The 45,132-nt window shown below is 59.0% G+C and carries 53 protein-coding genes and 2 tRNA genes; 28 read left to right on the top strand and 27 right to left on the bottom strand.

The features are described from left to right. A partial coding sequence (locus ACR0DA_RS17080; protein ID WP_480755032.1) for a hypothetical protein occupies positions 1-193 on the top strand: 193 nt, incomplete at its 5' end. A 350-nt stretch (positions 194-543) separates the two neighbouring features. Here the strand turns inward: ACR0DA_RS17080 and ACR0DA_RS17075 are convergent. Together ACR0DA_RS17075 and ACR0DA_RS17070 are read right to left on the bottom strand one after the other, a co-directional pair. Continuing rightward, on the bottom strand, positions 544-1,917 hold the full coding sequence (locus ACR0DA_RS17075) for a D-alanyl-D-alanine carboxypeptidase family protein (protein WP_174821329.1): 1,374 nt from the start codon (positions 1,915-1,917) through the stop codon (positions 544-546). Between the two features lie 306 nt (positions 1,918-2,223). Continuing rightward, entirely contained in the window at positions 2,224-2,925 is a 702-nt protein-coding gene (locus ACR0DA_RS17070) for an HAD family hydrolase (protein ID WP_170342015.1), read from the bottom strand. Positions 2,926-3,017: 92 nt separating this feature from the next. Between ACR0DA_RS17070 and clpS the strand changes: the two genes are divergently transcribed. Genes clpS through hemF form a run of 4 tightly spaced genes read left to right on the top strand, consistent with a single transcriptional unit; the run spans position 3,018 to position 6,095 of the window. Further along, positions 3,018-3,359, top strand: a complete 342-nt coding sequence (gene clpS, locus ACR0DA_RS17065) for an ATP-dependent Clp protease adapter ClpS (RefSeq protein ID WP_093963054.1) — start codon at positions 3,018-3,020, stop codon at positions 3,357-3,359. 39 nt (positions 3,360-3,398) lie between these two features. Next, a complete protein-coding gene (locus ACR0DA_RS17060) occupies positions 3,399-4,364 on the top strand; it encodes a class I SAM-dependent methyltransferase (protein ID WP_480755030.1) in 966 nt (321 codons plus the stop codon). A gap of 37 nt (positions 4,365-4,401) precedes the next feature. After that, positions 4,402-5,202, top strand: coding sequence for an SDR family NAD(P)-dependent oxidoreductase (locus tag ACR0DA_RS17055; RefSeq protein ID WP_170365224.1), 801 nt, complete (start codon positions 4,402-4,404; stop codon positions 5,200-5,202). 8 nt (positions 5,203-5,210) lie between these two features. Beyond that, entirely contained in the window at positions 5,211-6,095 is an 885-nt protein-coding gene (gene hemF, locus ACR0DA_RS17050) for an oxygen-dependent coproporphyrinogen oxidase (RefSeq protein WP_170372085.1), read from the top strand. A gap of 4 nt (positions 6,096-6,099) precedes the next feature. Here hemF and ACR0DA_RS17045 read toward each other — a convergent pair whose 3' ends face one another. Continuing rightward, positions 6,100-6,510, bottom strand: coding sequence for a hypothetical protein (locus ACR0DA_RS17045; protein ID WP_093963058.1), 411 nt, complete (start codon positions 6,508-6,510; stop codon positions 6,100-6,102). A gap of 192 nt (positions 6,511-6,702) precedes the next feature. Between ACR0DA_RS17045 and ACR0DA_RS17040 the strand changes: the two genes are divergently transcribed. Next, entirely contained in the window at positions 6,703-7,215 is a 513-nt protein-coding gene (locus ACR0DA_RS17040) for a toxin-activating lysine-acyltransferase (protein WP_170438417.1), read from the top strand. 9 nt (positions 7,216-7,224) lie between these two features. On the opposite strand, the gene modC is transcribed toward ACR0DA_RS17040, so the two are convergent. From modC to modA, 3 genes are read right to left on the bottom strand one after another with little or no spacing between them, the layout of a single operon-like run. Beyond that, a complete protein-coding gene (gene modC, locus ACR0DA_RS17035) occupies positions 7,225-8,322 on the bottom strand; it encodes a molybdenum ABC transporter ATP-binding protein (protein WP_480755028.1) in 1,098 nt (365 codons plus the stop codon). After that, a complete protein-coding gene (modB, locus tag ACR0DA_RS17030; protein ID WP_170360337.1) occupies positions 8,319-9,011 on the bottom strand; it encodes a molybdate ABC transporter permease subunit in 693 nt (230 codons plus the stop codon). Before modB ends, modC begins: the two co-directional genes overlap by 4 nt. A 4-nt stretch (positions 9,012-9,015) precedes the next feature. Next, positions 9,016-9,792: a molybdate ABC transporter substrate-binding protein gene (modA, locus tag ACR0DA_RS17025; protein ID WP_170360335.1), complete on the bottom strand. Its 777-nt coding sequence runs from the start codon at positions 9,790-9,792 to the stop codon at positions 9,016-9,018. A 240-nt stretch (positions 9,793-10,032) separates the two neighbouring features. On the opposite strand from modA, the gene ACR0DA_RS17020 reads away from it, so the two are divergent. The 4 genes from ACR0DA_RS17020 to ACR0DA_RS17005 all read left to right on the top strand — a co-directional run bounded on the left by ACR0DA_RS17020 (position 10,033) and on the right by ACR0DA_RS17005 (position 14,466). Further along, positions 10,033-11,286 carry an aminotransferase class V-fold PLP-dependent enzyme gene (locus tag ACR0DA_RS17020; protein WP_480755027.1) on the top strand — a complete coding sequence of 418 codons (1,254 nt, stop codon included), beginning with the start codon at positions 10,033-10,035 and terminating at the stop codon, positions 11,284-11,286. A 77-nt stretch (positions 11,287-11,363) separates the two neighbouring features. Further along, positions 11,364-11,439: transfer RNA gene (locus ACR0DA_RS17015), tRNA-Val, on the top strand. A 579-nt stretch (positions 11,440-12,018) separates the two neighbouring features. After that, complete coding sequence (locus ACR0DA_RS17010; RefSeq protein ID WP_480755025.1) at positions 12,019-13,584, top strand: hypothetical protein; 1,566 nt, start codon at positions 12,019-12,021, stop codon at positions 13,582-13,584. A gap of 141 nt (positions 13,585-13,725) precedes the next feature. Then, positions 13,726-14,466, top strand: a complete 741-nt coding sequence (locus tag ACR0DA_RS17005) for an outer membrane protein (RefSeq protein WP_480755023.1) — start codon at positions 13,726-13,728, stop codon at positions 14,464-14,466. Positions 14,467-14,602: 136 nt separating this feature from the next. Here the strand turns inward: ACR0DA_RS17005 and ACR0DA_RS17000 are convergent, their stop codons facing one another. Together ACR0DA_RS17000 and ACR0DA_RS16995 are read right to left on the bottom strand one after the other, a co-directional pair. Next, positions 14,603-15,538 (bottom strand): mechanosensitive ion channel family protein, encoded by a 936-nt coding sequence (locus ACR0DA_RS17000; protein ID WP_480755022.1) that lies wholly within the window; start codon positions 15,536-15,538, stop codon positions 14,603-14,605. A gap of 58 nt (positions 15,539-15,596) precedes the next feature. Continuing rightward, positions 15,597-16,412, bottom strand: coding sequence for a response regulator (locus tag ACR0DA_RS16995; RefSeq protein WP_480755021.1), 816 nt, complete (start codon positions 16,410-16,412; stop codon positions 15,597-15,599). Between the two features lie 57 nt (positions 16,413-16,469). Between ACR0DA_RS16995 and ACR0DA_RS16990 the strand changes: the two genes are divergently transcribed. Genes ACR0DA_RS16990 through ACR0DA_RS16975 form a run of 4 tightly spaced genes read left to right on the top strand, consistent with a single transcriptional unit; the run spans position 16,470 to position 20,473 of the window. Next, positions 16,470-16,694 (top strand): NepR family anti-sigma factor, encoded by a 225-nt coding sequence (locus tag ACR0DA_RS16990; RefSeq protein ID WP_244952464.1) that lies wholly within the window; start codon positions 16,470-16,472, stop codon positions 16,692-16,694. After that, a complete protein-coding gene (locus ACR0DA_RS16985; RefSeq protein WP_480755019.1) occupies positions 16,687-17,232 on the top strand; it encodes an RNA polymerase sigma factor in 546 nt (181 codons plus the stop codon). The genes ACR0DA_RS16990 and ACR0DA_RS16985 overlap by 8 nt, the downstream gene beginning before the upstream one ends. A 6-nt stretch (positions 17,233-17,238) precedes the next feature. Beyond that, positions 17,239-18,999 carry a sensor histidine kinase gene (locus ACR0DA_RS16980; RefSeq protein WP_480755018.1) on the top strand — a complete coding sequence of 587 codons (1,761 nt, stop codon included), beginning with the start codon at positions 17,239-17,241 and terminating at the stop codon, positions 18,997-18,999. Beyond that, positions 18,977-20,473, top strand: coding sequence for a phospholipase D family protein (locus ACR0DA_RS16975; protein ID WP_170510844.1), 1,497 nt, complete (start codon positions 18,977-18,979; stop codon positions 20,471-20,473). Before ACR0DA_RS16980 ends, ACR0DA_RS16975 begins: the two co-directional genes overlap by 23 nt. Before the next feature lie 5 nt (positions 20,474-20,478). On the opposite strand, the gene ACR0DA_RS16970 is transcribed toward ACR0DA_RS16975, so the two are convergent. The 4 genes from ACR0DA_RS16970 to ACR0DA_RS16955 are packed head-to-tail and all read right to left on the bottom strand — an operon-like array spanning position 20,479 to position 23,135. After that, complete coding sequence (locus ACR0DA_RS16970) at positions 20,479-21,471, bottom strand: AI-2E family transporter (RefSeq protein WP_170420620.1); 993 nt, start codon at positions 21,469-21,471, stop codon at positions 20,479-20,481. A gap of 9 nt (positions 21,472-21,480) precedes the next feature. Next, positions 21,481-22,242, bottom strand: a complete 762-nt coding sequence (locus ACR0DA_RS16965; protein WP_480755017.1) for a hypothetical protein — start codon at positions 22,240-22,242, stop codon at positions 21,481-21,483. Further along, positions 22,235-22,633 carry a phage holin family protein gene (locus ACR0DA_RS16960; RefSeq protein ID WP_170601189.1) on the bottom strand — a complete coding sequence of 133 codons (399 nt, stop codon included), beginning with the start codon at positions 22,631-22,633 and terminating at the stop codon, positions 22,235-22,237. The genes ACR0DA_RS16965 and ACR0DA_RS16960 overlap by 8 nt, the downstream gene beginning before the upstream one ends. Next, entirely contained in the window at positions 22,626-23,135 is a 510-nt protein-coding gene (locus ACR0DA_RS16955) for a hypothetical protein (RefSeq protein WP_170601191.1), read from the bottom strand. Before ACR0DA_RS16955 ends, ACR0DA_RS16960 begins: the two co-directional genes overlap by 8 nt. Before the next feature lie 212 nt (positions 23,136-23,347). On the opposite strand from ACR0DA_RS16955, the gene ACR0DA_RS16950 reads away from it, so the two are divergent. The 3 genes from ACR0DA_RS16950 (at position 23,348) to ACR0DA_RS16940 (ending at position 24,982) form a co-directional block, all read left to right on the top strand. Continuing rightward, entirely contained in the window at positions 23,348-23,545 is a 198-nt protein-coding gene (locus ACR0DA_RS16950) for a CsbD family protein (RefSeq protein ID WP_170448364.1), read from the top strand. A 92-nt stretch (positions 23,546-23,637) separates the two neighbouring features. Next, the gene (locus ACR0DA_RS16945; protein ID WP_480755015.1) at positions 23,638-24,258 is read left to right on the top strand and encodes a PRC-barrel domain-containing protein; all 621 of its coding nucleotides are present in this window, start codon (positions 23,638-23,640) and stop codon (positions 24,256-24,258) included. A gap of 154 nt (positions 24,259-24,412) precedes the next feature. Further along, on the top strand, positions 24,413-24,982 hold the full coding sequence (locus ACR0DA_RS16940) for a PRC-barrel domain-containing protein (RefSeq protein ID WP_480755013.1): 570 nt from the start codon (positions 24,413-24,415) through the stop codon (positions 24,980-24,982). A gap of 86 nt (positions 24,983-25,068) precedes the next feature. Here the strand turns inward: ACR0DA_RS16940 and ACR0DA_RS16935 are convergent, their stop codons facing one another. Continuing rightward, complete coding sequence (locus ACR0DA_RS16935) at positions 25,069-25,818, bottom strand: Crp/Fnr family transcriptional regulator (RefSeq protein WP_480643480.1); 750 nt, start codon at positions 25,816-25,818, stop codon at positions 25,069-25,071. A gap of 63 nt (positions 25,819-25,881) precedes the next feature. Here ACR0DA_RS16935 and ACR0DA_RS16930 point away from each other — a divergent pair, with 63 nt between their 5' ends. Further along, complete coding sequence (locus tag ACR0DA_RS16930; RefSeq protein WP_480755011.1) at positions 25,882-26,280, top strand: hypothetical protein; 399 nt, start codon at positions 25,882-25,884, stop codon at positions 26,278-26,280. Positions 26,281-26,375: 95 nt separating this feature from the next. Here the strand turns inward: ACR0DA_RS16930 and ACR0DA_RS16925 are convergent, their stop codons facing one another. Then, a complete protein-coding gene (locus tag ACR0DA_RS16925; protein ID WP_480755010.1) occupies positions 26,376-26,567 on the bottom strand; it encodes a PLD nuclease N-terminal domain-containing protein in 192 nt (63 codons plus the stop codon). A gap of 187 nt (positions 26,568-26,754) precedes the next feature. Between ACR0DA_RS16925 and ACR0DA_RS16920 the strand changes: the two genes are divergently transcribed. Beyond that, positions 26,755-27,609, top strand: coding sequence for a formate/nitrite transporter family protein (locus ACR0DA_RS16920; RefSeq protein WP_480755009.1), 855 nt, complete (start codon positions 26,755-26,757; stop codon positions 27,607-27,609). 166 nt (positions 27,610-27,775) lie between these two features. On the opposite strand, the gene ACR0DA_RS16915 is transcribed toward ACR0DA_RS16920, so the two are convergent. Then, on the bottom strand, positions 27,776-28,060 hold the full coding sequence (locus ACR0DA_RS16915; RefSeq protein ID WP_480755007.1) for a hypothetical protein: 285 nt from the start codon (positions 28,058-28,060) through the stop codon (positions 27,776-27,778). Positions 28,061-28,183: 123 nt separating this feature from the next. Here ACR0DA_RS16915 and ACR0DA_RS16910 point away from each other — a divergent pair, with 123 nt between their 5' ends. The 4 genes from ACR0DA_RS16910 to ACR0DA_RS16895 all read left to right on the top strand — a co-directional run bounded on the left by ACR0DA_RS16910 (position 28,184) and on the right by ACR0DA_RS16895 (position 31,091). Beyond that, complete coding sequence (locus tag ACR0DA_RS16910) at positions 28,184-28,345, top strand: DUF1328 domain-containing protein (protein WP_170339293.1); 162 nt, start codon at positions 28,184-28,186, stop codon at positions 28,343-28,345. A 51-nt stretch (positions 28,346-28,396) separates the two neighbouring features. After that, the gene (locus ACR0DA_RS16905; RefSeq protein WP_480755006.1) at positions 28,397-30,022 is read left to right on the top strand and encodes an acetolactate synthase large subunit; all 1,626 of its coding nucleotides are present in this window, start codon (positions 28,397-28,399) and stop codon (positions 30,020-30,022) included. 69 nt (positions 30,023-30,091) lie between these two features. Next, entirely contained in the window at positions 30,092-30,592 is a 501-nt protein-coding gene (locus tag ACR0DA_RS16900) for a Dps family protein (protein WP_170360286.1), read from the top strand. A gap of 124 nt (positions 30,593-30,716) precedes the next feature. Continuing rightward, entirely contained in the window at positions 30,717-31,091 is a 375-nt protein-coding gene (locus ACR0DA_RS16895; protein ID WP_170365270.1) for a YidH family protein, read from the top strand. A 393-nt stretch (positions 31,092-31,484) separates the two neighbouring features. Here ACR0DA_RS16895 and ACR0DA_RS16890 read toward each other — a convergent pair. From ACR0DA_RS16890 to ACR0DA_RS16880, 3 genes are all read right to left on the bottom strand, one after another. After that, positions 31,485-31,561, bottom strand: a tRNA-Arg gene (locus tag ACR0DA_RS16890). Between the two features lie 21 nt (positions 31,562-31,582). After that, positions 31,583-32,059, bottom strand: coding sequence for a GNAT family N-acetyltransferase (locus tag ACR0DA_RS16885; protein WP_480755004.1), 477 nt, complete (start codon positions 32,057-32,059; stop codon positions 31,583-31,585). After that, positions 32,060-32,371, bottom strand: coding sequence for an ETC complex I subunit (locus ACR0DA_RS16880; protein ID WP_093963390.1), 312 nt, complete (start codon positions 32,369-32,371; stop codon positions 32,060-32,062). A 160-nt stretch (positions 32,372-32,531) separates the two neighbouring features. On the opposite strand from ACR0DA_RS16880, the gene uvrB reads away from it, so the two are divergent. From uvrB to ACR0DA_RS16865, 3 genes are all read left to right on the top strand, one after another. Next, the gene (uvrB, locus tag ACR0DA_RS16875) at positions 32,532-34,721 is read left to right on the top strand and encodes an excinuclease ABC subunit UvrB (RefSeq protein WP_480755003.1); all 2,190 of its coding nucleotides are present in this window, start codon (positions 32,532-32,534) and stop codon (positions 34,719-34,721) included. Between the two features lie 57 nt (positions 34,722-34,778). Further along, positions 34,779-35,516 carry a type II toxin-antitoxin system death-on-curing family toxin gene (locus ACR0DA_RS16870; protein WP_480755001.1) on the top strand — a complete coding sequence of 246 codons (738 nt, stop codon included), beginning with the start codon at positions 34,779-34,781 and terminating at the stop codon, positions 35,514-35,516. Between the two features lie 156 nt (positions 35,517-35,672). Next, a complete protein-coding gene (locus ACR0DA_RS16865) occupies positions 35,673-36,380 on the top strand; it encodes an ORF6N domain-containing protein (RefSeq protein ID WP_480632451.1) in 708 nt (235 codons plus the stop codon). On the opposite strand, the gene ACR0DA_RS16860 is transcribed toward ACR0DA_RS16865, so the two are convergent. The 4 genes from ACR0DA_RS16860 to ACR0DA_RS16845 form a co-directional block, all read right to left on the bottom strand. Beyond that, positions 36,377-36,730 carry an MmcQ/YjbR family DNA-binding protein gene (locus ACR0DA_RS16860; protein WP_480754999.1) on the bottom strand — a complete coding sequence of 118 codons (354 nt, stop codon included), beginning with the start codon at positions 36,728-36,730 and terminating at the stop codon, positions 36,377-36,379. The two genes, ACR0DA_RS16865 and ACR0DA_RS16860, sit on opposite strands and share 4 nt — an antisense overlap. Positions 36,731-36,786: 56 nt before the next feature. Further along, positions 36,787-37,344 carry a lysozyme gene (locus tag ACR0DA_RS16855; protein WP_170367709.1) on the bottom strand — a complete coding sequence of 186 codons (558 nt, stop codon included), beginning with the start codon at positions 37,342-37,344 and terminating at the stop codon, positions 36,787-36,789. Between the two features lie 27 nt (positions 37,345-37,371). Beyond that, on the bottom strand, positions 37,372-37,662 hold the full coding sequence (locus ACR0DA_RS16850) for a hypothetical protein (protein ID WP_170360267.1): 291 nt from the start codon (positions 37,660-37,662) through the stop codon (positions 37,372-37,374). Positions 37,663-37,822: 160 nt separating this feature from the next. After that, positions 37,823-38,215 (bottom strand): excalibur calcium-binding domain-containing protein, encoded by a 393-nt coding sequence (locus ACR0DA_RS16845; protein WP_254435647.1) that lies wholly within the window; start codon positions 38,213-38,215, stop codon positions 37,823-37,825. 158 nt (positions 38,216-38,373) lie between these two features. Here ACR0DA_RS16845 and ACR0DA_RS16840 point away from each other — a divergent pair, with 158 nt between their 5' ends. Then, positions 38,374-38,844, top strand: coding sequence for a HugZ family pyridoxamine 5'-phosphate oxidase (locus ACR0DA_RS16840; protein ID WP_480754996.1), 471 nt, complete (start codon positions 38,374-38,376; stop codon positions 38,842-38,844). On the opposite strand, the gene ACR0DA_RS16835 is transcribed toward ACR0DA_RS16840, so the two are convergent. Both ACR0DA_RS16835 and ACR0DA_RS16830 read right to left on the bottom strand, forming a co-directional pair. Next, positions 38,829-39,236 (bottom strand): universal stress protein, encoded by a 408-nt coding sequence (locus tag ACR0DA_RS16835; RefSeq protein ID WP_170601214.1) that lies wholly within the window; start codon positions 39,234-39,236, stop codon positions 38,829-38,831. The genes ACR0DA_RS16840 and ACR0DA_RS16835 overlap by 16 nt on opposite strands. 72 nt (positions 39,237-39,308) lie before the next feature. Continuing rightward, positions 39,309-39,629 carry an antibiotic biosynthesis monooxygenase family protein gene (locus ACR0DA_RS16830; RefSeq protein ID WP_093963400.1) on the bottom strand — a complete coding sequence of 107 codons (321 nt, stop codon included), beginning with the start codon at positions 39,627-39,629 and terminating at the stop codon, positions 39,309-39,311. A 139-nt stretch (positions 39,630-39,768) separates the two neighbouring features. On the opposite strand from ACR0DA_RS16830, the gene ACR0DA_RS16825 reads away from it, so the two are divergent. After that, a complete protein-coding gene (locus ACR0DA_RS16825) occupies positions 39,769-40,434 on the top strand; it encodes a hypothetical protein (RefSeq protein WP_480754994.1) in 666 nt (221 codons plus the stop codon). 43 nt (positions 40,435-40,477) lie between these two features. Here ACR0DA_RS16825 and ACR0DA_RS16820 read toward each other — a convergent pair whose 3' ends face one another. The 3 genes from ACR0DA_RS16820 to ACR0DA_RS16810 all read right to left on the bottom strand — a co-directional run bounded on the left by ACR0DA_RS16820 (position 40,478) and on the right by ACR0DA_RS16810 (position 44,930). Further along, positions 40,478-42,763, bottom strand: coding sequence for a glycosyl hydrolase family 28-related protein (locus ACR0DA_RS16820; RefSeq protein ID WP_480754993.1), 2,286 nt, complete (start codon positions 42,761-42,763; stop codon positions 40,478-40,480). Between the two features lie 142 nt (positions 42,764-42,905). Further along, a complete protein-coding gene (locus ACR0DA_RS16815; protein WP_170343260.1) occupies positions 42,906-43,307 on the bottom strand; it encodes a DUF4864 domain-containing protein in 402 nt (133 codons plus the stop codon). A gap of 48 nt (positions 43,308-43,355) precedes the next feature. Beyond that, positions 43,356-44,930 (bottom strand): lysine--tRNA ligase, encoded by a 1,575-nt coding sequence (locus tag ACR0DA_RS16810; protein WP_170448389.1) that lies wholly within the window; start codon positions 44,928-44,930, stop codon positions 43,356-43,358. Positions 44,931-45,132 lie beyond the last annotated feature (202 nt).

Genomic DNA, 45,132 nt, shown 5'->3' with positions numbered 1-45,132 from the left:
CCGGTCTCTCCCAGGCGTCTCAACCGTCTTTCCAGTCCGTCAGGCCGTCCTTCCGACCAACCAACACCGCCTCAGCAGCGCCGGTGAAGGGCGTTCTAAGGATAACTACAAATCACCGCAAGCAGAAAATGACAAACTGCCGAACTTTTTTGCTGATTTTATTTTTATCAATATTTGTCAGTTACTTAGATAACAGCCGACTAGCTCCGCCCTTGGGAATTTCACCCTCGGAGATCAAGCCCGACCCGCTGGATTCAAAGTCCGAACCCACCAGACCACTATATATAGCGAAAGCGCCCTGACACCACCACAAGAACACTCGACTCGCGCCCCATGAGTCGACTCACTCTGCACCCGAATTGCGGCTCGGAACGCACAAGCGTTGAAGCGCCGAACACAGCGTTTTGCGCCGCCCCCATGCTTTTGCCGTCCAATGGGCAATTGGCCTCCGACCGGACCGATGGACCGCCGCATTCAAGGCTCAAAAAAAAGGCCGCGAAATCCATTCGCGGCCAGCAACGATCCAGGAGAGAATGTCGGACCTTATGATGGCCCGATCATGAAACAGGTGACATTGCGCGCCTTCAGGCGACGGCAGGCCAGATCTGCCTGCTCGCGGGTCATGCCCTGGAAGGTCGCGTCGAACCCGCGTGAACTCTGGTTCACTTTGCGCAAAGTGCCTTCCAGTGTCGTCATTTCCGACAGAGCCGTCTTCAGCAAAACCTTCTCGGCTTCGTAGCGGGTGGTGTAGCGCCCGACATTGACGCCCCAAAGATGCCCGCCCGACGTAGACAAACGGGTAACGACTTCCTGCTCGGGCTCGGCCACGGCTTCTGCGGGCTCGGTCGATGCAAGCACAAGGTTTTCGGGGCGCAGGGCCGGGCGCGTGTCGGCGTTTTCGACCGGAGGCGCCGTCGGCGCGATATCCGCTGCGGCGATCGCTGCGGCGATGCCGTCTTGAATACGTGCACCGTTCTTGGCTGCGGTTTCAGCCACGGCGCCGGCAACCTGGATGGCAACGCCAGCCCCGGGTCGCATCACAGGCCGAAGGCTCCGCTGTGGCGCGCGGACCGCACTGGCCAATTGGGTGGCTCCACCCAGCCCAGTATTCCCGGCATATGCCGGACGGGCAGGTTTGCGGATCGGAGCCCGAGACGGGGCGCGCCGGAATCCCATGTCCAGCAACTCGGCCACCTTGGCGTTGCGCGAAGTGCTGGATTTGCCGCCGAACACGGTTGCGATGATCCGTTTGTCACCACGCTTGGCCGAGGCAACAAGGTTGAAGCCCGCAGCGCGCGTGTACCCGGTTTTGATGCCGTCGGCGCCCCGGTAGGCTGCCAGCAGCCGCCGGTTGGTGTTCGGAACAGTCTTGATGCCCGCATGTGTCGATTGGCGTGAAAACAGGTTGTAATACTCAGGATAGTCATAAAGCAGGTGCCGACCCAGCGTGGTCATGTCACGCGCCGTCGAAAGATGGCCCGCTTCGGTCAACCCGTGTGCGTTCTTGAAGGTTGTGCGGCTCATGCCCATGGCCTTGGCTGTGCGGGTCATACGGCGCGCAAAGGCGGCCTCGGATCCGCTGAGAGCGATGCCGATCGCGGTCGCGGCGTCATTGGCCGATTTCACAGCGGCCGCGCGGATGAGATAACGGAACGCGATGGTCTGGCCCGCCCGCAGGCCCAGCTTGGAGGGCGGCTCGGCCGCCGCGGCCTTGGTGATCCGCACCTGGGTGTCCAGCGTGATCTCACCGTTCCGCACCGCTTCGAAGGCGATATAGAGGGTCATCATCTTGGTGAGAGAAGCAGGGTGCAGCCTGGTATCGGCGTTGCGGGAGTGCAGAACCTCACCGGTTCTGGCGTCAATGACCATTGCCGCATAAGGAGCCGCAAGCGCCTGAGTCGCCAGGACCAGCGCCATCCATACCACTGTGACTACGAGCAAGCCCGCCCGCGCCGGAACTATCCGCCGAATCTGCACGATCTTTGCCTCTGTCTGCCTCGCGCCGCCGAGTTTTCCCGGTCAGCCTTTTTGATTATTTGGTCGAGGCTAACACACAGCACTGTTGAAATAAACCGAAAGCTGAAAAATCCGCGGCAGCGGCTCCGCTCGGTGGCGTCTAGATGTTGCGGCCCAACGGATGGCCGCCACCAAAACGGCGAAGATGTCAAAAAGTTGGCGCGGCTTCGTCGTAAAAGTTTGAAACTGGGGCCAATCTGTCACAGGTCACGAAATCTGCCGGACCAGATCAGGAAGATCTCCCAAATCGCGGATCTCCCGGAAACGGGGATGGCTTGTCGGGATCTCGGCCTGCTCGATCTCCCACACCAGACCGTGCGGTACGTGCACGCCCCAGCACCCCGCCTGGATCGGCGCGACCACATCCGACCGCATCGAATTGCCGACCATCATGGCACCGGCAGGTGACTGCCCCATCCGCCGAAAGACTTCGCTATAGGTGTCGGGCGTCTTTTCCGACACGATTTCGACCGCGTCGAACAGTTCACCCAATCCCGATTGGGCCAGTTTGCGCTCTTGATCAATGAGATCACCCTTGGTGATCAGAACAATGCGATGGGTGCCTGCGATTGTCTCGACCGTCTCCCGCGCGTGAGGCAACAGCTCGATCGGGTGGGACAGCATCTCCTGCCCGGCTTCGATCAGTTCGCGGATGACCCTGGCCGGGACTTTGTCTTCCGTCACCTCGATTGCGGTTTCGATCATCGACAGGACGAAACCTTTGATGCCATACCCATAGTGGCGGATGTTGCGCTTCTCGGCCGCCAACAACCGCTCCATCAGATGGTCACGGTCCGCATGATCCGCCAGTAGCGCAGCAAAATGCGCTTGGGTCAGCTGAAAGAAACGCTCGTTGTGCCACAAGGTGTCGTCAGCGTCGAAAGCGACGATGGTCAGGTTTTCATCCATTTCGAATCCGCCCGGTTGCTCTTTCCTCTGGGTGGGTCGACGTTATATAAGCCCTGAAACGACCCGAAGTGTGAATCGGAAAATCTCGCGACATGATTGAAGCCCGTTGGATGATGGCTGGCAAATCGGAAGACGATGGCGACACGTCAATCCTTGTTCAGACCAAGCCCAAGACCAAACGACCGCCCTTGTACAAGGTGCTGCTGTTGAACGACGACTACACGCCCATGGAATTCGTGGTGCATGTGCTCGAGCGGTTCTTCGGGATGTCCCATGCGCAGGCCTTCGAGATCATGTTGACCGTGCACAAGAAAGGTGTAGCCGTGGTCGGCGTATTCAGCCACGAGATTGCCGAGACCAAGGTTGGGCAGGTGATGGATTTCGCTCGTCGGCACCAACACCCGCTTCAATGCACCATGGAGAGAGAGGAGTAGGGTCGCGACGCGCGCCTCTGCCCCCTTCAACCCGCTCTGATGTCCTCACGATTGTCTCTCGCCCTCGACTCGGGCCTGACCCTGTCGGAACCGATATCGGTCGTTGGACCGACGCCGGATCATGACCTGTCGGCGCTGCCCAACGGTGTCGAGGTTGTTCAGCCTTTCAAACCGTTCCACGACCATTTCCGGGGCCGCGGCTTTGCAGCTGTGCCCGAAACCGACAGCGCCTGCGAAGACGTGGTTCTGTTTCTGCCCCGCGCCAAAGCGCAGGCACGCGCCATGATCCATCATGCGTGCAGCCGGGCCTTGGGAACGGTTGCCGTGGATGGTGCCAAGACAGATGGCGTGGACAGCTTGCTGAAGGACGTTCGCAAGCGGGTCGAGATCCAGGGCCCCATCGCCAAGGCGCATGGCAAGATCTTCTGGTTCAAGGCCGATCCCGACGCATTTGCAGACTGGGCCGCGCCCACAGGACAGATGGCGGATGGCTTCCAAACCGCGCCCGGGGTGTTTTCGGCCGACGGGGTCGATCCTGCTTCGGCACTGTTGCGCCAGACCCTTCCACCAAAGCTTGGACCTCGGGCCGCCGATCTGGGTGCCGGCTGGGGCTATTTGTCCGCCGGGCTGCTGCAGGATGACACTGTGCGCACGCTGCACCTCGTCGAAGCCGACCATACTGCCCTGACATGCGCCCGGACCAACGTGCCCGACCCAAGGGCACAGTTCCACTGGGCAGATGCGGTGACGTGGTCTGCGCCAGAACCCGTGGACACCGTTGTCATGAACCCGCCGTTTCACACGTCGCGCAGCGCCGATCCCGACCTGGGGCGTGGGTTCATCACCGCCGCCGCGCGCAACCTGTCCCGCTCGGGCCACTTGTGGATGGTCGCCAACCGCCATCTCCCCTATGAAACGACTTTGACTGACGCGTTTGCGCGGGTCGAGGAAATTGCAGGCGACAACCGGTTCAAGGTATTCCACGCCTCTCGCCCTCGGCGGTGAAGCCGATTAACCTGCGCCGCGACTCAGGAGGAAACACATGTCCTTTTCCATAGCCGGCAAGACCGCCATCGTTACCGGAGGCGCCAACGGCATCGGCCTTGCCATCGGCCGTCACTTTGCCGATGCGGGCGCCAACGTGATGTTCGCCGACATGGACGAGAAACGTCTGGCAGAAGAACTGGGCGAACAGGCCGATGACAGCAACGTCCGCTACTTCGCCGGTGATCTGCGCGAGAAGCTGACGATCGCCAACCTCCTTTCGGCCACTCTGGATGCATTCGATCAGGTCGATATTCTGGTCAACGGGGCCAGACAGGTCATCCCGACAGATCCGCTGGACCTGGAAGACGACTCGGTTCGCACCCTTCTGAACCAGAACTTGATGCCCGCCCTGCGGCTGAGCCAGCTTGTAGCCAAGCGGATGATCAAACAATCCGAGGATCAGGAAGACGGGCCAAATGGTTCGATCATCAACCTGTCTTCGATCGCCGGTCAGCGCGCGCATCCTGGCCTTTTGGCCTATTCGGTTTCCAGCGCCGCGCAGGACCAGTTGACCCGGTCCCTCGCAGTGGCGCTTGCGCCTCATCGGATCCGCGTGAACTCGATTGCGTTGGGGTCGGTCATGAGCGCATCACTGCAGGCCACATTGAAAGACAATCGGGACTATCGGCGGGACATTGAGGATCATACCCCACTGGCCCGCATTGCCGCCCCGGCCGAGCTGGCCGAAACGGCGCAATACCTTGCCTCGGACGCGGCTGCGTTCATTACCGGGCAAGTCCTGACAATTGACGGTGGACGGACCCTTCTGGATCCGGTTGCCGCTCCCGCGCATTGAGCCTGACGATGTTTGAAACGGAAAAATCCACCGCCTCGGCCTGGTTTCGCCAGTTGCGCGACGAAATCGTCGCCGCCTTCGAGGCTTTGGAAGACAGCCACCACGTGGGGCCGTTTTCCGATGCCGCCGCCGGGCGGTTCGAAGTCACGGAAACCCGACGCCAGTCCGAGGACGGATCGGACGCGGGTGGTGGGCTGATGTCGGTCATGCGCGGTGGCCGCTTGTTCGAGAAGGTCGGCGTCAATGTCTCGACCGTCTACGGCACGCTGGGCGAGCGGGCGCAACAGGCAATGGCCGCGCGCAAGGGCATCCCCGGGATGACCGACGACCCGCGGTTCTGGGCGTCGGGCATCAGCCTTGTGGCGCATATGCAAAACCCGCATGTCCCAGCCGTTCACATGAACACCCGCATGTTCTGGACGCCCCATGCCTGGTGGTTCGGCGGCGGATCCGACCTGAACCCCTGCATCGAGTACCCCGAGGACACGGCGCATTTCCACGCCACGCAGAAGGCGCATCTGGACCCGCACGGACCAGGGCACTATCCGCGCCTCAAGGAGTGGGCCGACGAGTATTTCTACATCCCGCACCGCAAGCGCGCCCGGGGCGTCGGCGGGATCTTCATGGATGATTACTGCACCGGAGACTGGCAGGCCGATTTCGCGCTGACCCAGGACATTGGCCGCGCTTTCCTGCCGGCCTTTCTGCCGCTGGTCGAAAAGCGGCGCGTGCAGCCCTTTACCGAAGCGGACAAAGACACCCAGTTGGTGCACCGCGGGCTCTATGCCGAATACAATCTGGTCTATGACCGGGGCACGAAATTCGGGCTGGAAACCGGGCATGACCCAGACGCAGTGCTGATGAGCCTGCCGCCGCTGGCCAAGTGGGTCTGAGACGTCAGAACCCGAAATCCATGAAGTTGTCGTAGCAGTAGTTCTGCGCTGAGGACGCTGACATGTTCTCGCCCACCCGCTTGACGGTGATTGAATAGCCGGGGGTGGTATCCACGCCCGGCGGCGGCTTCAACGAGAATTGCACGGTTCGGACACCCGGCTCGTAAGCCCTCCAGATGTAGATCCGTTGCGAACCGGGGACACCCAACTGCCGAATGGCGAAATCGCCGATCCCGCACCAGTAGTTGACCGGTGCTGACGACCCGATTGCCTTGACCTCATACACACCGTCTCCGACGGATCTTATCTCGGTGCGGTAGGTCGGGCGGACGCCGATGCCGAACCCGACAGCTTGTGCCGCAATTGGAGCCAACAGTGTTGCAGACAGAACCAGGGCTGAAATCGAATGCTTCATCAAAACTATCCGCCAAAAAACCGGGTTGCTCCAATCATAGGCCGCCTGCCCATTGAGTAAAGCCAAACCGGGTTACCTTTGGAAACAGGCCGCGCTCACAAGCCCGCTCCGCTGCGGAGGGGACAGAAAACTAATACCATTTCAAGACTTTGCCCGATATACTGCCAATGTTCCAAGGGGTTGAGGTCAGGTTTGAGCAGAAAATTTCCAAAGGACTGGTTTGATATCTCTCCCGAGAAATACGCCGATTTCGGCGCGCTCTTCTACCTTGCCGGACTGACCAAAACCCACCAGCAGCGCAGCCTCGCCCAGGTTCTGTACGCGTTCGAAACGCCTTTGCGGCTGGGGCAGTATCACATCTTTCGCCAAAACGGATTCCCGCGCGGTTTCGTGACCTTTGCCGGGCTCAGCCCTGAAGCGGAATACCGATATGCGGTGCAGGAAAAGCCGCTGATGGATACCGACTTCACCAGCGGTTCATCTTTCTGGATCGTCGATTTGGTCGCACCTTTCGGACAGACCAACCAGATGGTCGAGATTCTGAAACGCGAGATTCCGCATCCGAGGGTGCGCACGAACCGCATGGACAGCGACATGACCCGAAATCGGATCGTCGAATGGACCCGGGATGAAGCCGGCAAGGTCCACATGAAACTGTACCGGAAAAAAGAATTCTCACAGCTTCTGAAAGAACAGGGTGGCTGACCCTGCCACCTAGGTCTTGGCGACCCGCCCGCCCACATCCTGCGGTGCCAGCGCTACGGTCTTGACGACCGCGTGGCACGGTTTGCCGGGCTGCAACGCCAGGGCATAGACCGACCGGCGCGTCACACGGGCCAGCAGGGTGCCCGCCGGTGTTCGGACCGAAACGATCGCTCCCGGACCTTCGCCCGCGCGCACGGTCTCGACGGTGCCCTGCAGGACGTTCAGCGCCGACAGACCCTCGGGCTTTCGGTCCGACAGTATGACTTCCTGGGCGGGGATGCGGATCCGAAGCGCGTCGCCAACCGAATGCGGGATGCGCGGCAGGAACAGTCGGACACCGTTTGCCGTCAGTTCCGTCAGGCCATCTTCGTGATGCGCGGCCACACTGACCTCAAGCACCGCACCCACAGCCCGCACACCTGTCGGCGCAACCGTGGGATCCGCCAGCACTTCGGAGGCCGGTCCCTGCCGCAGCACCTTGCCGTCTTGTAACGCTACGACCGAGGTGGCAAGGCGGGCCACTTCGGCCGCAGAATGCGTGACATAGAGGATCGGCACCGAAACCTCGTCCCTCAATCGCTCGAAATAGGGCAGGATCTCGGCCTTTCGGGCTTCGTCCAGCGCAGCGAGAGGTTCATCGGCCAGGATCAACCGCGGGCTTGCCAGCAGAGCACGGCCAATGGCGACGCGCTGTTTTTCACCGCCCGACAGGTGGGCGGGGCGACGGTCCAGCAGGTGGCCGATGCCCAGCATCTCGATCACGTGATCGGGGTTTTCACGGCGCGCGTCCCGGGGAGCGAACCACCGGCCGTACGACAGGTTCTGGCGCACGGTCAGGTGCGGGAACAAGCGGCCTTCCTGAAAGATATACCCCAGCCGGCGGCGATGCGGCGGCAACCAATGGCCTTGCTCGGTATCGAACAGCACCCAATCATCCACCGCGACCCGCCCAGCCTGGGGGCGCAGCAAACCGGCCACGGCATCCACAATGGTGGTTTTGCCCGACCCCGATCGTCCGAACAGAACCGTCACACCCCGCGGTGCCTGGAACAGGATGTCCAGGTCGATGCCCGGCAGGCGGTGTCTTATCTGCACGGACAGGCTCATGTTCCGGCAACCCGGGCCGCTGCGCGACGCCCCACATATTCCGACAGAAGCAGCGCCCCCATGGCGATGACGATCGAGATGATGACCAGCCGCATCGCGGCGCTCTCACCGCCCGGCACCTGAAGGAAGGCATAAACGGCCGACGGCAGAGTCTGGGTCTGGCCGGGAATGTTCGACACGAAGGTGATCGTGGCTCCGAACTCGCCCATCGCCTTTGCGAAGGCAAGGATTGCCCCTGCGATGATCCCCGGCAAAATCATAGGCAAAGTCACGGTGACAAAGACAAAAGGTTGCGATGCCCCAAGCGTCGCTCCGGCCTGTTCCAGTTTTGGATCAACCGCCTCGATCGACAGGCGGATTGCCCGAACCATCAGCGGAAATGCCATGATCCCGGCGGCCAGCGCGGCCCCGGTCCAGCGGAAGGCCACAACGACGCCCAGATCAGCCAGCACCCGACCAACCGGGGCTTGTACGTTGAAGGTCAGCAGCAACAGATAACCGGTCACGACCGGTGGCAGGATAAGCGGCAGATGCACCACGCCGTTCAGCACTTGTCGGCCAGGAAACCTCCAGCGGGCCAGTGCGTAGGCCACGAATATCCCGAGTGGCAGCGAAACGACCGTCGCCCAAAAAGAGACGCGCAGCGACAGTCGCAACGCTTCGATCTCGGCGGGGCCCAGCCAACCCATGGCGCTATCCGTGCGGCAGGGTGAAACCCTGCGCCTTGAATATGCCGGTCGCCGGTTCGCTCTTCAGGTAGTCGAGGAAGACCTGCGCCTCAGGCCGTGCGGTCGCGGTCAGGGCTGCGGGATAGACGATCACCGGGTGCGTGCCTTCAGGGAAAACTCCGACCACATCCACCCGGGCCTCGGCCTGCGCATCGGATCGGTAGACAACACCCATTGGTGCCGCGCCACTTGCGACAAGCGCCAAGGCCGCGCGCACGTTGTCGGCCTGAGCCACCTGATCCTGAACATCGTTCCACAGGTCCAGGGCAGTCAGCGCGGCCTTGCCGTAGATTCCGGCGGGAACCGCATCAACGAGGGCCATCGCCAGATAGCCGCCTTTCAATTGACCGCTCAGATCGAAGTCCGGCGTAAGCGTCTGTTCGCTGGGCTGCCCTGCGCGCGCAATCAGCACCAGCCCGTTGCCCACAAGATCGACGCGCGACGCCGGGTCGATGTCTCCGTTCCGCTCAAGAACATCCATCCAGGCGGTATTGGCCGAGATATACAGATCGGCCGGCGCGCCCAGCTGAATCTGCCGGGCCAAAACGGAAGAGGCTGCGAAGGAAACCGTAACCTGTTGACCTGTCGCGGCCTCGAATTCCGGAGCGATCTGGTCCAGCGCGGTCTTGAGACTGGCCGCCGCGAACACCAGGACCTCAGCCGCCGCAACCCGAACCGGGGCAACCAACGCGCCGCAAACGGCGGCAACCGCAACAAGACGGCGGCATGTGTCGAACTGCATCCCCGGCTCTCCTGTTCGGACGGTCGCACTGCTTTTGGCATATCGGAGGCAGCGGGCCGCAGGCAAGGTGTATTCCCGCCGGCGTGCCATGCAGAGTCCGGAATCAATTGGTCTTTCCGGCGTCGAAAGAGTAAGCCCGGAGAAAAAGGCGGCATCCCAAACCCGCAATCTGTCGCAAACGAAATTGATGTCGCGAACTCGCAAGACGAGTCTGGGCATGAACCAAACAGGACGTACACCATGCTGCACCAAACCCCGGGATTGATCGACACCGTTCGCGCGCGGTTTGCCCATGTGGACAGCTGCCCCTTTCAGGGTCCCCGCATCTTTTTCGAAAATGCCGGCGGCGCACTGACCTTGAACTCGGTGGTCGAAACCTCGGCCCGTTTTGCGGCCATCCCGGACAATCAGGGGCGGGGCAACCCCGCCAGTCACGCGTTGGTCGACATCATCAGCCGTGCCAAGGCAGATCTTGCCGTGTTTATGAATGCGCCTTCGGGGCAGTTCTTCGTGGGTGAAAGCGGAACAGAGCTGCTGTTCCGCATGATCCGCACGGCCTGCGTGAATGCGCCAAAAGGGGCAAAGGTGATCGGCAGCTCGATCGAACATCCCGCCAGCCGCAGCGCCGCGCGCCGCTGGGCGGGCCTTGCCGGATTGGACTATGTGAACGTGCCGCATAACGACGCGACAGGTTTGGTTACGGCCGCAGATTATTCGGCCCACATGACACCGGACGTCGCGGTCGCCACGATCCTGCACGCTTCGCCGGTGACGGGAATGGGAATGGACGTGGCTGAAATCTCGCGCGCGATCCGGGCGGCGTCGCGGGATTGTTTCATCATCGTCGATGGCATCCAGCACGCAGCACACGGACAGTTGGATATCGACAGCTATGAAGTCGATGGATATGCGATTTCACCCTACAAAGTGTTTTCCCGGCATGGCTACGGCATTGCCTGGATCTCCGACCGGCTGACCGCCCTGCCCCATGACCAACTGATTGACGCGCCCGCTGATGGTTGGGAATTCGGCACGCGCGATACCGGTGCCTACGCCACGATGTCCGACGTGGTTGCCTATTTCGACTGGCTGGGCGGCCAGGTGTCGGATGCCCCTGACCAACGCACCAGAATCGAGGCCGCCGGCCAGGCGATTCATGCCTATGAGACCCATCTGACCAACGCGATGATCAACGGCGTCGGCAACCTGCCCGGCCTGCGCGATATGGATCACGTCGCGATTCTGGCCGGAGAAGACAACCCCGCCCGCGAAGGACTGGTGTCGGTCGTGGTCCGCGACATGCCCTCGACCGACGTGGTCTCGCGCCTGAACGCGCAGGGCATCCGAACCCACACCCGCAAGGCCGACCATTACAGCGGGAACGTGCTGAACCCGTTGGGCTTGTCCGATTGCATCCGGATTTCGCTGTGCCACTACAACACCGAGCACGAAGTTGCGCAGCTGCTGACCGCATTGAAGGACATGAATCCCTGAGACACACAGCCACCGGCGCAGAAATTCTGAAAGACCCTCTTGCGCCGGCCCACCAGCTTGGCTAAATCCCCCCTCACGGGTGATTAGCTCAGTTGGTAGAGCGCTTCGTTTACACCGAAGATGTCGGGAGTTCGAGTCTCTCATCACCCACCATATTTACTTTCTGAAACAAGAGAAAACCATTAAAACAGGGCAGACAGGGCAGTATGTCCGTTTGAAGGTTACAAAAGGTGTTCTAATGGCAGGCAAGTTCTATTCCTTTGATCAACCGTTCCGATCGGTATCACGCTTGGCTTGTGGCGCCTAAAGACCTGCGGAGAATCGTCGGCAAGTCGGAACTACGCACACCGCTACGTGGCGACTACCGTCAGGCTCTCAAGCTGCTGCAGGGTGCCGTTGGGCAGCTACTTGGTCCGCCCCACTCTAGTGGGGCGGATCACAACCGAGATATTCTAGGGCTAGGTGACAGTTTGACTAGTTTGGATAGCAAGAATACTTGACCCACGTAGTCTTGTACATTTTACGGTCGGTTACATAGTTGCAAATGAGTATTCAAACCATTGATTTAAAACACTTCACTTGGAATTCGAGTATCGAATCACCCACCACGTCGTCCAGCTTCAATGATGGTTTTGTCGCACGAAACTGCTAAGAAAAGGAGCTGAAAGAGTCACTTGCAGAAGTCCAAAAAACGGATTGCACATTCTCTGTCCTTAAAATAGGCGTAAGTCCATGGCTAAGATGCGACTTTTTCTCTCCGTTGTGGCTTCTCTATGCGTCTTCATTGTGCTTTTGCCGTTTTCTCTTGCTGGCGAAAGCACAATCATTGAAGCCGGAGTTCTCATCGACGATGCATTTATTTATGCGGTTATAGCCGAAAATATTGCCTCCGGCTTAGGCGCGACTTTTGATGGCATTCATCCAACCAATGGTTATCAACCGCTTTGGATGCTATTGATTGTGATCGCAAAAACTGTTGCACCGTCGCTGGAAATAATTTCTATACAAATATGGCTTAGCGTTGTGCTTTACTCTGCAGGTTATGGGCTGCTTGTTTGGTGGTTTGTGGAGAAATTTTCGTTTCCCAAGCTACTGGGGCTCGGATTTTTACTTTCGTTTAGCGTGCTTAACCCAAGTTTTTTTAGGCCGATATTTCTAGGGCTTGAGACGCCGCTATTGTTCTCACTTATACCGATTTGGTTAATTTATGCTCGACAGCTTGTCGCTCGAAAAGATAACGCTAGCCACATTTTTGCTTTAGCAATAACATCCTGTGGAATATTTCTTACGCGAACGGATATGTTTTGGGTTGTACCTGTTACGGCGCTGGTTGTTCTTTACTTACACCGCGCGTCATTCAGAACAGCCTGTTTTTTTCTGCCTTGCCTGTCAATTGTTCTGGCGTACCTTTTGTATAACCTTCACTATTTTGGTTCCCTCATTCCGGTTTCAGGCCGAGTCAAAAAGTTTTATATGAACCTCCAATACCCTACGTGGGAAAGCTATTGGGCCTCTGATCAGTGGCTGGGTCTTTTCAGTATGACTGACAAAGTCTGGAATATGTCATTCTACGTTACTCTACTTTTTTTGATCATTACCTTCATACCGCTTCTTTCTCGGAAATATAGAGCATTTTTCCCTAAGGAATTTCTAATTTTTTCTGTTATTATCATGCTGCATTTATTGTACCTTCAGTTCATACACAGAGAAGTGCGGCCTTACACAAGCTACTATTTTTTACCGGAAATTATTTTTATACTGGTTTCTGTGTCATTTCTATTTCAGAGGTTCGCGGGGATTTTCTTTGAGAGGATGGGGATCATTAAGGTTGTCAACCTTCGCTATTCAGGCGCTATATTGGCAACGACTGCGATTGCATGGGCCTTTCTTCAGCCAAGGTATGAACTTAAACCATCAGAAAATTGGCGTGATCGGCTGGCCTTAGCTCGAACTGCATCCGCCTTGCTCCAGCCAAGTGACCTTGTTGGTGCTTTCTGGCCTGGGTTGATTGCCTACACAATGCCACAGACTGTTGTTCCGTTGGATGGGATTGCTGCTTCGCCGCAGTATTTCGAAAGCGTTGTGAAGACGGGAACCGAACTTGAGCGAGCAGCAGAACTGGGGATCAACCATCTGATTGTCGAGATCCCCGATAATTTCAGCATACTGCAGCCAATTGACAGTGTTCCGCGTTGGTCACAGATTTACCTTTCCCGACTGAGCAATAGTGAGAACTTCCATTTTGAAGAGGTGCATACGGAAGGAAACTGGAAACTGTTGCGCATGAACAGAAAATAGATACTAATTACAAATATGATAATCGTAGCGCTGAATAGTTGTGTGGCAAACTTGCACATACCGGCTGTGGGCTTGTGGTGCGTTGGAGTTTTCAACAAGATACATGATGCTACGGTGGAAAGAGCGTAGCGGGAGTGCGAAATGGAACACTGGAAAAGGATAGTTTGCACCCTGCTGAGTATGATGTTTGCGACCTCGGCACTGTCTCAACAGTCCGACTGGTCGTATTCGGCCACGATCTACCTGTTCACCCCTGAAACCGAAGTATCGCTGGACACACCCGCCGGAACCCTGGATGGCACGCTCAGCTTCTCTGACGCGCTGGAAAACCTCGACCTTGCTTTCATGGGCACGTTTACCGCATCGAACGGCCGCTGGTCGTTCCTTGCGGACTACAACTATACGAACCTGTCCTTCTCGAACGAGACTCCGGGACCGGCAAGCTCGGGTCTGGACACATCGTTCAAAACGCAGTTCCTGAGCGGCTATGTCGGCTACCGCGTCCACGAAACGCCGACAGCCAGCGTCGATCTGGCTGGCGGGTTCAGATGGTTCAGCACTGAAACAAAGTTCAACCTGTTGCCCGGAACAGCGCCCGGCAATCAGACGTCGGTCGACAGCAGCTGGACCGATCCGGTGATCGGCGTCCGTGCCCGGGTCGCGTTCTCGGACAAATGGTCGGGAACCGGTTTCCTGGATTATGGCGGGTTCCGCAGCGACAGCGAAACCTGGCAGGTCCTGCTGACTGCGGACTATGCGATCAACGACCGCTGGCTGCTACGCGGCGGGTACCGCTACATTTCCTTTGATCACGACATCAATGGCAATGACTTCAGCTTCCACCAATCCGGTCCGGTCATTGGCGCAACCTACCGATTCTAGGGCATTTGCCACCCACTAGGTGACGCTCGACATGCAAAGCCCGTCCTGCGACGCATAAATCCTGTCTTTCGGCACCCCGATGACGTTCGCTTTTTTGGAGTTCCGGCTTCAGACCCCCTAAGATCAACAGTCAAGGTTACTCTGCCGCGATCGCCTTCTCTTGCCGTGTTTCGACGTCCTCGATCAACAGCGTGCGGGTCGGAAACGGAATATTGATATCGGCTTCGTCCAGTGCCTCTTTGACTTTGCGCTTCATGTCTGCCTGGTACTGGAAGTAGTCCGAAGACTTGCACCAAACGCGGACAAGAAAATCGACGCTGCTGCTGCCAAGGTTGTTCACCTGGATGAACGGTTCGGGATCTGCCTGCGAACGGGCGTCCGACATGATCGTATCGCGAATGACACGCTCGGCCTCCGCCAGGTTGACGCCGTATCCAACGCCAAACGTCCATTCGGCACGACGTGTTTCATAGACGGAATAGTTCTTGATGGTGTTTCCCCACACCTCGGCGTTGGGAACGATAACCTTGACGTTCCCCATATCCGCAATTTCGGTGTAGTTCAGGGTGATATCTTTTACGGTTCCGAGCACCCCATTCACGTCGACGAAATCGCCGATCTTGAGCGGCCGGAACAGGATGATCATCACGCCGGCTGCGACGTTGGACAATGTGCCTTGCAGGGCAAGACCAATGGCCAAACCCGCGGCACCGATCAGCGCGATGATCGACGTCGTCTGCACCCCGAACGTGTTCAGAATGAACAGCCCCGTAAACGCCAGGATCGTATAGCGCGCCAGATTGCCAAGAAAGTTGAACAGCGTATCGTCCAGGCGTTCCGAGTTTTCACCGACGCCCCGGATCTTCCGGCTGACATATCTTGAAATCACAAGCCCAAGCACCAACAGGATCAGCGCGGCGATCGTGTTCGCGACGAGGCCAAGAAGGGCCTCAAGCGTCAACAGGTCGCTCAGCGATTTCCCGTCATACAGCTCGGTATTCAGAACTTGCGACAGTTCGGCCCAAACGGTGTTCGTCACGGTCTCTGCGGTCTGTGCAATCTCGTTTTCCATGGTGTTCCTCGTGTTTCATCGCCTGAATTTTCGTATCTTGCAGCGCGGCCCTGCCGCGTCAGACCTCGATCACGGCGCTAGAGGCAAAGAACATGGCCTGGCTGACGGCCGATTTGACCTGTTCTTCGGTGTAGGGTTTGGAAATCAGAAAGGCCGGTTCGGGGCCTTTGCCCGTCAGAAGGCGCTCGGGGAAGGCGGTGATGAAAATGACGGGGCAATCGCCGTGCTGGGCAATGATGCGGTTCACCGCATCGATTCCGCTGGATTTGTCCGCCAGTTGGATGTCCGACAGGATCAGGTCGAACGGCTCGCGCTCGGCCAGGTCAATGGCGGCCGTCTCGGTGCGTGCGACCCCAGTGACCCGGTGGCCCAGGTCGGTCACCATCGTTTCAAGATCCATCGCGATGATTGCTTCGTCTTCGATGATCAATATCCGGCCGGATGTGTGGCGGGCCATTTCCTCGTAGGCGATTTCGATCAGCTTCTGAGCCTCGGAGGGTTCTATCTGCATGATTGCGGCGATATCGCTGACCGAGAACTCTTCGACCGTGCGCAGCAGCAAGGCCTCGCGCGTGTTCGGCGTCAGGCGTGCCAACTGGGCGTGAGCGCGCGTTTGGATGTCAGAGCTGTGGCCATCTGCGTCAACTGGCATTCCCGACGTTGACCAGATACCGTGAAAAACACGAAACAACGCGACCCGCGGCGTGAGATCGGCATCGAACTGGGCGGGATCTGCAAGGATCGCCTCAAGCGATGCAGCGGCGTACGCGTCGCCACTGTCCTGTGAGCCGGTGAGGGCACGGGCATAACGGCGCAGAAACGGCAAGAGCGGGCCAATTTGATCTGCGACGGAAACTCCGGTCAGCTCAGTCATCTATGTTTTCCTCATTTTTTTCTCTAAACTCGGGAACCAAACGCATACTGGGGCGTTATGGTTCCAGCAAAAGTAAAAATTTTTGATGATGCCATGACAAAACCACAGCCAAGCCGAAGCCATCGGCAAGAAATAGAGCAAAGGATCGACGAGAACCTCAAGCGGGCTTTCGATGAGGTTGCCAACGAACCGGTTCCGGACCGGTTCGTCGATCTTCTTGAAAAACTGCGCAATCAGACCAGTGTCTCCAAAAGCGGTGACACGGGAGGCTCGGATGGTTGATCCGCGAGAAGAGCTCGTCGAACATATTGGCGCGATGCGTGCCTTTGCGATCAGCTTGTGCCGAAACGGCGCCACGGCCGATGACATCGTGCAGGACGCATTGATCAAGGCATGGAGCAATATCGACTCGTTCCAAGAAGGCACCAACATGCGGGCTTGGCTGTTCACCATCGTCCGGAACACCTATTTTTCTCTGCACCGCAAACGCAAGCGCGAGGTCGAGGATATCGATGGTGCCATGGCCGAGGGCCTGTCGCAAAAGCCCGACCATGACGGACGTTTGGCCTTGAAGGATTTTGCGGTTGCTTTTGATCAGTTGACGGATGAGCAACGCGAAGCGTTGGTGCTGGTCGGTGCACAAGGGTTTTCCTATGAGGAAGCGGCCGAGATGTGCGGTGTCGCCCTTGGAACGATCAAAAGCCGGGTGAACCGGGCCCGCGCGCAACTGGCCGAACTGATGGGTTTGGAAGATGACGAACCCATCGAATTGACCGATGCGGTAACGGCGGCAATCGTTCAGACGCAACCGGCGGCCTGACGATCGATGGATGCGAAGCCGCGCAGCCTGACCGTTTATCTTGCAGCGCTGGTCACTCTGGCACTTCTGCCTTTGGGGCTGATTGCGGTATTGCAGACACGCGCTGTTATTACCGAGGCCGACGAAAGATCGCGGGCCTCGGTGCTGGCGCGCACGATTGAGGCGGCCAGCCGGGAACGGGAGCTTTTGCAAAAAGCCGTTGGTGCAAGTTCGGGACTCACAGCAGCGCTTGCCGAGGGAGGCTTGGACAATGCTGCTTGTTCGGACCTCATGCGCCGGTTCGTCGAACGCCAGCCCGAGTTCGTATTTGCCGGATTTATTCAGCCAAACGGGGTCATGGCCTGCTCGACCGTCGAGCGAACCATCGATTTGTCGGACGCGCCCGGTTTCGGGCAGATCTCTGAAAATCCGCAACTTACGTTTTCTGTCAATCGTGCCGGCGAGGCGACCGGGCAATCGGTGATCATCGTGACCCAGCCGGTCCTGAACAGGACCGAGCTTGTGGGGTTCGTTTCCATCTCGATACCTCATGCGCTGGCACGGACGCCCCTGGATGTTGGCAACATCGGGAGCGGCGTCGTCATCGCCCTGTTCGACGCGACCGGAGAAGTGCTGTCGTCAAATGTGGGCTTGGACGCGGTCCAGCAATTCCTGCCGCCCGTGCAGGAAAATCTGTTGGTTCTATCCAGTTCCGGCAAGACCTTTTCCGCCAAGACGGTTGGCGGCGAGGATCGGGTTTTTGCAGTTGCCACCATCATTCCGGGCGAAGTTGCCGTGATCGGCAGTTGGCCGCGCGAGGCGGCGCTGGCCTCTGTTGGCGCGGGCAGTACGGCCCTGACCATTGCGTTTCCCATCCTGATGTGGGTGACCGGACTGGGAGTTGCCCTGTGGGGCCTGCATCGGTTGGTGATCCGGCATCTCGACAGCTTGCGTTCGGCCGTGCGTCGCTTTGCGTTGGGCGAGCGCGACCCCATTGAAAGCCTTGCAGGCGCGCCGCAGGAGTTCCAGCAAATCCAGACTGCATTCAACCGCATGGTCTTGTTGATCCGCGAGGCTGAGGCGCAGCACGAACGGGATCTTGTCGAAAAAACGCTGTTGTTGCGCGAGGTTCACCATCGCGTCAAAAACAACCTGCAACTGATCGCTTCGATCATGAACATGCACTTGCGCAAGGCCGAAACCCCCGAGGCCCGGCGCTTGCTGGAACAGTTGCAGCGTCGGGTTCGCGGCCTGGCCATGGTGCACCAGACCTTGAACCAGAACTCGCAGATGACGACGATCAACACCGAGGCTCTGATCGGGCATTTGGTGGCCGAACTGGCGCATCGACCGCCAATTCTGGGTCAGGTGGTCGAGGTCGACTGCCGGATCGCGCCGGTCGAACTGGGGCAGGATCAGGCCGTCACGCTGTCGATGCTGGTGGCCGAGGCGCTGACGAACGCGGTCAAATACGTAGGCGTTCCGCAGGACGGACCGCCGACAATTTCAGTAGAATTTACCCGACCCGAGGAGAGCACCCTGCATCTGAAAATCTCCAACACGCGCGGGCAGACGGACGACGGTGCAGATCTGTTCCACAGCGGCGGGATCGGTCAACGGCTGATGCAGGCCTTCCTCCGCCAATTGGACGGCTCCGAAACCATAACCGAGACGTCATCGCATTATGTGTATGAGGTGACGTTCGATATCGCCGAAGTAGAAGGCGATAGCGAACCGCAGACCATTGCGGATGAGAGAGGCGGTGATGCCCGTGCCGCAGCAGAATGACTTTGAAGTCCTGATCACGGCCGAGCAAGCCTGGCCCGCCTTGGAAAAAGCGGTTCTGGAGGCCCGGCACCAGATCAAGGCAAGTTTTCGGATATTCGATTTCATGACACGGCTGCGAAGCGATGAGGCGCGCCGGATCGGCGATACCTGGTTTGACCTGATCGAGCATGTCATCCGCAAGGGTGTCTCGTTTCATTTGGTCATCAGCGATTTCGATCCGATCTTTGCGACCGAGTTACACGAACTGAGCTGGCGCACCAAACGGCAGGCAGTTGCGCTTGGGGAAATCCTTGGCCTAGAACTGGCCGCGCGCTTGAGCGTTCGCGTGTCCATGCATCCCGCGCAGGCCGGCGCATTGCCTTGGGCCACGCTGTTACCCGCGGTTTTGCGAAAAAAGGCGCAGCGGATGCAGGAACTGTCCCGCGAACGACGCGAACGGCAGGCGGTGCGGCTGGGGTCGGACACGCTGCCCCGGCTTCACACCGTGTCGCACCATCAGAAAGTCGCCGTGATCGACAATGAGGTCTGCTACCTCGGCGGATTGGACTTGAACGAAAGGCGCTTTGACACGCCGGATCACGACCGTCTGGCCAAGAACACCTGGTCAGACGTTCAATTGCTGGTCCGCGGATCCGAGGCCGCCGAAGCCGCGCGCCATATCGACCGGTTCGAACATGAAATCGCAACCGGAAAACCGGACCCAAAGGCAACCCACCTGCGCCGCACCCTGTCCAGCCCACGCCGGTTTGCGTTCTGGCGGCTCTCGCCAAAGACCATCGCGCATGAGATCGAGGATGAGCACATCGCTGCCTTTCAAGCGGCGCGGCAACTTCTGCACATCGAGACCCAGTATTTCAGATCAACCCGGCTGGCCGACGCCTTGGCTGAGGTGGGCCATTCCAAGCAGGATCTGAAACTGGTGCTTGTTCTGCCAGCCTTGCCCGAGGAAGTGGCCTTTGGCGGGCATGACGGACTGGACGCGCAATACGGTTTGGACCTGCAGGCCAAATGCCTGCAGATCATCCAGCAGGGGTTCCAAAACCGGGTTTCGGTGTCGACCCCGGTCCAACCGATTTCGGCCAGTGGGGCTGATGCCAGCGCTGAAGTTCTGAGCGGGTCTCCGATCATTCACGTTCACAACAAAGTTCTGGTGGTGGATGACAGCCATGCCCTGGTCGGGTCCGCCAACCTGAACGGACGGTCTTTGCGGTGGGACACAGAGGTCGCCCTTCGGATCACCGCCCGGCAGCGGGTCGCGGTTCTGCGGCAGGCCTTGGTGGACCATTGGTGGTTCTCGGACGATCTGCGCAGACAGATCGAGCCCGATGCCACGTTCGACTGGTGGGGGCGAGAGGTTCAGGCCAACGGCGTGCGGCGCCCCGAAGCGCGCAGCGGTTTCCTGGTCCCGCATGACGCAGACGTTGCGCGCGATATGCGGCAACCTCTTCCGGGGGTAACTGAAAACATCGTCTAGGTGGTCTAGACCGGGCTCATGACCTTGGGGTGCATCAAAACACCGAACCACAGCAGGATCGGCAGCGCGACGATGGCGCCGACCGGTCCCCACAGCCAAAGCCCAAAGATGATGGCGATGAATACAACCAGCGGGTTCACCTGCAGACGTTGGCCGACGAAGGCGGGTGTTACGAATTGTGCCTCGGACAGATTGATCGCCAGGAAAATCAGGGGGGGCAACAGGGCCGCGGCTCCGCCGAACTGGGTTAAGCCGGCGATCAGAAGGCCGGTCAGTATCATCAGCGGGCCGAGATACAGCACAAAATTCAGAAGGCCGGCGGCCACCCCCCAGACCACGGCGTCATTGATGCCGATCAGCCCCAAGGCCACGGCCGTAACAGTCCCGAGGCCGATATTGACCAACGTCACGGCAGCGAAATAGCGATAGACCGCGCGGTCGGCCAGATACAGCCGCTCCGTCAACGGGCCGGCTGCGGCATAGAGCTCGGGTCGGGTCAAAACGAAAAAGAAGAGCGTGCCGATGAAAATCAGGATCTTTGATCCGAAATTGGGCGCCAGCCACAAGGCATCCATCACTGACGGAAGGGCGGACTCCGTTTCCGCTGCCCCATCGGCGCCGACGGTTTCCTCGATCTCGCGTCCAAGCGTTTCGATACCCCGAATGAACTCGGACATCGCGGCGACCCAAGAGCGCAACTCGCGTTTGATGGCAGGCAACTGTTCGACCAGCGTGGACAGCAATGGTTCAAGCAGAAGGAATGCCGCGACGATGACGGTGCTGGTCACGAACAGCAGTGCCGAGGCGGATATCACACGCGGGCAACCGACCTTCTCAAGCTTGTCCGCAAGCGGGGCAACCACGACCCCCAAAACCAAAGCGAAGGTGATCGGCGCAACGATCGACCGGGCCAGGTACAAAGCGGTGATGATGGCAATCCCGGTCAGGATCGCCAGCATCGCACGCAGGGCCGATGGAGAGCTGAAAGCAGTTTGCATGGGTGCGCTTCACTGACTGCGCAAAGCGTCAGAGGCCCGATCAGCGGCCTCATCCAGCCGTGCGTTGGCCGCGGCATGCAGTTTGTCCAGTTCTTCGTTCAAAACCCGTTGGGCCTGTCGCATCAGCTGATCGCGCCGATGGCCCAGCAACTCGTCCTCTTTGCGGGTGTTGGGCAGCAGAGCGCCAGCCAGAATACCTACGCCCAGCGCCAATGCTCCGGCCGCCAGCGGCTGATCATGAACGAAGGTTTGCGAGGCCTTCGCCGCCTTCCGCGCACGCTTCTCGACCGCTTGCTGCGCACCGATTGCGGCCTTGCGCGCCTCGATCACACGGGCACGGGCTTGGGGGGACAGCTTGTCCAGACCACGTTCCAAGGCGGCGGACAGCGCACTGGCAGATTGGCTGTGTTCAGTCATTCCGGTCATCTCCTGTTTCATGCGGCTGTCGGCGTCCGCGACACGCTGATCAAACCCGTCGAAAGCCTGCTGCGGAGGTATGGCGTGGCGCGGGGATTGGGTGCTCTTTGAGCCAGACCCGGGACCCGCAACCAAAAGGGCTGCTCCTGCACCGAACAGAGCAAAGGCGGCCGGGTTTTTTCGAGCCGCGGACCAGAGCTGCGCACCGATCTGCCCGCCATAGGCTTCGAGTGTCGATTTCGCCTCGTCGGCCAGGCGCTGTGGCGCCAGCGTATCCGACAGAGAATTCAGCGAGCGCGCAAGGGCGCTGCGTTCATATGCGATCTGCGTTTCAAGGGGTGTCAGGTCAGACATGGGTCGACTCCTTCATCGCTTCGATGTCGCGCTGCAGGTTTTTCATGGCTTGCTCGGGGACCAACGCGGTGGCGGACATGCGGGACCGGCCAAAAAGCGCGAGGCACGCAGCAGCCAGTGCCAAGCCCGCGCCAACAAGCAACGAGGCCATACCCACCGACAATCCATTGGCGGCGATATACGCGACCAAGGCTGTGGCCATGAGGTTCAGCGCGATCATCAACAGGATCAAAGCAATGCCAAGGCAGGCCAGCCCTACGCCCGCTCGCGTCAGGTTTCGGGACAACTCCTCCTTGGCTAGCTTCGCCTCAGCCTGAAGCAAACCCGACAGATGTTTGAGCGCGTTTGCCAAAAGCCCCGGTGCCGATCGCAGATCGTTGGGGTTATGCATTGCGGCCACCATTCATCCGCGCCAGCGCGCTGGTGTGACCCGACGTATCGACCGAGGTCCCATGCAGCGGCGAGGGATCAATATCCCAAGGATCTGCGCCAAAAGATGCGGATTGAGCGGCGCCCGTGTTACGCGCGCTCAGAAAACGGGCTGCGGCAAACCCAGCCAAGGCAGCCGATCCGACGAACAACAGCGGGTTTTCCCGGGCGAAATCAGATACCTTTCGGCTCATACTGGCCAAATCGGCAGCGCGCACTTGCCCAGCCACTGCCTCCATGTTGTCGGCAATCCTCGACAGGACCTGATGCTGCACAGATTGGTCGGGAAATGCATCGGCAGCTGCGTCAGCTGCATGAGCGGCACTCTCAGCCTCCTGCGCTGCGCTGTCTTTCAGGGCTTCGGCCCGGGCCGAGGCCTCGGCGGTCACGGTGTCCTTGACCTTGCCGGCCAGATCCTGGGCATGGGCTTTTGCTTTCTCCGTGGTCTCGGTTCGACGTGGCATGGTTCGATCTCCTGTGTTGAGGTCTCAAGCCCCCAACGCATGGCTAGCGAGATTGTTCCCAAGACCACTTCGGACGCCACTGAGGACCCAGTTCGGATACCGTCAGATCGCCCTTGCACGTTGTCAGTTTCAGAAAAAACGCCGCCGACCGGAACCAGTTCGCGTTTGGCGCGTTTCACTGACAGCGACGAAGCAATCGAAAGGAAATTATCATGAACTGGGACCAAATTCTTGGACGCTGGACCGAATTCAAAGGCAAGCTGATCGAGCGTTTCGGCGATTTGACTGATGATGAACTCGAACAAGCGCGCGGCGATCGCGAGCAACTGGAAGGCATCATCCAAAAGAAATACGGAGACTCGAAAGAGGACGTTCGGGAAATCGTGGATCGCCTGATGAAGGACATGTAGCCCAAAGGTGGATGCGCACATCGCGTGGGGTGGCGTCGAACCAATGGCGCCGCACACTCCCAGGATAGACACCAAAGGCAATCATCGAGACTATGAAACTGTCTGACCTCATCAACACGCCCGTTGTCTCAGCTGGAACCGACCACGCAATTGGTCGTGTTTCCGATATCGCCATCCGCGCTGGGCAGACCGAGTTGGAGTACGTCTTGGTCAATCTGAGCGTGACCGGGGGGAGTGACCCGGTGGCGTTCACGGCCGATACGCTCGATCTTGGCGCAAGCGAGATAGAGTGCGCGTTCTCCCAACAACAATTGGATCACCTTCATCAGCGCAAAGACGAGGAAGATCCCCTTGCAGTGGACATCGAAGGCCTGCCGCCCCTGGTCATAGGGCCGTTCGGCAACGCGATTGCACCGGTTGTGATGGGGGCGGTCCTGAATGACGCCCTCCGCCAACGCCCCCAACCCACGCCACCCGGTAGCAACTTCCGATGGTTTACGAAGTTGCAGGGCAACCCGGTGTTTGACTCGACTGGTGAGTTGGGCAGATTCAAGGATATTGAGTTCGACCCTGACACCAAGGCTCTGCGGTTTCTCCTGATCTACGGGCGACCAGATATCCTGGGTTTTCCGTTCGCCGAGTTACGCAATATTCCCGACGACGAACACTACATGGTTCTGTCTAGATCTTCCGATCCGCTGCACCCGCTCTGAGTATCTGGACACGGCTTGTCAAACCGCGCAGATGCGCGGTTTTTTCTTTTCAAAACAGATATTTTTGCATTTTTCTGGGAACAAGTTGCGGCGTCATTCGTTTGTTCAACAAGACCGCGGGAAATGCGGTCAGAACAGACCAAAGGAGTGAGCTATGAAACGTTTTCTGACCACAACTTCGATCGTTCTGGTGATGTCGGCATCGGCCTATGCAGAAAACTCGAATGTCGAAGAAGTCGGCAAGAACCTGGAAGAGGCAGCCGAGGCAGCCGGTGATGCGCTGTCGAATACCGCGCAGGACATCAAGAACGCTGCGCAGAACACGGCGGAAGACGTCGACCAGGCAGCCGAAGCAACCGGTGAGTACATCAGCGAAAAAGCAGGGCAGATGGCCGATGCGGTCGATCCAACCACCATCGACATCGAAGGTTATGTCCCCGTTGCCCAAGGCACCATCCCGGCCGAAGACCTGACCGGCATGCGCGTCTATGACGTCTCGCAAGAGTGGATCGGCGAGATCGAAGAGGTCGTCGTCGACATGGACGGATCGGTCGATGGGGCCGTGATCGGTGTCGGCGGGTTCCTCGGCTTGGGGGAAAAGGATGTTCTGATCGATTTCTCGCGTGTGTCGCTGATGCGTGAAGTCGATGGTGACGCCACCTATGCCTTCGTTCACGCCGACAAGGAGCTGCTGAAGGACCTGCCGGCCTACGAAGGGTCGTAAACCGGGTCTTCAGTCGCAAAGCATGTGATCAAGCCGCCGGCCGATTTTTCGGTCGGCGGTTTTCAATTTCTGTCCATCCGCCGCGATCAGATCAGCGGTCGTGGAACGGCCTCGGTGATTTCGACCAAGCCAAGCTCGGCCAGACCCTCAAGATCGTTGATCTGCAGCACATTGTTGGACCACTCGGCCAGACCGAGATCCTTCAGCCGGCGCAGGGTCTTGTTCGTGTGAACCAGCGACAAGCCCAACGCATCCGCAAGATCCTGCTGCCGGTAGGGCAGCGGACACCGCAAGCCTTTGGCCAATCCGACGGCCTGCGACCGTGTGTAGAAGCGGTGCAGGCTCCACGCGATCTTCTCGATCGCGCCGCGCTGGCCGACGGTAGTCAGGGCGTCGCCCAGGAAATGCTCTTCGACGGCTGCCAGAAATGTCAGGTCAAAGGCCCGATCGGGCTGGTTTTGATACAACTCGAACAGCCGCGAGCGATTGAACACGCACAGCCGCATCGCGGTTGTCGCTTCGACGGAGTGCCGCATCTCGCCCATGACCCCAGCTTGCAACCCGACCAGATCGCCGGGAAGCACAAAACCGATGACCTGCCTACGACCGTTTTCCAACGTTTTGTAACGAACGCCCATCCCGCTCAGAACCGTGAACAGATGCGCGGATTTCGCGCCCTCGATGAACAGTTGCGTTCCGGGTTCGGCCTGCATCTCGCCGGTTTTGAACCCCTGCATGAACCGCAGGTCTTCTTCCGAGAACGGCAGGAAGACATCCATCTGCCTCAGCGGACAGTCCGCACATGCGATCAGAGAAATTTTTCGTTGCTGTGTCATAGTTTATTGCGGCGCTGCGGGATTGCCATACGGTGGCATCGAACAGATTTCAGGATGGTATTTATGGAAGCCTCTTCGCGCAGCGTAGCAGATGTTTTGATTGTTACGGAAAACTTTATCGAAGCAGCGGACATCAGTGACGCCATCCCCGGAGTTTCGCCCGATCGCATTGTCCATATCCGCGAGCTGCACGCGGGCGGGCATTTCTGGCAGGATCGCAAATTCGCCCCGGCCCTGAGCGTTCTGAGCTATCGCAGAAGTGAGACGTCATTTGATGCCGTCGCGCGTCTGTTGGTTGAACGCGGCAGTGCACTGTTGCTGTTGGACCCGTCCCCCGAGGTGCAAGCGCAATTTGAATGCGCGGCTCTGATACGGCCTTTCACGGCTGCAGATCTTGCACGCAAGATCGCAGCCATTGATTTCAGTGGGAACGGCTTGAAGGTCGGTTCAGATCCTGGGTGAGCCGGCGCAGGGCGCATTGTGGCCCCAAGACCATTGAACCAAAAAAGCGCGGCCGATGCCGCGCTTTGTTTTTGTACTGACAATTTCCGAACTGATCAGATCGCGCTGCGCGCGGCCTTCGGGCCAAAGATCAGCCAGCAGATGAATCCGATGACCGGAAGCAACAGAACGAAAAGGACCCACAGGATTTTCGCACCGGTCGTCGCAGACGAACCGATGATCGAGATTATGGCCCAGATCGACAAAATCAGGACGATCAGACCGCCAATGCCATATACTTCCACCATACCGAAGTTCCTTTCGAATTACGTGTCGTTGTTCCTACAAGGAAACAACGCGATAGGTGGCCGAAAGTTCCCGACAAAGATCTGGGCGTGATCCCAGTTCTTTCAGAAGGTTTGAGGAACTTTGTACCTGACGGAACCAAAACGACCGGCAGAACGTTGGGTTTGAAGGTCGATACATGGGGTCAAAATGTCCGATAAAAACAAAGCGCCGCGAAAAGATCTTGTCGAGAAAGAAAGTGAGCGCGAAGCGGTCGAAGAAGCGTCCGGCCTGTCTCCGCGTCTGATATTCGAGACCATCCGCCAAAACGGCGAGGAGGAACTGGACCGCCCGACCAAAGCGTTGTTCTGGTCCGGGATTGCCGCAGGCGTGCTGATCAGCTTTTCGGTGCTCGGCGAAGCGATCTTGCGGGCACATCTGCCCGAAACCAGCGGGCGCTTTCTGATCGAGAACCTGGGCTATTCCCTCGGCTTTGTCCTAGTCATTTTGGGGCGGATGCAGCTGTTCACCGAAAACACGATTATGACTGTCGTTCCAGCCATGATAAACCCGTCCGTTGCCTGCTTCACCAAAACCGCCAGGCTGTGGGCAATCGTACTGGGTGCCAATGTGCTGGGGGCGTTTGCGATATCTGCCTTCCTGATCCATACGCCGGTGTTGTCACCCGAACTCGTCTCGGTCATCAACGACCTGAGCCACCACGCCACCGGCATGGGCGCCTGGGTTGGCTTTCTGCGCGGAATACCGGCGGGGATCCTGATTGCCGCGATCGTTTGGATGCTGCCTTCGGCACAGAACAACGAGGTGCTGGTCATCGTGATCTTCACTTGGATGATTGCGGCCGGTGACTTTACCCACGTCGTTGCCGGTTCGGTGGAAATGGCAGTTCTGATGCTTCAGGGGCAGTTGCCAGTAGGCGCAGCCGTTTTCAGCTTTTTCCTGCCCGTCCTCGCCGGCAACATCATCGGAGGAACCGCTGTCTTCACGATGCTGGCCTACGCCCAGATCAAACCCGAAATAGAAGAAGACCCAAAGCGCGGCTGAGGCGCTTTGGGTCTTTGGGATGGCGGGTTGGTTGGCCTGGCAGTGACGAATAGCGCTGTCAGCGTTTCCTGATGAAAAACCAAATCAGTAAACCGGCCAAACCCAAGCCGAGCATGGCCGGCAATACGTATTCGATACCCATATCGGTCGCAGTGTACCGCGTGTTCTAACTGCGGTTCGCCTTGCGCAACGCGAGGCCCAGCAGGACACCCACGCCCAACGCTCCGACCATTGCCAAGCCCGGGTTCTCGCGCACGAATGCGGCACTTTTCTCGGATGTCTGTGTCAGCTGCTTTTGCGCCTCGTCGCGCGCCGTCTTCAACGTGTCACGCGTTGCGGTTACGCCATCTTCCAACGCTGATTTGGCCCCCTTGGCCACTTCGTCAATCCGCGCCGCCATCTCGATATGGGGAGTGTCCTGAGGGGCCTTCTTCGCCGTTTTCTGTGTCATGTCAGATCTCCTTTCATCGACCCAACGCGGGCGGTCGCCAAAGGTTCCACCAAAATGATCCGGAACGAATCTGGGGTTCCAAGCGTTGACCCGTCAGTAGTCACAAAAATGAAAGGAAATCCCATGTTGTCTTGGGCGCTGATCTTTTTCGCACTTGCTATCGTTGCTGGCATCTTCGGGTTTGGCGGCATCGCATCGGCCTCGGCCGGTATCGCACAGGTCCTTTTCGTGATCTTTCTGGTCCTGTTCATCGGTTCGCTGATCTTGCGGCTGATCCGTGGGTAAACTCCGGCGCATCCGCACTCCCTGAAACAGTACCCCGAGGTTCAAAGCCCCATGAAAGATGCCGTCCATACCCAAACCGCCGCCGAATTGCTGATTGCCTGCCTCGAGGCCAACGGCGTGACCTGTGCATTCGGTGTTCCGGGTGAGGAAACAATCGATCTGATCGCCGCAATCGACCGGTCGAGCATCGACTTCGTCCTGTGCCGGCACGAGCAGTCGGCGGCGTTCATGGCATCGGTTCACGGCCGATTGACGGGGAACCCGGCGGTTTGCCTTTCGACGCTTGGACCTGGAGCGACCAACCTTGTCACCGGTGTGGCTGACGCTACGCTTGACCATGTGCCGCTGATCGCCCTCACGGGACAGGGGGCGCGGTCCAGGCTGGGCCGCGAAAGCCATCAGATCATCGATCTCGAAGCACTCTTCGCGCCAGTCACCAAGTTGAGCCGAACGCTGATGGTTGCGGATGAAATCCCCCAAGTCGTGGCCGAGGCCGTGCGATTGAGCAAGCTCGACAAACCCGGAGCCGTCCATCTTTCCCTGCCCGAAGATCTGGCCGAGGTCCCGATTCTGGCCGAACCTTTCGTGGCGCCGCCGCCAGCCGAGGTGCGACCGGCGGCCGATGCGGTCATCCGTTCCGCGCGCCTGCTGGCCGAGGCGAAAAAGCCCTTGATCCTTGCGGGACACGGGGTGATCCGATCCGGCACCGCAAGCGACGTTCGGGCACTTGCAGAAAGCCTTTCTGCCCCGGTCGTCACGACGTTCATGGCCAAAGGCGTTCTGCCTCCGGGACACCCGCTCTCGCTGCATTCGATCGGTCAGCCGGGCAAAGAATTGGCATCAGAAGCCTTCGACCTGTGCGACCTGATCATTGCCATCGGGTTTGACCCGGTCGAATATCCACCCTCGAACATTTCGATGGGCGGTAAGAAGCCGGTTCTTGAGGTCTCGGACGTGGCCTCGACCGTTGATGTGGACTGGCCGGTAAAGGCCGCTCTGACAGGCGACCTTCCGCACTGCATCGACGTTCTGGCAAAGGCCACGGCCGAACGTCCCCCGCAAAGCTGGTTCAAAGATCTTCAGCGGAGGATTGACGCCTCGCTGGAAGGTGGGCCAACACCTTCCGATGCCGCTTGTGTCGCGCCGTCGGACATATGTCAGGCGATTTCCGAAACGCTTCGCGAAAGCGACGTTTTGCTGTCTGGCGTGGGCCTGCACAAGCTTTGGGTCGCCAGCAAGGTTCAAGCGCGCCGGGCGGGGCAAATCATCATTCCGAACGGCCTGGCCGGTATGGGCCTTGCGCTGCCCGGAGCGATCGAGGCTGCGCGCCTGTTGGACGAGGGTCGGGTGATCGCCGTTTGTGGTGATGGGGACTTCCTGATGAACGTTCAGGAGATGGAGACGGCGGCCCGGTTGTGCGTGCCCGTGACTGTTCTGGTCTGGGAAGACAACGGCTATGGTCTGATCGACGAAAAACAGCCAGGTGCGCGCGAGTTTTCCTTCGGCAACCCCGATTGGGAGTCACTGGCCCGATCCTTTGGCTGGGTCTACCACGATATCGAAAGTCACAGCAAACTTGCTCCTGCGCTGCAGGCGGCGGCTGACGTCGCCGTTCCGACCTTGCTGCGGGTGCCGGTCGACTATTCGGCTGATGGCGGGATGCCCACCGTCACCTGATTTTTCCGCCGAAAGTGGAACCAAATCCGCCTTTGGGCGTTTCTTCCCCAGTAGAAAAAAGGAGTTGTCATGACCGACGCATTGAACGTTGTCCCGAACGAAAACCCCGTTTCCACTGGCGTGCGCGACACCGCGCCCTTGGCCAAGGGTCTGGCTGATGTTCTGGCCGATACCTACCGGCTGACCTTCAAGACACATGCGTATCACTGGAACGTGGAAGGCCCGCTGTTCTATTCGATTCACAAGCTGACCGAAGAACAGTACGAAAACATGTTCGCCGCCGCTGATGAGATCGCGGAACGCATCCGCGCGCTGGGTCATCTGGCACCCTCGCGCATGTCCGACATCCTCGATTTCTCGGCCATCAAGGATCGCGAAGGGGACCTGTCCGCCGCCGACATGATCGAAGATCTGGCCGCCGATCACGAGCGGGTGGCGCACCGCCTGCACGCCCTGACCGAGCTTGCAGGAAGCCGCAAAGACGTCGTGACCGAAGATCTGGCGACCGAACGTTCGGCATTTCATGAGCAGGCAGCTTGGATGCTGCGGGCGATCTCGAAATCAAGCTGACGCGGTGAGCGGGCGCGTGTGTCGTTTTGCGACCCGACGGCGCGCGTTTAAAGTCTTGTGCAGGCTTGCCGAAAAACCGGCAAGCCTGCACATTCTGATCTGGTGACCAGTCCAAAGGGCGGCAATGTCTAAAAAAAACACGAAAAGCCAAAATTTGGCCGAGGAGCGGACCGACTGGGCCGAAGACCGCACCATTTTGGCAAATGAGCGCACGTTTGCGGGTTGGATGAGAACCGGAATGGCCTGCGTGGCCATCGCCCTTGGCCTCAAGGCCGTATTTTCCGCCGTCGAGCCCGAGTGGCTGGCAAAAGCCGCAGCCACTCTTTTTGTGTTGATCTCGCTGCTGATCTATTGGGGAGCCTGGATGAACGCCCGCCGCGTATATTCCCGATTGGAAGCGCACAGCGCCCAACCGGCATCTCGCTTCCACTTGCAATTGGTTGTTGGGAGCCTGTCCCTCGGATCAATCGCATGTTGTCTCGTGTTGTGGCTTGTCTAATTGAGGTGGCCCGTTCGATTTTAAGATCATCGCGGGCCTTCGGTCCATCGGGCGATGCTTTCTGGTGCAGGCGGACGTTAGCCAATGCGCTGTGTGGCCTGACGGTAGTGTAGTGGAGACGCCATTGCACGATCAGGGTTTCGGCTTGCTTTGCCGCCGCAGCGGGTGCAGTCCCCGCCTGGGGACAAAACTTCGGCATACCGGTCCAGATGATCAGGCAACGGCTTGCGGCTGTGCTATCCGACCCGGTCAGATTGAATGAACCGCCGCATCGCGAATAAGCCGTTGAAAGATCAGCGCTAAAGGCAAAGCAGGTTCGAGCGCAATTCCAAAAAACCGCTTTTTTGTCGCAAAAACCGACTTTGGATCTCGAACGTCACTTGGATCAGTAACTGGCGATCCCGGAAGGACTCGAACCCTCAACCTGCTGATTAGAAGTCAGCTGCTCTATCCAGTTGAGCTACGGGACCGCTGGGCCCTTCTTGATCGGTTTAGAGCCGGGGTTCAAGAGCCAAGCGCATGAACGCGCTGTTGGGATCGTCGTGATACCCAAAGATCGGACCGCAATAGCTGTATCCCAACGCTTCATAGAGTTTGCGTGCGGCGTCGTACTCGGCCAGATGGGCAGCGCCGGTTTCCAGAACCAGAGCAGAGATTCCGTCGGCGCGGGCGCATTCGGCCAGGTGACTCATCATCGTCCGCGCCAACCCGCGCCCACGTGCTTTGGCCAGGATATGGACCGACTTCACCTCGGCCGTCCCGTCCGGCAAAGCCTTCAATGCGCCGCACCCCACAGGCTCGTCGTCGTCGAACAAGGCCCAGAACCGAATATCCGGCCCAGAGAGCGCCTCGGCATCCATTGTGTGATTGCTTTCGGCGGGTCCCGCGGTTTCGCTGTGCGCGAAATGCGCCTCGACCACCGGCCGCAGGGCAGCCGAAGTCGGATCCGCCTCGCGGATGTCAATCATTCAGTGGGTCCAGGGACCGCGGCGGTCTGTTGCAAAATTCTCGCCATACCCGCGCTGGCGCAGGTTGGGTTTGCGCTTGTGCGGCTCGCTGACCAAAACTTCGATGCCATGATCCTTGGCATAGTCCAACGCTTCTTCCTTGGTGTCGAACTTCAGGCGAACCTGGGATTGCGTGTCCGAAGACGACGTCCAGCCCATCAGCGGATCAACCTCGCGCGCCGACGCCGGCGCGAATTCCAAAACCCATTTGCGGGTCTTGGCCATACCCGACGTCATCGCATTTCTTGCAGGCTGGTAAATCCGTGCGCGCATGTCGCCTCTCCATACTCGATTGGTCGCGACCGTTTATGCGTCAGAGTGCGGGCGGGGACAAGATTGCAAATGCCGCAGGGCCATGCAAATGACCGGCGCTGCAGGGGTTGCATGCGGACAAAATAAGAACAAATGTAAGAAGCCCAAGCGGAGCCTGCCGATGCCCTATGCACATTCTGACAAAACCCAGCTGACCGTCGACGATGTCCGCGCCCGCCTGAAGCTTGAGGGCGGCAAGCGGTTCGTCATGCATACGGAGTTTGCGCCGGCGGGTGACCAGCCAACGGCCATCAAGGAACTCGCCGCCGGTGTCCTGGACGGCGAACGCGATCAGGTGTTGCTGGGCGCCACCGGCACCGGCAAGACCTTCACCATGGCCAAGGTGATCGAGGAAACCCAGCGCCCCGCCATCATCCTGGCCCCCAACAAGACGCTGGCGGCCCAGCTTTACGGCGAGTTCAAAGGCTTCTTCCCGGACAACGCGGTCGAGTATTTCGTCTCGTACTACGACTACTACCAGCCCGAAGCCTATGTGCCGCGCAGCGACACCTATATCGAGAAGGAATCGCAGATCAACGAACAGATCGACCGGATGCGCCACTCGGCCACCCGGGCGCTGCTCGAGCGTGACGACGTCATCATCGTGGCCTCGGTCTCGTGCATCTACGGCATCGGCTCGGTCGAGACCTACGGGGCGATGACGCAGGATCTGAAGGTCGGGAACGAATACGACCAGCGGCAGGTGATGGCCGATCTGGTGGCTCAACAATACCGCCGCAACGATCAGGCCTTCCAGCGCGGCAGCTTCCGGGTGCGGGGCGATTCCCTGGAAATCTGGCCCGCCCACCTGGAAGACCGCGCGTGGAAACTCTCGTTCTTCGGCGAAGAACTTGAGGCCATCACCGAATTCGACCCCCTGACCGGCGAGCGCACCGACACGATGGAGCAGATCCGCGTCTATGCGAACTCGCACTACGTCACGCCGAAACCGACGATGCAGCAGGCGATTCTCGGCATCAAAAAGGAGCTGCGCCAGCGCCTCGACCAGCTGGTGGGCGAGGGCAAACTGCTGGAAGCGCAGCGGCTGGAACAGCGCACCAATTTCGACCTGGAAATGCTCGAAGCCACCGGCGTCTGCAACGGGATCGAGAACTACTCGCGCTATCTGACCGGCCGCGCACCGGGCGAGCCGCCCCCGACCCTGTTCGAATTCATCCCCGACAACGCCATCGTCTTTGCCGACGAAAGCCACGTCTCGGTGCCGCAAATCGGCGGCATGTATCGCGGCGACTACCGGCGCAAGTTCACGCTGGCCGAACACGGGTTCCGCCTGCCCTCCTGCATGGACAACCGTCCCCTCAAGTTCGAGGAATGGGACGCCATGCGCCCGCAGTCGGTCTTCGTCAGCGCCACACCGGCCAAGTGGGAACTGGAGCAGACCGGCGGCGTCTTCACCGAACAGGTGATCCGCCCCACGGGTCTGTTGGACCCCGAGGTTGAAATCCGCCCCGTCGAGATGCAGGTGGACGACCTGCTGGACGAGGTGCGCAAGGTCTCGGCCAAAGGGTTCCGCACGCTGGTCACAACGCTGACCAAACGCATGGCCGAAGACCTGACCGAATACATGCACGAACAGGGCATCAAGGTCCGTTACATGCATTCCGACATCGACACGATCGAGCGGATCGAGATCCTGCGCGACCTGCGGCTGGGGGCCTTCGACGTGCTGGTGGGCATCAACCTGCTGCGCGAGGGGCTCGACATTCCCGAATGCGGGCTGGTCGCCATTCTGGACGCCGACAAAGAGGGCTTCTTGCGCTCGGAAACCTCGCTGATCCAGACCATCGGCCGCGCCGCCCGCAACGCCGAGGGCCGCGTGATCATGTATGCCGACCGCATCACCGGCAGCATGGAGCGCGCGCTTGAGGAAACCAACCGCCGCCGCGCCAAGCAGATCGCCTATAACGAGGAACACGGCATCACGCCCGAGACGGTGAAGAAGAACGTCGAGGACGTTCTGGCCGGTCTCTATGCTGGCGACGTGGACATGAACCGCGTCACCGCCACCATCGACAAGCCGATGCACGGCGCCAACCTCGAGGCCCATCTGGACGGGCTGCGCGAGCAGATGCGCAAGGCGGCCGAGAACCTGGAATTCGAAGAAGCCGCCCGCATCCGCGACGAGATCAAGCGTCTGGAAGCGGTCGACCTAGCCGTCGCCGACGACCCCATGGCGCGTCAATGGGCGGTCGAGAAAGCCTCGGAAGACGCGGTGAAATCGCAGGGGCGGTCAACGGCTGGGCGGCCGGGCCAGCGGGGTGGGAATGTGAAGAGAAGGAAGCGATTCTGATTGACGCTACACACTCAAGAAGGGAGAAAAGCGACAATGCTCAACCCAGGAGAAAGTATGGCTTGGCTTCCAGATTTTGAAGACGTCATTGAAATTCACTACGGCCTAGTCGAGTTGTTTTTGAATGATGAAGACCCCGTAAGCCCCCCAGGGCCTCGTGATGAGAACCTTGTTCACTCGGCCTGCGCGAGGCCAATGACTGGTATGGGAAGTGTAGACAAGTATCCAGATGACTTCCAAAAAATGGCTGCTTTGTTTCATTCTCTTACGCAGAACCACGCATTTCACAATGGAAATAAGCGCACGGCCCTCGTTTCGCTGTTAGCCGCATTGTATCGCAATGGCAGGGTGTTCTCTTACGACTTATCAGACGACGAAATCTATGAGATGACCGTTAGCGTCGCGGAAGGGAAGTTTTTAAATATTCCTGATCGCCTCTCACCTGATGATGCTGTCGAAAAAATCGGTCATTGGCTGAGAAGAAACACCATTTCAAGGAATCAATCGGCATCGGAAATGCACGTTTCTGATTTTGTTTCCAGATGTCAGTCTATTGGTTGTATCTATAAAGAACAGGGCGGATACCATCATCTGGCAAACGGTGAAAATAGTATCCGTATAAATTTGGATACACGTCGAATTGCAGGAAACGCGGCTAAGACATATCTTAGACGGCTTGGCCTCAGCCTCGAACAAACTGGGCAAACCTTTGCTGAGTTTCAGAATGTAGAGGATGCTGAGAGAGAAGAAATCTACAGATATATCGCCGTTCTGCGTCGGCTCGCGAAAATCTGAAAATGTGCGGATGTGCCCCACGTCGTTGTTTCGTCGAAGTTCAAATGTAAGATGGGATTGCATCTCATCTTACACGTTGTCACGCACACCACTCTTGCACCCCGCCTCCCTCTCCTCCACGTTTGAAATCACAAATTGTGATTCCAAACGGTTCCCATGACGAACGCCAAAAACCTGCCCTCCACGCATGAGGTCCAAAGCGCCATTCACCGGGTGCGCGGCACACGCGTGGTGCTGGCCGAGGATCTGGCGCGGTTCTACGGAAAAACCGTCAGCGCCTTCAATCAGGCCGTCTCGCGCAACAAGGACCTGTTCGAGGGCTACCGCTTTCAGCTGACCGACGCCGAGGTGGCCGATTTGACATCACGGAATGTGATTTCAAAGCCCAAAGGCCGCGGCGGGCGGCGGGTCAATCCTTGGGTCTATACCGATTACGGCGTGGCCATCGCCTCGACCCTTTTCAAGGATCCGCGCGCGATCAAGATCACCCGGATGATCACCGAGGCCTTCGTCGATGGCGCCAACGCCCTGGCTGAAACCCCACGCAGCGCGCCCGAGATTCTGCCGCCCGAAGGCACCCCCGCCCCGCTGCTGCCCAATGGCGAGCAGTTGCGGGCGCTGGCGGAAAACATCCTCGATTCCGGGCAGCAGAGCCTGGTCGACTACATCGCCAACCCCACCACCAAGCGCCAGCAGGCGGTGGCGGTGATCATGAAGACCCTTGCCGAAACCGCAGGCGAAGAGGTGCGCACCCAGCACGAGCGTCTACGCCTGCGCATCGCCGAACGGTTGGCCGCGGGCGACTATGCCGATGACGATGACCGCAAGCGGCTGATCGAACTGCTGCAGGCGATGAAGGGCTAGAACCCCAGTTCGGCCCGCATCTTTTTCGTCAGCTTGGCCACGACCATCTCGTAAGATGTCACGATGTGGTCACGCAGGGACGGGTCGCTCAGTCCGCGTTCGTCATAAACCTGCAGCCATTTCATGCCGCGTGAGGCCAGATAAGGCGCGGGCCGGATGCCGGGCTGATCCTGCAGCACCTCATAGGCCAGGTCGGTGGCCTTGAAGGTAAAGGCATCCTTGCCGTCGTTCCAGCCGCAGATCGCGAACACCTTGCCACCCACCTTCCACACATCCGCATTGCCCCACTGTACGACGTGGCTTGTGGCCTTGAGAGAGGCGCAGAAGGTGTTGAATTCGTCTCGGGTCATGACGCCGATCCTGACGGGCCGGCAAGGATTTCGCAAGCAAGCATGACCTGTCGGGCCTAACCGAACAGGTCTTGCAGAACGTCGCCGATTTGAACCGTCGCCGCGCTGGACCAGTCTGGCCGATAGGACGGTTTTCGCACCTGGTACTCGGTTCCGGTGCCCGTGCCCGACCAGACGCCATCGAAGAACAGAGCGCGCTCCTTGCGCCGCCGTGGGCGTATTTCAGGCGGCCGCCGCCAATACATGATCGCGCGTCGAGCACCGGCCACATCCCCGGCCTTCCATCTGCGCACCCAAACGGCCCGGTCTATGGCCCCAGTGTTGTAGTGAAAGGACAAGGCCGCGCCCAACTGCGCCTCGGTCAGGGCGTGGCCGGCAAAGGCCGTTTCCACCGCAGGCAGATAGTTGGTGCGGATAGCCCACTCATACACTTCAAAACAGCGCCGCAAGGTCTGGGGGTTGTCCAGATAACGCGGCCAGACCGTGTGGCCCGAGGCCGACGTGATCCCCACACTCCAGGTCCAGACATCAACGGAATCCAGATAGGCCTCGCGCACGATCGCTTCGTGCGCGATAAGCTCGGCTGCAATTCGCGGTGTGATCTTGTAAGGCATCAGGCCATCCCCGGGTGGCGGCCGATGTCACCCCTTGTCCCAATGGGCGATGACATCATACCCCATCGGCGTCGGAGGTCCTTCAAGATACTCGGCAAACTGACCCCACAACTCGGCAACCTTGGGGGCGTTTGCGTTTGATGTCGCCTCGCTCTCGACGACCGAGATCACATAACCGCTGCCATCCTCGTTCATCACATTCGTAAAGCAGTGCATACCGGGCATGCCCATGATCTGATCCTTCAGATCGTTCATTCGGGCTGTGGCGGCCTCGCGGGTGCCGGGCTTCATCTTGAACTGGGTAACGCGTGCAAACATGGTTGTCCTCCCTCGCATGGGGTCCAGACCCCGAACCGCGGCGAACTGCCAGCGGACGGTATGATCCTACCACGTCCTGCCCAAATCACGCAGGGACACAGGCAACGCGATCATGTGCGCGAAAAGGTTCAACCATGAAGATAGGTGTCTTCAAGGACCGTCAGGGGCGGACAAATTTGGCGTTTCCGACAGCCCGCGGTTTGGGTGCCGCGCTTTGCGTGGACGCAGGAGCCTGGACCGGCACAGCCGACCGCGTCGCGGCCCGGACACTGGACTCGCATGCGATCCCGTCGCCGTCAGGGTCGTTGCGTTTGTGGTATCCAAGCTGTCCCTCGCGCATCGGCCCAAGACCAACGGAGCGTGCCGCGTCGCAACCAGCCAGCGCCACAAGGTGCATCACGGCTTCGGTCCGCTCCAGATCCGAGGTCCGGAGATATACGCCCAGCGCGATCATCCCCGTCGTCAGCGGTAGGGCCAGCACCATCAGCAGAATGCGCAGCGGGGACAGCGCATGTCGGCGCAGGGCATCAGCCTTGCGCTGCCGACGTGCCAAGCGCGGATCTGGTGCGGGTTCGTTGTATACGGTTGTCTTCAGCTTCATAAGCTTGGCGATACACCAACTATGTGGCAAAGCCGAGGCATCGGAATGACGCAATCCAGCGAGGGCGCCACGTGACAACTCGAAACCCATTTCAACCGGTCGAAGAGACTGTGCGGGAACTGGCCCTTGATCTCATCGCGCAGGCCCGTTTTGCTGCGCTTGCCGTGGTACATCCGGACAACGGACTGCCGTCGATCAGCCGCATCTCACTGGCCACCGACAGTGCTGGATGGCCGCTCACCCTGATCTCGGATCTGGCGGAGCACTCACGCGCGTTGGAGGCAAATCCGGCCTGCGCGTTGCTGATCGGCGAGCCCGCTGACAAAGGTGATCCACTGACCCATCCCCGGCTGACCCTGCACTGCACGGCGCGCCCGATCTCACGGGCGACCGAGGAGCATACCGCGCTTCGGGCAAGCTACTTGTCACAGCGTCCGAAGGCCGGACTATATATCGACTTCGCAGATTTCCGTTTTGTGCGTTTCGAGATTGTCGATGGGCTTCTCAATGGCGGGTTCGGCAAAGCGTGGAAGATGACACGCGAAGACCTTTGCCCGCCATCAAATCAGCGAACGACGTGAACTGCGCAACTGGCGTGGCGCACCACATGTGTCGCGGTCGAGCCGAGCAACAGATCCTGCATCCCCGGTCGGTGCGACGCCATAATGATCAGGTCAGGTTTGTTGGTTTCCGCCCAATCCAGAATCGTGCGCCCCGAATGGCCCTCGACCACAACGCCCTTGGCGTTCGGTAGCTTGGCGGCCAGAATGCTCAGCTCATCCTGGATCGCGCGCCGCGCTTCGGTCAGGTATTCGGCCGGCATGTAAGAGATTGCGTAGTCCGGGATATGCTCGACAACATGCAACAGGGTCACTTTCGCATCTGGCGTCGCCAATAGTTTGGCCAGTTTCAGCGGCCCCGACGTGTCACGCTCGGTATCGAAGGAAATCGGGACAAGAATATTGTGATACATGGCTGGCGTCTCCTTGAGTTTCGCGTTCAGATAGCAGTAGCCAAAGTCTTCTGACCTTGATTCAGGTCAGGATCAGTCAAATGTTTCGGCAACGTCGTACATCACCGGCTCGAAGCTTTTGCACAATTCGTTGATCTTGCGGTTGCGCTCGCGCATTTCAGGCGTTCGCAGCATGGCCAGAAAGTCTTCCCGCCGCTCCCACTGCGAATAGTTCGCGATTCGGGTCTGGGCATCGTTGACATGCAGTCCGGCCGCGACAAAACCGGGCTGCTTGGAAATGAAGTTCGCATAGGCGTCGGTCAACGCTTCCAGCAGGTCCTGACAGGTTCCGGGGGTCATTTCGAAAGTGGTGATAACGGTCTGAACACTGGCGTCTTTTGATATCTTCGGCATCGGTCATCTCCCTTGTCTGACCCAAGCCTAGCACAGGTTTTTCAAACGTCTTGCCTTTCGTTGAACTGGCGCGAAAAAGTTTCCGAAAAATGAACCGAGCGCTAACCTTCCGTTAACCAAGGTTGATGATCCTGCGCAAATGGACCGCCTGATCGCCTTCCTGTGTGCAAGTCTTGTGTTTTCGACTCCGGCCTTGGCCGGGGCATGGCTTCGTGAAGAAGGCGCCTCGTTCACATCGTTGGCCCTGACGGCGTTTTCCGAGCCCGGGAAGGGCATCCGCTTCAAGTCCTGGCTCTATGGGGAATGGGGAATGCGCCCAAATCTGACGCTGGGTTTGGACGCGGAAGAGCATCAGGACCTATACGGTCACGCCGTGGTGTTTGCGCGCCTACCGATTGCCGAATTTTCCAACGGTGGGCGTCTGGCTGCCGAGTTGGGTGTCGGCGCGCATCACCGTGAAACCCGCGCATGGGCGATGTACAAGGCAACCCTGTCTTGGGGCAAAGGATTTCAGGCCCGATATGGCAGTGGCTGGCTGGCGGCTGATGCCGCGCTGGAGTACCGAAGCCATGACGCTCTGATCCGAAAACTGGACCTGACAGTGGGTTTGTCGTCGCACCGTCGGGTCAATCCCCTGCTCCAGATCGAAACGTCCTATGTACCTGGCCGCCCGCTCTATTGGAGCGCGCGACCCTCGGCGATGTTTCGATCCGAAAGCGGCCCCAACACCTGGATAATCGGGGTCGAGCGCAACGCCGCCCGGGACAGGCCAGGCCTGAGATTCGCGCTGTGGCGCGAGTTCTGAATGCTGCGCGCCGGCCGCCCCAAAAGCGACCGGCCGACACGGATCAGACCTCGATCCGCATGATCACCGAAACTTCACCACTCAAGGCCTCGGACCAACGCAACTTGATCTGGTCCTGGTTCGTCCCTTGCTGCAACTGAACATAGGGGGCCGTATAGCGCAGAGTTCCAAAGGCGGTTCTCAGCCCGTCCAGCACGACGACGCTGTCACAGCTGCGGGCCTGCCCACCAAAGGGGAATGCATCATCCGAGTCCACCGTCCAGGCAGAGGCCGCCGTATTCTGTTCGTGTCGGACCCGCAGCGGGTTCGCGGTCTTGAGTGTCACGTTGTGATACGTGTTGTCTGCGAACGTGACATTCACATGCCGATCAGGATTCAGATCGGCAAAAGTTGTATCAACCTTGTCCACGCGGTCGATTGACCCGTTCGCCGTTCGGAACTTGTTGCCCGTGACCGTCATTCCGTTCAAAAAATGCCCGACGCCATGCGGGCGCACGACGATATAGGCGAACCACGGGGCAACGTCACTTGAATAGAAGATGTTGTCGGTGATGCTCATGGCGCTGAAGGAATAGCCCGAGGTGTAGTCGGGTTCGGCATCGCGCTCATTGCTCCACTCGATGAAACAGTTGTCGATATAATTGTCGGCGATCGAAGAACTGTTGTAGGCCCCGATCATCACCAAACCCGCATTGCGCACACCGTTCGGCACGCTGTCGCCCTGAAAGAAGTGGTTGCCCAGAACCAGGTTGTTGTCTCCGCCCAGAACCGCGAAGTGGTGGAAACGAACGGCGCGGTTGTGGCGCAGCTTGACGTCGTTGGCATTGGCGTTGATGGCAATCGAACTGCGGTCGGGCACGTCCAGAGACTCTTCACTGGACAGGAACTGGCAACCGTCGATCAACATGCCCTGGCACCCCACCCCGATTGAAGTGATGCCGCGATCCAACGGACGGCTGACAAAGCAGTTCTTCAAAACGAACGTGTTCCCGCCCGGCGACAGGCGGATCGCGCTGCAGCGCCCGTTGCATTGAAGCTCGATGTCTTCCATGGCGAATTTCTGGAGCGCACTGAAGCCCGAGAAATCCAACAGGTACTTGAAAGCAACGAACGTAAATGTCTGCGTGCCAGCCGCATCATAGATAGGTGCGTTCAAGGTGATCTCACCGGCACCTTCATCCTTGGACCGAACATAGATCTCACGTCCAACGCCGCTGCCCTGAACCAACGACCCGAGCGGGATATTGGCCACGTTGGCCACACCGGACAACTTGTAAGGATCCGCCGGATCGTATGTTGCGACAGAGGTAAAGGTCTCGGTGTCCCATGAGGCGCTGCTCTTGACGTCGAACTGCCCGTTGCGGATCACGCGGCGAGTGGAGTAGCTGCCGCGATTGGGTACGGCGGCCTGCATGTCGATCGGCTCGGACACCGAGATCTTGCGGCCGCCCAGGTCCAGCGATTCATGATCCGAGTTGTTCAACAGCGCCTGATACGCCTTTTTGAAGGCCAGGGCTTCATCGCCGAAGGCGGAGATGTAAGTCGGCAGATCGAAATTCTTGGTCAGAATAAGCATCTTGTCATCAGGCATCGTGACCGTGCCCTCAAAGTCGACCTCCGCGTCCAGCCCAACATCCTGTGCCAGGTGATAGGTTCCCTGCGGCACATAGATGCGGCGACCTCCCGCGGCTTGGTCTGCCGCTTCAAACGCGGCCGAGTCGTCGGCCACACCATCTCCCAACGCGCCATAGTCCCGCACGTCCACAAGGCTGATCATGTCGCGCAAGAAGATCCCGGTGACATCGGTAATTTCGAGATCATCGATCCGAACGAGCGCGCCGTTTGCCCCCTCGATATCGAGGCCGAAATGCCCGTATAGCGCCGAAATGCCCCAAGGCATGTCCACGCCCGGCCGCTGTCCAATCCCGACGATGGCGGTGACCTCGTGCACCACGCCATAGGCCGACAGCTGAATGGCCGGGCCCTGTTCGGTCAGTCCGGAAAGGTGCACGTCGCCGGCCCCTCCGGCCCATCCAGCGATCCGGACCTGCGGCAATGGCCCGCTGATCGCTTTGACCCGCGCCTTGATCTGCAAATAGCAGCCCGGCAGAAGCGGCGTCTGCCCCATGTACCGCAGTTGCTGCGTGGGATTGACCTTCAGTATCTCAAGACAACCGCCAAACTCCGCATCTGCAGGCACGAACACTCCCGTTCCCGATCCATCATAGGTCGGTGAGCCCGGAGTGCCGTCGCCGCTGGACCACACATCCAGACCATTCGCGAATTGCGGCGGCGTGAAAACGATTCCGTCGGTGATTGCCTTGTTCATTGAATACCCTTTCCCAAACGCGCCCACTCTTCAGGCTATGGCGCATGCCAGATTTCGGATCCGGAAGCCGCCCGGACACGCTGGTCTGAGTATCGAAAAGGGATTAACCGTCGCTCATATCATCGTGACGGTGGGTGTTGCGTCAGGCGGATGGGTCGGAGTTGCCAAGCAGTTGCACCCCGTTGATCTTCCAGCCGTTTTCCAGCTGGACCATCTGATAGTCCAGGATGTGAACCCGGCCGTTCGCATCCACCACCATCACTTTCTGCCACCAGAACCCTGAGATCTGCCGCAATTCCAGAAATCGGATCTCAGCTGGGCGCCAGACCATTGGATAGCCGTTGCGCACCATCGCGCCAAAATTCTCGGGCGTGCGGAACATTGTCTGGATGTTGGGGCTGGCGAAGGTGAAGGCCGTGGCGAAGTCATCGGCCTTGAAGGCTTCAATCTGCGCAGCAATATTGGCTTCGATGTCGCCACTTTGGGCAACTGCGGCTGTTGCCAGACCGGCGCTCAGGGAAACTGCAAGCAAAAGTCGACGCATGGGACCACCTCCTGCCGGAAAAGTAGCCCCATGCAGTATGTGGTCAAATCAGGCCAGGTCTCCGGCCAGGGCCTTGTCGATCAGTGCAATCGTTTCGGGGACGCCATAAAGGGCGATGAACCCGCCGAACCGAGGACCTTGGCTGGCGCCCAACAACACCTCGTAAAGGGCTGTGAACCAGCCGCGCATCGGGTCAAAGCGCTCGCGGCCGATGGAATAGACCACCGATTGCAAGGATTCGTCCTCGACCGGACCGTCATAGGCTTCAAGCGCCGACTTCAGGGCTTCAAGCGCCTCGCGCTCTTGCTCCGTCGGCGCCCGATGCTTGCGGGTCGGCTTCACGAAGTCGTTGAAGTAGCGCACTGCAAAACCGGCAGCCTTGTCGAGGTCCGGATGGCTTTCGGCCGTGGCTTCGGGCGCATAGCGGCGGATGAAGCCCCACAGAGTCTCCTTGTCCTCGGCACCTGAAACCGACGCGAGGTTCAGCAGCATTGCAAAGGGTACGATCAACGTCGATTCCGGCACGTCACCGCCGTGAATGTGCCAGACCGGGTTGTTCAACTGAGCCTTCAGATCCTGCCCGGGGTAGGCACGCAACTGCTGATGGTATTCATCATATGCCTTCGGGATGACGTCAAAATGCATCCGCTTTGCCGTCTTCGGCTTTTGATACATGAAATAGGCCAGACTCTCGGTCGGCGCATAGGTCAGCCACTCGTCGATCGACACTCCGTTTCCGGACGACTTCGAGATTTTCTGCCCGTTTTCATCGAGAAACAGCTCATACGAGAAATGCTCGGGCGCACGGCCGCCCAGCGCGCGGCAGATCGCGTCATAAATCTTTTCGTTGGTCGCATGTTCCTTGCCATACATCTCGAAATCGACGCCCAACGCCGCCCAGCGCGCTCCGAAATCCGGTTTCCACTGCAACTTCACATTGCCGCCAGTCACGGGCAGCGTCCACTCCTTGCCATCTTCATCATCGAAGGTGACGGTGTAGGTCTCGGCGCACACCTTTTTCATCGGCACATAAAGGACCCGGCCCGTTTCCGGATGGATCGGCAGGAAGATCGAATAGGTCTGCTGACGCTCCTCGCGCAGGCTTTTCAGCATGATGGCCATGATGTCGTCATAACGTTCGACTGCACGCTTCAGGATTTCGTCGAACTGACCCGAACGATAAAAATCGCGCGCCGAATAGAACTCGTATTCGAACCCGAACGTATCAAGGAACCGACGTAGCATGGCGTTGTTGTGTTCACCAAAGCTGGGATACTCGCCGAACGGGTCAGGGACCGAAGTCAGCGGCTGCTGCAGATAGGCTTCAAGGGCCTCGGGGTTCGGCACGTTGCTGGGAACCTTGCGCATCCCGTCCAGATCATCCGAAAAGCAGATCAGCTTGGTGGGAATGTCCGACAGGGCCTCGAAGGCGCGCTTGACCATCGTGGTCCGTGCCACCTCACCGAAGGTGCCGATATGCGGCAGGCCCGACGGGCCATATCCCGTTTCGAACAGAACGAAGCCCTTCTCCGGTGGAGACTTCTGATAGCGTTTGAGCAACCGGCGCGCCTCTTCGAAAGGCCAGGCCTTTGACGTCATGGCGGTTTCACGCAGTTCAGACATTTCGTTCGTTCTCCATCGGGAAATCAGCGACGGTCACTCAATGCGACCGACCGGCATCTCCTATTGTGCAGATGCAGCGTGAGTCAATGACCGCAGGCGAGAAACGCCGCCCCTGCTACGATTTCAGACGGTTGCTCGTGACCAGGAACACGGCAGATTCTGATCAGGACACAAGCAGACATCGGTATGTATTGGAAAACAA

Source organism: Ruegeria sp. CI8, from assembly GCF_056536865.1.
Note: the sequence above shows the minus strand (reverse complement) of the source record. Positions and strands in the feature narration are given on the sequence as shown.

Bases quoted from the DNA above. Each gene is read 5' to 3' on its own strand.
- ACR0DA_RS16935 (WP_480643480.1), bottom strand. From the start codon at position 25,818: ATGACACAGCAACGAAAAATTTCTCTGATCGCATGTGCGGACTGTCCG.
- ACR0DA_RS16850 (WP_170360267.1), bottom strand. From the start codon at position 37,662: ATGTTTGCACGCGTTACCCAGTTCAAGATGAAGCCCGGCACCCGCGAG.
- ACR0DA_RS16980 (WP_480755018.1), top strand. From the start codon at position 17,239: ATGGATGCGAAGCCGCGCAGCCTGACCGTTTATCTTGCAGCGCTGGTC.
- ACR0DA_RS16915 (WP_480755007.1), bottom strand. From the start codon at position 28,060: ATGACACAGAAAACGGCGAAGAAGGCCCCTCAGGACACTCCCCATATC.
- ACR0DA_RS17055 (WP_170365224.1), top strand. From the start codon at position 4,402: ATGTCCTTTTCCATAGCCGGCAAGACCGCCATCGTTACCGGAGGCGCC.
- ACR0DA_RS16825 (WP_480754994.1), top strand. From the start codon at position 39,769: ATGGACCGCCTGATCGCCTTCCTGTGTGCAAGTCTTGTGTTTTCGACT.
- ACR0DA_RS17005 (WP_480755023.1), top strand. From the start codon at position 13,726: ATGGAACACTGGAAAAGGATAGTTTGCACCCTGCTGAGTATGATGTTT.
- ACR0DA_RS16970 (WP_170420620.1), bottom strand. From the start codon at position 21,471: ATGCAAACTGCTTTCAGCTCTCCATCGGCCCTGCGTGCGATGCTGGCG.
- ACR0DA_RS16965 (WP_480755017.1), bottom strand. From the start codon at position 22,242: ATGTCTGACCTGACACCCCTTGAAACGCAGATCGCATATGAACGCAGC.
- ACR0DA_RS16815 (WP_170343260.1), bottom strand. From the start codon at position 43,307: ATGCGTCGACTTTTGCTTGCAGTTTCCCTGAGCGCCGGTCTGGCAACA.
- ACR0DA_RS16830 (WP_093963400.1), bottom strand. From the start codon at position 39,629: ATGCCGAAGATATCAAAAGACGCCAGTGTTCAGACCGTTATCACCACT.
- ACR0DA_RS17075 (WP_174821329.1), bottom strand. From the start codon at position 1,917: ATGGCGCTGGTCCTGGCGACTCAGGCGCTTGCGGCTCCTTATGCGGCA.
- ACR0DA_RS16860 (WP_480754999.1), bottom strand. From the start codon at position 36,730: ATGACCCGAGACGAATTCAACACCTTCTGCGCCTCTCTCAAGGCCACA.
- ACR0DA_RS16820 (WP_480754993.1), bottom strand. From the start codon at position 42,763: ATGAACAAGGCAATCACCGACGGAATCGTTTTCACGCCGCCGCAATTC.
- ACR0DA_RS17020 (WP_480755027.1), top strand. From the start codon at position 10,033: ATGCTGCACCAAACCCCGGGATTGATCGACACCGTTCGCGCGCGGTTT.
- modC (WP_480755028.1), bottom strand. From the start codon at position 8,322: ATGAGCCTGTCCGTGCAGATAAGACACCGCCTGCCGGGCATCGACCTG.
- ACR0DA_RS17010 (WP_480755025.1), top strand. From the start codon at position 12,019: ATGGCTAAGATGCGACTTTTTCTCTCCGTTGTGGCTTCTCTATGCGTC.
- modA (WP_170360335.1), bottom strand. From the start codon at position 9,792: ATGCAGTTCGACACATGCCGCCGTCTTGTTGCGGTTGCCGCCGTTTGC.
- ACR0DA_RS16925 (WP_480755010.1), bottom strand. From the start codon at position 26,567: ATGGTGGAAGTATATGGCATTGGCGGTCTGATCGTCCTGATTTTGTCG.
- ACR0DA_RS16920 (WP_480755009.1), top strand. From the start codon at position 26,755: ATGTCCGATAAAAACAAAGCGCCGCGAAAAGATCTTGTCGAGAAAGAA.
- ACR0DA_RS16930 (WP_480755011.1), top strand. From the start codon at position 25,882: ATGGAAGCCTCTTCGCGCAGCGTAGCAGATGTTTTGATTGTTACGGAA.
- ACR0DA_RS16910 (WP_170339293.1), top strand. From the start codon at position 28,184: ATGTTGTCTTGGGCGCTGATCTTTTTCGCACTTGCTATCGTTGCTGGC.
- ACR0DA_RS16895 (WP_170365270.1), top strand. From the start codon at position 30,717: ATGTCTAAAAAAAACACGAAAAGCCAAAATTTGGCCGAGGAGCGGACC.
- modB (WP_170360337.1), bottom strand. From the start codon at position 9,011: ATGGGTTGGCTGGGCCCCGCCGAGATCGAAGCGTTGCGACTGTCGCTG.
- ACR0DA_RS16960 (WP_170601189.1), bottom strand. From the start codon at position 22,633: ATGCATAACCCCAACGATCTGCGATCGGCACCGGGGCTTTTGGCAAAC.
- ACR0DA_RS16995 (WP_480755021.1), bottom strand. From the start codon at position 16,412: ATGACTGAGCTGACCGGAGTTTCCGTCGCAGATCAAATTGGCCCGCTC.
- ACR0DA_RS16940 (WP_480755013.1), top strand. From the start codon at position 24,413: ATGAAACGTTTTCTGACCACAACTTCGATCGTTCTGGTGATGTCGGCA.
- ACR0DA_RS16865 (WP_480632451.1), top strand. From the start codon at position 35,673: ATGACGAACGCCAAAAACCTGCCCTCCACGCATGAGGTCCAAAGCGCC.
- ACR0DA_RS16990 (WP_244952464.1), top strand. From the start codon at position 16,470: ATGGTTCCAGCAAAAGTAAAAATTTTTGATGATGCCATGACAAAACCA.
- ACR0DA_RS17000 (WP_480755022.1), bottom strand. From the start codon at position 15,538: ATGGAAAACGAGATTGCACAGACCGCAGAGACCGTGACGAACACCGTT.
- ACR0DA_RS17070 (WP_170342015.1), bottom strand. From the start codon at position 2,925: ATGGATGAAAACCTGACCATCGTCGCTTTCGACGCTGACGACACCTTG.
- ACR0DA_RS16810 (WP_170448389.1), bottom strand. From the start codon at position 44,930: ATGTCTGAACTGCGTGAAACCGCCATGACGTCAAAGGCCTGGCCTTTC.
- ACR0DA_RS17060 (WP_480755030.1), top strand. From the start codon at position 3,399: ATGTCCTCACGATTGTCTCTCGCCCTCGACTCGGGCCTGACCCTGTCG.
- ACR0DA_RS16985 (WP_480755019.1), top strand. From the start codon at position 16,687: ATGGTTGATCCGCGAGAAGAGCTCGTCGAACATATTGGCGCGATGCGT.
- ACR0DA_RS16905 (WP_480755006.1), top strand. From the start codon at position 28,397: ATGAAAGATGCCGTCCATACCCAAACCGCCGCCGAATTGCTGATTGCC.
- ACR0DA_RS16975 (WP_170510844.1), top strand. From the start codon at position 18,977: ATGCCCGTGCCGCAGCAGAATGACTTTGAAGTCCTGATCACGGCCGAG.
- hemF (WP_170372085.1), top strand. From the start codon at position 5,211: ATGTTTGAAACGGAAAAATCCACCGCCTCGGCCTGGTTTCGCCAGTTG.
- ACR0DA_RS16835 (WP_170601214.1), bottom strand. From the start codon at position 39,236: ATGTATCACAATATTCTTGTCCCGATTTCCTTCGATACCGAGCGTGAC.
- ACR0DA_RS16870 (WP_480755001.1), top strand. From the start codon at position 34,779: ATGGCTTGGCTTCCAGATTTTGAAGACGTCATTGAAATTCACTACGGC.
- ACR0DA_RS16955 (WP_170601191.1), bottom strand. From the start codon at position 23,135: ATGCCACGTCGAACCGAGACCACGGAGAAAGCAAAAGCCCATGCCCAG.
- ACR0DA_RS16855 (WP_170367709.1), bottom strand. From the start codon at position 37,344: ATGCCTTACAAGATCACACCGCGAATTGCAGCCGAGCTTATCGCGCAC.
- ACR0DA_RS16900 (WP_170360286.1), top strand. From the start codon at position 30,092: ATGACCGACGCATTGAACGTTGTCCCGAACGAAAACCCCGTTTCCACT.
- ACR0DA_RS16950 (WP_170448364.1), top strand. From the start codon at position 23,348: ATGAACTGGGACCAAATTCTTGGACGCTGGACCGAATTCAAAGGCAAG.
- ACR0DA_RS16945 (WP_480755015.1), top strand. From the start codon at position 23,638: ATGAAACTGTCTGACCTCATCAACACGCCCGTTGTCTCAGCTGGAACC.
- uvrB (WP_480755003.1), top strand. From the start codon at position 32,532: ATGCCCTATGCACATTCTGACAAAACCCAGCTGACCGTCGACGATGTC.
- ACR0DA_RS17045 (WP_093963058.1), bottom strand. From the start codon at position 6,510: ATGAAGCATTCGATTTCAGCCCTGGTTCTGTCTGCAACACTGTTGGCT.
- clpS (WP_093963054.1), top strand. From the start codon at position 3,018: ATGATTGAAGCCCGTTGGATGATGGCTGGCAAATCGGAAGACGATGGC.
- ACR0DA_RS16880 (WP_093963390.1), bottom strand. From the start codon at position 32,371: ATGCGCGCACGGATTTACCAGCCTGCAAGAAATGCGATGACGTCGGGT.
- ACR0DA_RS16885 (WP_480755004.1), bottom strand. From the start codon at position 32,059: ATGATTGACATCCGCGAGGCGGATCCGACTTCGGCTGCCCTGCGGCCG.